Raw genomic sequence first — 57,671 nt, forward strand, 5'->3', positions numbered from 1 at the left:
GGCGGGTATTTTAATCGGGGAAAAGCACTGCCGGTGCGAATGACGGTGTGCTGGGACTCGGTTATCGATAAAAGGTCATACGAGACGGAGATCCGGTTTGGACAGGAGACGTGGCAGCAGATGACTACAGCATTTCCTGATGCCTACCATCCCGGTAAACCTTACTACCGGAACCGAATGGCTGTTGGTCTGGCTCCCGGCGGTACAGTAAGGGTCTGGCTTGAGGATAACGGGAACCCATCTGTACTCCAGCAACCTGCCCGGCAGCTCACCCTGACAGGGAATGACATGCTGATATGCAAAGGGGTAACGAAGCATCCTAACGGGTATGTTTATTACGGAAAGACACCTGATTTTATCAAGGGAAAAACCTATCCGTATGGCGACTGGTAGGGTGCAAAGAGCTGCGTAATCTAAAGGCTTCTTTTGCGATGCTTTTGGCGGTCAGGCGGCGTTAATCCGATCGTGCAGCCATTTGGTGCACCTGATAGCGATAATGTCCGGCGTTTACGGAGGAGCGTGAAGGGCGGCGGTTCGTGCCAGTGGCGGCTGAACTCACTGAGGGTGAGCTTCAGAATTGCGGACGATGTTCCCCTGGTGAAGGGAAAAAAGGTTAGCGATACCAGTTATATCTTCGACTCAGGGATTATGGACTCAGCGATGAGTACGGAATCGGGCGGCCGAAAGTATTTAGCGGAAAGCTGATTAAACCAAAAACAAATTTTTTCCCTCACTCTTCCAGCCACATGGACAATATGGCTGGGTTAAAGTTATTCGGCGAAGAGACGGGAACAGAAAAGTGGCGCAGGCGTTTTAGGCTAAGTGGTACACGATACATAACTCTTCAATCGATTGTTCATCAGGTGAAAGTTGTTGTATTAAACCCATCAGATTATCCAGGAAATCTGATAGCAACTTATCCGGATAGCAGTTGTGAAGATATACTGAATATTTCCCCGGACTATGAAAAACTGCTGTCAATGAAACAGGCGATATTTTTACCGAAAAAAGGATCTCTCTGAGATCCTTGTTTGTTGCATAGCTTTTTGTGGCTGCATTGCTAAAACCCCTTAACGCGAGTTTCCGCTTACTCTCCAATCATGCGCAGTTCGCTCAGCGGCACTGTTCACGCAGTTTCCACAGCAGCCACGCATCCAGTTCCCGATCGGCCATGGGCCTGGCATAGAAGTATCCCTGCGCCTGATCGCAGCCATACTCCGTCAGGGTATCGACGGTTTCCGCATTCTCGACCCCTTCTGCCAGTACCACATAGTCCAGCTCTTTCAACATGCTGATAATGCTGCGGGCGATGATACGCGATGCCATATCTGAAGAGAGATCGCTGATCAGAGAGCGATCGAGCTTGATGACATCCAGCGGCATACGCCGCAGATAGCTGATGTTGCTGTAGCCGGTGCCAAAATCATCCAGCGAAATGCCAAAGCCGCGCTGTTTCAGCCGCATCAGCCCGGCCATTGCCATCGGGCTTTCGATAATGCGTTCGGTTTCCAGACACTCAATACCCAGCAGAGAAGTCGGCAGGCGGTGGCGCTGCATCTGCTCCTCCAGCACGGCGGCAAACTCCTCACGCGCAAAATCGTTGAGGCTGACATTGACCGTAACGGGCAGCTGCGTACAGTAATTGCGCAGTCGCGCCATTCGCGCAATTGTCTGGTCAATGACCCACGTGGTCATCGCCTGCAGCAGCTCGGTCTGCTCCGCCAGCGGGACAAATGCCACCGGAGAGAGCTCGCCATGAACCGGATGACGCCAGCGGATCAGCGCCTCCAGACCAATCGGCGCGCCGGTTTGCAGACATATTTTTGGCTGATAAACCAGATAAAGCCCGCCTTCGCTGCGCAGCGCGGCGGCGAACTCATGCATCAGGGTATAGTCGCGGCTGTGCTGCACCTCTGCTGACGCGCTGTATGCCACGGAAGGCAGGTTACGCCCGATAGCTTCATGCAGCGCGCTGACCGCTCGGCGCAGAATTTCACTGCCGCTAAAGCAGCCAGCGGTAAAATCTGCCTGACCGGTATGGGTGGTCAGCGCGACGGAAAGCCCTTCGCCTAAATCAGCGCTTATTCCTTCCATCCGCCCGGCAATCCACTCCGCGCTCAGGCGGCTGCTGGTGCGGGTGAGCAGCGCGAACCGTCCGGTTGCGACCGTATAAAGCAGTTCGCCCAGCGACGGGCGCAGGCGCAGCGGCAGCAGCGTGGCGACATCTTTCAGCAGGCTTTCCACCGGGCCGACGCCCATTGAACGCGCCAGCTCCCAGGCGCGCGGCATATCGACACACTCAATCAGCACCAGACGCCGGGGCGTAATATCGCCAGACGTGGCAAGATGCTGCAGATCGCGGATCAGCCGCTGCCGGTTTGGCAGGCCGGTAACCGGGTCGGTGAAGCCGGCTGCGTGCCACGCCTCCAGGAAGGAGATCACCAGATTTGCCAGCAGCCGGAGCGTCTCCAGCTGCTCCGTACCGAAGGGGTGCGGCTCAACGTCGGTAACGCAGAGGGTACCAAAGACAATACCTTCACGATTTTTCAGCGGCACGCCGGCGTAGAAGCGGATCCAGGGGGAGCCGGTGACAAAGCGATGCGTGACAAAACGGGCGTCAAGCCAGGTGTCCGGGATGACCATCGGGCTGTCATCATCAACCACATAGCGGCAGAGCGACTCTTCGCGCGTGGTCTGCTTCAGCGTAAAATTGCGCGCCGCCCGGATATATTGATCGCGCTCATCCAGTACTGAAACAAAACATCCCGGGATCCCCAGCACCTGACTGGCCAGCCGGGCAAATTTACCCAGTACATCGTCACGACACTCATCCGGTTCGCGCAGCGCCTGTAATGCACGACGGCGTAGGCTCTCATCATCAGCAGAATCGATTAGCACAGAGCCTCCGCGCTGCCGGGCAGCAGCTGCTGAAAGGCATCCGGACTCAGCGGTTCGCCCAGCGCATGCCCCTGAATCGTATCGCATTCTGCCTGGTTAACCAGCATACGCTGCGCGCTGTTTTCCACCCCTTCAGCCAGCACCCTGAGCTGCAGGCTTTTTCCCAGCGTCGCCAGCGCGCTGAACATCATGCGGATGCGGCCACTCTCTGTCAGCTGCGCTGTCAGTGACTTATCCAGCTTCAGGCCGGTGACAAATTCATGCTGCAGCAAACTGATGGCACCCAGCGCGCGGCCATAGTGATCGATAATAAAACTGGCGCCGGTTTGTCTGATAGCGTTCAGGCGCGCCGGCACTTCCTGTACCAGCGCTGTCAGCATCGACTCATCCACTTCCAGATCAACAAAACTGGCATCGCTGCCGGTGAGTTCCCGCAGCAGTTTGTCCAGCCGGATATCATCCAGCTGGCGGGGAAACAGGTTAATGCTGACGCGCAGCGCCGGATGCCGCTTTTGCCACAGCATGACCTGCTGCAGCGCGCTGCGCAGCACCCATTCACCCAGCGTTATTGAGAGCGAGCTTTTCATCAGCATGCCGATAAATGCCTCAGGCAGCAGGAGGCCGCGCGTCGGATGCTGCCAGCGCAGCAGCGCTTCGCAGCCGGTAAGCGCATGGCTTGTTGCATCAAACTGTGGCTGATAATAGAGCACAAACTGGTGCTGCCGCACTGCGACCTCCAGCTCGCGCTCAAAGCGACGTCGCTGCTGCTCCGCCTCAAGAAACGCGGGGACGAACTCTACGCTGCAGCCTTTACCGGCTGCTTTCGCCTGGTAGAGTGCCAGATCGGCAGCAGACATCATCGCCGACGCATCGCGACCATGCTGCGGCCAGGAAGCGATACCCAGGCTGGCACCTACCACCACCGGCGTCTCCTGGTAGCTAAAGGGACTCTGCACCGCCTCTATCAGCTGTAGTGCGGTATGCTGCGCGGCCTGGCTATCTCCGGGCAGCAGAATCACGAACTCATCCCCGCCAAGCCGGGCAGCCATGATTGCCTGAGCGCAGACCGTGCGGATTTGTCCGGCGACGTGGCACAGCAGCGCATCGCCCGCCGCATGCCCCAGCATATCGTTGACCTCTTTGAAACCATCGAGGTCGACCATCAGCAGCGTGAACGGAACGTCCGCCCGCGTCAGCTGCTCCAGCTGATCCATAAATGCACTGCGGCTGGCCAGCCGCGTGAGCATATCGAGTGACGCAAGTTCACACAGCCGCGCTTCACTTTCATGACGATCGGTAACATCGCGGATGATCATGCCGACCAGGCGCTCGCGATCTTCCTGCCAGCCGGAGAACGAGACCTCTGCCGGAAACGCCTGCCCGCTGCGCCGCATGGCCCAGATTTGCACCCGGCGCGGCTGTGAGATAACTGACCGATCGGCCATCATGCGCGCCAGCTCCTGACGGTAGGCGGTCTGTGAGCGTTCTGAAACCAGATTCGCGACATATTCACCCAGCATCTCCTGCGCACTATAGCCAAACAGCCGGGTCGCGGCGGGGTTCCAGAATATGACCCCCTGCCGGATATCGGTGCAAATGATGGCATCAGAGGAGGTTGAAGAGATCGCCTCAAGCCGCTGCTGACTGCTGTGCCGCAGCAGTTCCAGACGATGCACTTCCAGCTGGTCCATAACCAGCGAGGCGATAGCGGCCAGATGCCGGCGATCGGTTGCGTTCAGCGCGGCGCGCGGCTGCGTATCGATCAGGCAGACGGTGCCAATGCGGTGGCCACCCGGAGTAGTAAGTGGAATACCGGCATAGAAGCGAATATGGGGATATCCCAGCACCAGCGGATTCTGGCTGAAACGGGCGTCCAGGCGGGTGTCCGGCACGCAGAGTACATCGTCCTGTTCAAGGGTAAAATGACAAAACGCGACGCTGCGCGAGGTTTCGCAGATTGAGAGTCCGTGACGCGATTTAAAAAACTGCCGCTCACTGTCAATCAGCGAAATAAACGCCACGGGTACGCGAAAGAGCCGCGCTGCCAGCATGGTAAGGCGGTCCAGCGCGTCAGAAGGTGGCGTATTCATCAGCTGATACTGTGCCAGCGCCTCAAGGCGCGCCGCTTCGGCGCCAGGTGTGGGTTGCAATGTCAGTCCCCTGTTGTGAATGCTGTGGCCGGCTTGACACAGCAGAGTGGGGACACGTTCAGTCAGACAGATAGCCTGTCGCCGGAAGAAAGGTCCTGCATACCTGCCCGAGCGAATTAACTCAGACAGGCGTTTTTTTTGTCAGAACGCTGCCGATAGCAGCAAACAGGAGATGTATAGCGTCATATGCCTGTTGCTACATTATCGGCATGACAGACCAGAACTTCAGGCGGGATCGGTTTTCAACCGTAAGTAACTATTTCTTAGCGCGGGCAGCTGAGATCGCCCTCTTCGCAGTTAAGCAGCGACTGCAACTCTTTGGTTCGCTGCTCCGTTTTGTTCTGCAGGCATTGCGATATCAGCATAGGATGAATCGAGCCGCCGCGCGTGGAGGAGGTCATAAAATCGCAGTCGGCATCGCGATAAGCTATCCAGCGCCGCTGCGCAGTCTGAAGCAGCGTTTTCTGATCGCCGCTCATCCGCTTCAGCACCTGACGATAGCTGCTGTTCAGCGCTTTATCAGCGACACTGTACGCATCTGCCGCACACGCATTCATTTCCATCTGTGTTTCAGCCTTGTCGCAGTCTGCTGCCATTGTGCCAGCGGCAGGCAGCATTAATAGCGCACCAAGTATGAACTTTTTCATCACGTCTTCTCCATTTTATATTGTGCTGATAGTGGCTCTGCCAGTGTAGTCAGTCATCGCGCTAAAAATCTTACCGTGAAAAGTGGTTATCCATAAAATTAACCATTGCGGCATCATGTGCATCGATGTGACGAATATAGCGCATAACCGTTTCCGGCTTTTTCCACGTTCCTTCCTGCATGATCTGCGCAGTACTGTACTTTTTCGCCGCCATATCGATAGCGGCCCCTACGCGGGTACTGTGGCCACTCCAGCCGCGATAGCGATTTTTATTAGGGGCTGCGTCTTTGCCCGGCCCTGCCTGCTGCCAGGCGCGAACAAAGATATCTTCCAGCGCGCGCGTTGACAGCGGTTTTACGCTCGCGACTGCGGCGCGGTTAGTACGATGAACCGGGCCAAAAAGATAAGCATCAGGCTCATTAATCAGGCCGGAAAGTTGCAGCCACGTCGTAAGCCGCTCTGAAGAGAGATCCCCCAGCGCTTTAATCAGGCCGCCGGTCATCACAATAGTTTTAGTCCAGCCCACATCAAGGATAATGCGTCCGTCAGCCGCGCGCGTGATATCTCTGACGCGTAACCGGCCCACTTCACTGATACGCAGCAGCGTGGCGTAAGCAACGTGCAGAAAAGCGAGATCGCGCACCTGCTGAAGACGCTCTGACGCTGACCAGAGTCTATCCAGCGTCAGCAAATCTGTTATGCGAAACGGTACCGCCTGACCCGCGCGTTCCCCCTGAATCACCGCCGTGCGGTTGATTTTTTTGATAGCGCGAAACACCTGCGGGGCGCTGTTAGGCGGCATCAGACCGGCGTTACGGTGTAACATAGAGATTAGCGCGGCGTGCGTTGCAATAGTTGAAGAGGCTCTGCCGCTGCTCTGCAGCCAGAGCAGATAATCCCGCAGGCAGGCAGGAGACATGGGTAAAAATGAGCGGCCATGCTCAGTAGCCCAGCGGCTGCAGCTACGCATCACGCTCAGCAGCTGACGCCACGTGTTGTCAGAAAAAGCATCTTTATCACTGACAAACTCTTTCAGCCGCTGCGTTATCTCTTCATCGGCGGCAGCGATAAGACCTGCAACCGGAATTATTTCACTCATATACACTCTTTCTGCTCAGATTAACGGCAGCGCTACGCGATTTCTGCAGAGGATTACCCCGCAAGTATTTGCAGAATCGACGTAGCGACGCCTGAATTTTGAACGATTGGGCCGGCTCGCTGAGCCCGATCGGCTGCATTCTCTGACACTTATCTTAACGTGAATAGCGCCATGAAAGTAACCTCATATAATGGGTATTATATGAATTTATAAAAACATCTCTGTTGCGCCGATATGCAGATTTAATTTGTCCGGGATCATGCATCAGGAAACCCAATCAAAAAGCGTGACGGTTATACGCTATATTTATCCTGTCGATGTTAACGCTAAGCTGTAATGTTCCCTGGCGATTTTCTGGGGAATTTCTCATGATCAAAGAGACAGTTACTGTTTTTACTAAGGTTATTTTAGATATTCGAAGAGCCCTCTCTTCGCACCAGTTGAACTGACAATGTCCGCTTCTGGCACAAAGCGGATTGTGATCAGCGTTCTTACAGCTATTTTTCTGACGTCCATCGTGACTTGCCCTAAGCATGTTGTAGTGCAATAATTGTAATGACATTTGTAATTACAAGAGGTGTAAGACATGGGTAGCATAAACCTGCGTATTGACGATGAACTTAAAGCGCGTTCTTACGCCGCGCTTGAAAAAATGGGTATTACTCCCTCTGAAGCGCTTCGCCTCATGCTTGAATATATCGCTGAAAATGAACGTTTGCCGTTCAAACAGACACTCCTTAGTGATGAAGACGCTGAACTCGTGGAGATAGTGAAAGAGCGTCTTCGCAATCCTAAGCCAGTAAGCGTGACGCTGGATGAGCTCTGATAGCGTATTTACTGGATTTTGACGAGCGGGCACTAAAGGAATGGCGAAAGCTGGGCTCGACGGTACGTGAACAGTTGAAAAAGAAGTTGGCTGAAGTACTTGAGTCACCCCGATTGAAGCGAACAAGCTCCGTGGTATGCCTGACTGTTACAAGATTAAGCTCCGGTCTTCAGGCTATCGCCTTGTATACCAGGTTATAGACGAGAAAGTTGTTGTCTTCGTGATTTCTGTTGGGAAAAGAGAACGCTCGGAAGTATATAGCGAGGCGGTCAAACGCATTCTCTGAATCAAAGCATGAAATCTCTGTTTCGCACCGAAGGTGACACTTCTGTTTTGCGTTGACAATTATCCTGTCGACGTGCTTCAGGGCGTAGTGAAAAAACAATCACCGATGCGATAAGAAGGAGTCTGTTATGGCTGAACCGGCATTTAATGGCAGTGAGTTACTTGAGTCTTTTGCCAATTCCCTGATGCATTCAGGCTATTTAACCCCTGAACTGAAGGCAAAGTTAATGCAGGAACGGGTGATCTATTTGCCTGTGCCCGACAACGATCGCATGCTGTTTGAAGTCAGGATAGATAGCCGCGACAGGCTTCACGTCTGTACCGTGCCTGTGAAAGTGAAACCGGAAGCGGCGGATAAATGCAGAATCAGGGCTTTTCTGAACCGCTCCAGAGCGGATACAACTCGTCCGGCAGGCTATAAATTTCCAAAATAATGCCATACGATATGAGCATATAAAATCTCTGACAAAGATTTTTATGCTCATGCTTTACATTATAATTAATTTATAAATAATATGTTTTCATCGGCAGGCATAGCTATCACCAGCCCTGATATTTAAAATAAATATATTTAATAAGTGAAACCGCGCATATATTATGTGATGTGTTATTAAAGAAAGCGTAAAGATATAAAATTGCTTTGAACTCATTTCATGACAAATAATAACAAGTAACATTCAGATGAAGTTAAATTTATGTCATTGATTTTAGGTGCTTTATGGAATCCAGTTATTTAAACATCGACGATCTGTCTTTTTCCTTAGCCGCCACCAAATACTCCTGCAATCATTTAACGCCGCTAATTTATAGCCTTTTCTGCGGAAATAGCACCTGTCATTGCGTGCCTGACGCTGCCCCATAAGCAACAGCATATGATATGCACGACAGCAATGCTGTTAGCCATTTAATAAAAAACAATGACTGCTATCATGCCATAATTTCAGGCCGGTTATCTTTATTTACTCCTGAATCAAATCAGGGCAATTAAGGGCGCGCAGCTTGTAAGAAAAAAATTAAAATATCCTGCATGGTGTATCTTGCATTAATTAAGCTAAGCCTCAGCGCTAATTTATCTCCTGTTTACCTGAGCACTTTATTTTCCTTCATCTATACTCACTGCGTTAGATAAACCAGCTGCTGGCTCCCGATCCGGCAGCGGCGCTATCTTTTTTTGCAGGCTATTGTGCTCAGCGTTGCGCACGGCCTGTGGGTTTACATGACGTCTTTCAACAGGGGGATCTCCTGCTATGTTGCATTCTCAATCTTCACGGCTGGGCAGCATATTGCTGCTCATCGCAGCCGTTATTGGCTTTGGCGTAGCGCTCTGGGCCTGGCTCACGCCGCTGACCGGCGTAACCGGCACCATCGGTGCACTCGGTGTGGCTATTGCCAGCGTGGTACTGGCGCTGCTGACTCTGCTGTTGCGCGGCAGCACCGGCGGCGCGCGCGTTTTCTGGATCGTTGTGACGCTGGCGGTGCTGTTTGGTATCGGCTTCTCCGCTGCGCTGCTGCACCAGTACATCATTACTGCAGCCATGGTGGTCGGCCTGATTGGGCTTATCGCGCTGAGTAAACAAACAGGGCGCCATGCCCAACGCGTCAGAGTCTGAGGAGTCACCTGTGCAAAACACTAACTATTCGCCGCTGATGAAAGTCAGTATGACGGCACTTGCGCTGCTGGTGAGTTCATTTTCACTGCACGCAGAAGATAAAGCCACCGAAGCGTCGATGGGCGCGCGTCAAAAACTGGATGTGGATGCTGCCGATCAGCAGGATGCGGGAACCACAAAAACCACCGATGATGCATCCACCGGCAAGCTTGATGGACAGAAAGTGGAATCCGCTGCTAACCCGGCTACACCACTGGTGCCGGCAGGCGCAACCTGGGACAGCTTTCACGGTCAGCTGAACGCACAGAAATATAGCCCGCTGAAGCAGATCACGACGGAAAACGTCAGCAAACTGAAGAAGATCTGGGAGTTTCATACCGGTGATGTCTCAGACGGAAAAGGGGATACGCCTGCCACGGTCTGGTCCGCTACGCCAATTTTTGCCAATGAGACTATTTACGTCGGCACGCCGTTCGATCGGTTAATTGCGCTCGATCCGGGTACCGGTAAAGAGAAGTGGCATTACGATACCAAATCACCGCGTAAAGCACTGACGCAACCGGTCCTGAAAAACCGCGGCGTGTCATACTGGCAGTCTAAAAATCCGGTAGCAGGCGAAGCGTGTCAGAAGATTGTCTATATGGGCACCGTTGACGCTAAGCTCTGGGCGCTGGATGCCGACTCCGGCAAACCGTGCGAAAACTTTGCCAATAAAGGCGTGTTAGACATCGATCAGTGGAATACCGTTAACGCGAAGTATCCGCTCTCTATTCTGCAGCCGCCTACGGTTGTGGGCGATCATTTAATGATTGGCTGGGCAGGTAAAGACTGGGCATATGCAGAAGCCCCTCCAGGCACGGTCTTTACCGTAAACGCCCAGACCGGCAAGCTGGAATGGACCTTTGAAGCGATTCCGGAAAACGTTCGCGCCCGCACCGGTACCGCCAACGTCTGGACTCACATGTCAGCAGATGAGGCCAACGGTCTGGTCTATCTGCCTGTTTCTTCGCCATCACCTAATTACTGGGGCGGCAACCGTACGGAGTCTATTCCGCTGGGGACCTCAACGACCGCGCTGGATATCAAAACCGGTAAAGTTGTCTGGTCGCGCCAGTGGGTGCATCACGATGTGTGGGATTACGATATCAACTCTGCGCCGACGCTGATGGACATTACCGTAAATGGTAAGCAGATCCCGGCGCTGGTTCAGGCCACCAAGCAGGGCTTCCTGTTTGTGGTAAATCGCCTGACCGGTGAAGATGTCTGGCCAATTGAAGAGCGCCCGGTGCCGCAGGGCGATGGTTCAGTACAGGGTGAAAAACTGGCCCCTACGCAGCCTTTCCCGACCAAACCCGCTCCGCTGCTGGATCAGTCGAAAAAGCCGGCTATCTGGAAGCTGGCTGACATCGTAGGAGCAGGTCAGTGTTCCCGCCTGTGGGACAAGCTGAGCTACGATGGCATGTATTCGCCGCCTACAACCAAAGGCGAAGGTGTGCTGACCTATCCTGACAGCGCTGGCGGCGTACAGTGGGGTGGCGTGGCGTTCGATCCGCAGAAGCAGATCGCTATCGTCAACACCTCGCACATTGTGCAGTATATCAAGCTCTACAGCCGTGAAGATTATGAGAAAGCGGATAATGGCTCGGGCAATGAAAGCGGTTTTGCACCTCAGGAAGGTGCCCCGTATGGTCTGCGTCTGATGGTCGCAAACAACTGGCTGGGCATGCCGTGCTGGCAGCCGCCGTTTGGCGAAATCGTGGCGATCGATATGCATACCGGTGACGTGAAGTGGCGTCGTCCGGTCGGTGCTTCGCAGCAGTACGGCTTCTTTATGCCGGAAAGCTGGGGCTCACCGACGATTGGTGGTCCGGCAGTCACCGCAGGCGGCGTGATCTTTATCGGTGCCTCAATGGATGCCAAAGTCCGCGCCTACTCCGTGGACACAGGTGAAGAGCTGTGGGCCGATCAGGTAGAAGCACCTGCCGTTGCTAACCCGTCTGTCTATGAGTATAAAGGGCGTCAGTATGTCGCCTTTGTGGCGGGTGGTAATACGATTCTGAAAGATCAGGTCGGCGATCAGGTTGTGGTTTACGCCCTTCCGGAAGAGTGATCCTGCATATGCAGCGGTAAACAGAGCGGGGCCTGTGAGTGCCCCGCTTTTTTATTACGCTAATTCTGGCCTGCCTGACGCATCGGCATACGGTCAATCAGTAAGAGCAGGGCCTCCGCGCTTACCGGCCGGGTCTCGCGCAGTTTCATGCCACCATCTTTACCCACCAGCACAATTTCAAATCCGGCAGGATTAAGCTGCGCACGCAGCGCGCCGCTATCCGCCGGGCAGACATCGCTCAGCACCACGATATCACGCTCCCTGAGCGCATCCTGCTGCTGTTGCAACAGCGCCATTTGCCGTATGAAATCCGCATCGCGGTCAGAAGGGGCGAAGATCACAAGCAGCCGCTTATGCCAGCGATAGTGCTCCAGCGAATTCTGCGCTGGCTGCAGCGTCTGAAACAGCGGTTCTGGCTGGCGGGCAGCCTGCGCCGCACCGTTCAGCGCCAGGGTAAACAGCACAGCGTAGAGGGTGGAGCGTAATCGCGATGCAGAAGACATAAGCCAGGCCCCTTTTTGGCAGTAACAGGTTAAGTCTGGACAGAGCATTAACCACTTGCCAGAACCTGACGGTTCTTTACCTGGCTCAGCGCTGTCAGACCGGCCCGCACGCCCGATCGCGGCCGCTGCGTTTCGCCTGGTAAAGCGCCTGGTCCGCTTCGCGTCTGAGCTGTTCCGCTTCTGACGCTTCCCCGGCAGAGACCAGTGAATAGTAGCCTGCGCTCACGGTTACCACGCCTGCGGCGACCAGGCTGCTCTCATGGGCAATCCCCAGCTCTTTTACGGCCTTAACCGCCTGTCCGGCGACAATTTGCGCTTCTGAAAAATCGGTGTTCGGCAAAATGATGGCGAACTCTTCGCCACCGTAGCGCGCCACAACGTCCCCATGATAATGCACGCAGCTCTTGAGGGCCTGCGCCACATCCTGCAGGCATTCATCGCCGGCAACGTGGCCGTAAGTATCGTTATAATGCTTGAAACAGTCGACATCGATCATGATCAGCGCCACCGGATCGCCGCTTTTATGTGATTTCAGCAGCGCCTGGTCGAGCAGGGCGTCAAACTGTCGCCGGTTGGCCAGCCCGGTCAGACCATCCACCAGCGCCAGCGACTGCAGCGTATGATTAATGCTGGTAAGCTCATCCCGCACAAAAGTCAGCTCAATCTGATTTCTGACGTTAGTCCCCACCTGGCGAAGCACCAGAAGCCCCATACCGGCAATGGCAAACAGAAGCGTCAGGTTGAGCAGCAGATTAATCAGGTTACCGGTAAGCCACGCTTTACGGATGGCGGCAAGGTCATACCCCGCGGTAACAATCAGCGGATAGCGCTCCAGACGCGCATAGCCGTAAACGCGCACGATGCCATCAAGAGAGGATCGCCAGGTCGCATTGCCGCTGGACGCAGATTTGAGTTCAGTTTTAAACAGCGGGCTGGCGGAGAGCATTCTGCCAATATAGGCATCCGGGAAAGGACGAATATAGAGGGCCGATGCGTCAGCAAGAATGAGGCCCAGCGTATCTTTATCGCCCAGCGCATAGTAGCTGTAATACTGGCGGAAATAGTCCACGCGCACCGTGGCGAGCGCCACACCGGCAAAGTTCCCCTGACTGTCGTTCAGGCGTACTGAAACCGGGATAACCAGATCGCCGGTAGAGCGGCTGCGTATGACGCGGCTGATAAGCAGATTGGTGTCATTGTGATTGCGGTGCCATAAAAAGTAGGCGCGATCGGCATTGCTGGCATTGGTCGGCACAAAGTTACCGGATGAGGCGATCCAGTGTCCGTCAGTATCATAGACAAACAGGCCATGCAGCTGCGGCAGTTTACTCTGCTGCTCTTTGAGCTGGTGCAAAAACGCCGGCGTCGCCGCGTACTCATTGCCGCGCTGACGCAACTGCCTGACCGCATCGGCTAAGGTGATCTCAACCTGCAGAAACGAATCTTCAGCATGTTTGGCCAGCGATACAGAGAGATTGCGCGCATCATCTTTCTTCTCACTCATGATCTGCTGCCAGGAGTTCCACAGCGACCAGGCGTTGATTGCCACCACAAACAGGCTAATCAATACCAGAAACAGCATCATGCTTTTTCCGAGCGAGGTTTTTAGCAGTGAAGAGCCTGAAGCGTTGAGTGAGTTTTTTCGCATAGAGTCGGGTTCTGAGCAGGCGGCAGAAATCAGGCAGGCATCATACATCAGCCACAATCTGTTCAGAAGTGGTTATCAATCTGGCGGGTAACTTGCTGTTCGCTTTTTCCTGTTTTCAGGCTGATTCAGGCCGGCTGATAAACGCCGGACTGTTCAGCAAATGGCCTGATTCCCGTGCGTTAAGACTTCTTGCCTCCCTTACCCAGATTCTGTTCAACCAGCCACTCAATCACCTGACTGCGATTAAGATTATGGCGGTTAGCGTAAAGCTGAATTTTACGTAATACCGACAGGCGCAGGGAGAGAGAAACCGACTTTTTGGCCTCTTTGTCGAGGATCACTGACGCAGAGAGATTCTGTCCTGCACCCGCGCTGTCATGTAACGCGAGACTTTCACGCATCATTTTAACGATTTTAGGCGTCAGCGATCCGGCGCCGGTCATCTGATAGTTACCGGCGGATTTATTAAACCTGATCTCTGCCTGATAGCTGGTGCGGATTTCACGTAAATCGCGCACAAACGTCGGCTCAGAGCACGCCATTTGCTGCAGTAAAAGCGCCTTTTCTACGGGTTTACCCGTGCTCAGCAAGGCGACCAGCTGATACTGTCTGTACTGTTTTGCGCTCAGAGGCATAGCACACCGTTAAAAGAGTAAAGATAGCGATCACTGACGCTGGGCGTAAACCGCGCCGGTATACGCGCTGACAATACCGCAGTGTGCAGACCGCTCCAGCATAGCAGCAGCCCAGTTGCGATGCGTGGCAGGTTCGCACATTGCGCCCTGCGATTTAAATACTGCCTGTTCTGAATTCATGATGCGCAGCGCATCTTCGTAGTCGCTCTGCTCCGCCATCAGACCGCGCTGAATGATCTCCAGCTGCGCCGGATGGATAGCCGTTTTCCCGACCAGCCCGTGCGCCACATCCAGCGCCAGCTCACGCTCCAGCAGCGCCACATCTTCGATGCGTTCACACACCGGGGCCGTTAGCGCAAACCCGCGCGACGCAAAGGTCGCCACCAGCATTTTCACTACGTAACCCAGCGGCCCCTCATAGAGCGTAAGGTGGCGCGAGCGCCGCAGTCCCAGTACCGACATCAGGTCGTTACCGCCAATGCGCAGTGCCAGGATACGCTCGCGGCACGGGTGCTGTTCCAGCAGGCTTGCCAGCTGTTGCATCGCGGTACTGTCAAAAACATCGCGCGTTTCCAGCGTCGGCATCAGCAGCAGCGACGTTGGTGCCAGCAGACGCCACCAGGAGAGTACGTTAGCCTGATTAAACTTCGGTAAAACAAACCCGTCGATACCAGACAATTCGCTATCGTGCAGCAACCCTGCAGCCATGGCTTCATCGCGCGGCCGGATAAACACCAGCGGCGGAGTATGCGTGGGGGTTTGCTGCTGAAGCTGGCGCAGTAAAGTTTGCAGATTATCCCGCGCCAGAGTCACATCCCGCTCGCTGACGGCATCCTCAAGGCAGATCACCAGCGAACGCAGATGTGGAATTTTTCCATGCAGGATCACGTCGGCCAGATCGCTGCGGGTGGCAGGCATATAGAGCGTGGCACCCAGCATCCAGGGGGAGAGTGGCAGGCTCATATCACGACACCTTCCTGATAATGGTTACGGCACGATACTGCCCCAGCGTATCGCCCATCTCTTTTACCTGAATATCTTTTTGCGCGGCCAGATGCATCAGCAGGGCGACATCCGGATCGGTTTTACTGCGGACCAGGACGTGATCGGGCACGCGGCGCAGCACCGCGCGCGTGGCTTCGGCAATGCCGGGTTTGATACGGTTGCGGTTAAGAATATGATACTGCGCCGCCAGCTGGTTAATCACTGCCTGAGCAATCGCCTGCTGGTTGCGAAGGTGGGTGGCGTAAGGCACCGCTGCAGCAATCTGTGCCGTATCCAGCTGCTGCCGGAACCGGTCTACAGTGTCCACCATGCGCAAACTGCAGTCATACGCCAGCAGATGATCGCACAGCACGCAGCCGTGCAGGCCAGAGGCGCTCCACAGGGAACGTGACACCATGCCGGAAACCGGCGCGCCCATAATGCCAAACGGGATCAGCCAGTCGTCATCGGAGGCGGCAAGCCAGGCGCAGCCCGCCGGATCGGCCAGCACCGCCAGTCGCGGCAACGGCGGGTAGCCGGGCCGGTCGCGCAGGCTCTCAATCAGCTGGCCGGTGATGGCACCCTTACCGGTCCAGCCATCCACAAATACGATGCCCTCTGTGCCGTGCTTCGCCTCAATCAGGCTCAGCGCGGTTTCATCAATGCCGCGATCGCGGATAATACTGATACCGTAGTGATGCGATACCACGCCCATATCGCGCAGCGCGCGCTGCAGCATCACGCCAGGTGGCACGCCGGCCCGTACCAGGCTAACCAGAATCACAGGTTGCCCGGCAGCCTGAGCTATCAGCCCTTTAGCCAGCGTCACAACGTCACGCGCAAGCCGGGCGCTGCCCATCTCCAGCGCGCAGTTAAATATCTCCAGATGCGCCGCAGACGGCGCCGGCTCCTGGCTCAGCATCTCGGAATAGTGCTTCTGGCCGGACTGGATCAGGCGCTCTTTCTCATCGACCGGCGTCATCTCAAGCTGAACCGGATTCAGCAAAAACTGCACGTCCGAGGGCAGATAGGTGCCATGCAGCTGCTGTAATTCAGGGTTTTTCATGGGCGTCGGCCTTGTCAAAAATATGGCGGCGGATGGCGTCAGTAAACTGGCTGCGGGCGGGCATGCCAAACCAGTCACAGTGCTGCATAAAGCTGAAATCGCTGAGGCTATCGCCCAGCCCCATTACCGGGAATGGGCCACGCGTGTCGCGCAGCTGCTGCAACAGCCACGCCACCGCATGCCCCTTCTGAATGCAGTCAGGGATCCAGGCGATATTGTTGCCATTGGCATGGATATAAAAGCCCCGCGTATCGAGCTGCTGCTGCATCTGCGCATTGAACGCATAGAGTTCGGCAATCTGCGTGCTGTCGCGATGTTTCATCACAAAATAGACCGGGACACCATCATACTCGTAGTTCATGCGGCACCAGGCATTAAGGCCAGCGCGATCCAGCGCATCGCTCAGCTGCTGGCGATAGCTAACCAGCTGTGCCCGCATGGCTGACAGCTCGCTGATAATACGATCCTGCCAGGCGCGGTTAAGGCTGCCGTCAGGTGACGCGATAACCGCGCCGTGCGTCATGACTTTCCAGGATGTAAAAGGCAGCGCCACGCGCGCCGTCTCTTCCGTACCGCGCGCGGTCACCGGGATCAGCTCTGCGCTCTGCAGCAGCCAGGAGACCAGCATCGACTGCTCCTGTGACATAAAGCTGCGCGGCTGCAGCTCGCGATCGTAGGCGCCCACTTCAACCGGGGCCTGCAGGGTTTCGGTCAGCATTTTTCTTTTCGTCTGGAACAGCGTGTCATCCAGATCGCACAGCACAACCGGCTTATTCATAAGCGATCACCTCAATGCGGGGGGCCGTCTGCTGTAATCCTGCCAGCAGGGTGGGACAGACAGCCTCCGCGGGCGTTTCAACACAGATAATCACCCGATCAAACTGCTGATGCGCCACGTTATAGACAAAATTTGGCATGCCAAGACCGTAGTTATCGCTGAAAGCGAGTATGGAGCTAATCGCCAGACCTTCTGAGATCGGCGAGCGCGTCAGTGAACCAAAGCGCACGCAGGCACCCTGCTGCTCCAGACGCTCTGCCAGCAGAAAAGGTGGCCAGATAAATTCCCCCGATCCCAGCACCAGAATACGTTCGCCCGGCTCAGAGTGCATATCGTCTGCAAAGTGGCAGTGAGTCTCCGCCATCCCCAGCCGTCCCCAGTCCTGACGGGCGGAGAGGGCCACTGCGCCCTGCGCCGTCACGTTTACCGCCGGCATTACCGGTACCGGTGCCCCTGCGCGTGGGGACCAGTGCCACCGGCCCGTAACCAGGGAAACCGGCTCCACCGGCAGCGGACAGTGATGACGCACGGCATCACCGCTCCAGTCGGTGAGCGTGACGGTGACCACACGCGTCACCGCCTGCAGACCCGCTTCGCGCAGCGCCTGCAGCAGATTCAGAAACGTATTGCCCGTGGTCGCTTCATCATCAATCAGTACCAGCGTACGCGCCTGCAGCGCACGGCGGCGCAGCGTAGCGTCAGCCGGAAGATAGATAAGGTGATCGGTGGCGTGACTGTGATCCTCTTTAAATTCACACAGCAAATCACCTTCTACCGGATGACGGGTGCTGGTGAGGAACACCGGCTCAGCGATCTGCTCTCTGGCCGCGCGGAATACGCCAGCGGCGAGACCCACGGCGGTTTCGGCCATACCGATAAACAGCACCGGCCCCGGAAGGTCATGCGGCAGTTTTGCTGCCAGCGTCTCATAACTGGCGCGCATGATGGCCGGACTGACCGGGATATGACGTCCCAGTATTTTGCTGACAAAAAGGAATGCCCGTTTGGGATTGCGGCGTGCGGCAATATCAAACAGCGTCTCCAGTGGCGTCTCGCTCGTCGTTTCTACACGCAGCGTGCCACCAGGCAGCTCGCGCTGATAGATCTGTAAGGCAGCGGTCATCAGCGGCACTCCTCATCCGGGCTGGCAGACCATGTGACAGGGTCACACTGTGGCAGAGGCTGAACGGCATTGGTCGGGATGACCTGCACCGGATTAAACGCGGCACGCTGCGCAATGGCGTCCGCTGCGGAAATCAGTTCCAGCTGACGCAGTGCAAACAGGCCGGGCAGGTTAATCCCGCTGAACGCGGTATAACCGATACCGCCAGAAGGACGCAGGTTAGCCTCCAGCAGCACCGGATGGCCTTCAGCATCGTTGCGGGTCTGGACATTAATCAGGCCATCCACATGCAGCGTCTCTGCACAGGCAACTGCCAGGCGCCAGGCGGGCGTCTCCTGTTCAAAAACCTGTACTGAGCCCTCTTTGCGCCGGGCGACGGCTGCAATGACCCGGCCATTCTCCACCAGCATATCTACCGAGCGTTCCGGACCTGCAAGCCAGGGCATGACAATCTGCAGCGGCAGCGACTCACCGGCCTGCTGTGCACGACGCAGGCTCTCAATAAGCACGTCAGGATGGATCTGGCGGCTGTCCGGGTTGTTAAAAAAGCTCAGGGTATGCGCATCGCGTCGCAGCACCCAGAACCCCATGCCATAGATGCCGTGCACCGGTTTGATACAGGGTCGATGGCCCTGCGCCTCAACCTGCGCTATCGCAGCCGCTACCTCATCCGGCGTGCGCACTTCAATTGAAGGTACGGCAGGCAGACCGTGCGCGCTCATCTCCGCGCTAAAACGGGTTTTGTTATCAGCGAGCGTAAAGGTGGCGCGCTCGCGAGCGCCTGTTACCAGCCTGACACCCAGCGCTTCAATAGCCGTTCGCTGCTGCTCCAGCAACGCTCCGCGTTTGCCGGCGTGGATGGCACGTACCCGGTGCTGCTGACAGACATGCCGGATAAAAGCGAATAGGGCACCGTCATCCTCAGGTTCCAGATAAGCAACATCTGCTTCCGCCAGGATTTCCGGACGGGAGGAACGATGAGAGGCAATCAGCAGGAAATCATGCCGACCCGCACGTCGCGCCTGCGCCACCAGCGCAAGAATATCTTTTTGGGAAGAAACCCCTTCCATAAACCAGATAGCATCCGGCTGACTCATCGTGTTGTATTCCTTATTTTTGCAGCGCAGGGCCTGCTGGCGCCGTCGGGTGAACGGCAGAACATTGAGGCAATCATATTATGATTGAATGAACTAATAAAGCACCTCGCTTCATTTACAGATTAATGACAGAGATCGTCTGGCTAATAAAAATAGGTAATTCTTTATAAAACATTACATTTGGCCCTGAAAGCAATCATATGATGATTGTTTTCTTGCGCAGGGTAAAACTCATGTTATGATTGCTTAGCTGTAAAATTGATCGGCGTTTTTACTGCAGCAGCTAACCACTCATTAAGGAGAAGTGATGGTATCTTTAAGTAAGAATCAGACAATTTCGCTGGCGAAATCCAGCAGTGCGATTTCTCAAATTCAGTTCGGACTCGGCTGGGATCCTGCCAAAAAGAAAGGACTCTTTGGCAAACTTCTCGGCGGGGGCGATAGCATTGATCTTGATGCCAGCTGCGTGCTGCTTGACGCGCACGGTGGCGTGGTGGACACCGTCTGGTTCCGCCAGCTTCGTTCAAATGATGGTTCAATAGTCCACAGCGGCGATAACCGTACCGGCGAAGGCGACGGCGATGATGAGGTGATCAAAGCCGATCTGTCGCGTCTGCCAGCCAGCATTGAAAGCCTGGTGCTGACGGTAAACAGCTTTACCGGGCAAACCTTCAACGATGTAGCGAATGCCTTCTGTCGCGTTGTTGATCAGCAGGGCAAAGAGCTGGCGAAATTTACCCTGACCGAGCAGGGCTCGCATACGGCGGTCGTAATAGCTTCACTGCGCCGCAGCGGCGGCGAGTGGAACTTTACTGCGCACGGCAACGCTTCGCGTGCCCGCACCATTCAGGACATGATCCCCGATATTCAGGCGGTACTCTACTGATGAACCTGACGCCAGGGGGCAATGCCCCCGTACCTAATCAATCGCTGGTGGTGCGTGTCTCCTCTGGCGTACCGGTCGATATCTCCGCGTTTCGTCTTTATGACAATGGCAAAGTGCGCGGCGATTCGGACATGGTGTTTTATGGTCAGCGCGAAAATGATGACAGTACAGTGCGTCTTTCCGCGTCCGGCAACGAAACCATGTTTACCGTTAATCTGGCAACGCTGAAAAGCGATGTGCAGAAAATAGCCTTTACCGCCACCTGTGATGCCGGCAAAACCGTTGCGTCACTGGCGCGTCTCGCCATTCAGGTCGAAGCCGGCGGAAGCGTGCTGGTGCAGTGTGATGTTGATACCACCGGACGCAGTGAGGCTGCGCTGATCCTGGGCGAGCTTTATCGTCGTAACGGCGAATGGAAGTTCCGCTTTGTCTCTCAGGGCTTTAACGGCGGCCTGCAGCCGCTGGCTGAACACTTTGGTATAGAAGTGGATGAGAGCAGCGCTGCGCCCGCACCGGCTCCGGCACCAGCACCACAGCCCGTCGTAAATCTGAGCAAAGTCAGTCTGACAAAAGAGAAGCCCTCCATCAGCCTGACGAAAAAGGATGACTATGGTCAGATCCGCGTCAACCTGAACTGGAACCAGCGCGCTGCCGGCAACAGCGGCGGCGGTTTCCTGAAGGGCATCTTTAACAATAACAAAGGTGTTGACCTTGATCTGGCTGCGTTTGTGGAGCTGAAAGATGGCTATCGCACTATCGTACAGGCGCTGGGCAACAAATTTGGCAGCTTCCGCAGCGAACCCTTCGTTGAGCTGAAGGGCGATGACCGTACCGGCGCCGTCAGCGACGGTGAGTGGATCCATATCAACGGCAGCGAATGGAAGCAGATCAAAGAAGTCCTGATCTTTACCTTTATCTATGAAGGTGTGCCGAGCTGGGAAAACACTGACGGCATGGTGACCATTCAGGTTCCGGGACAGCCGCCGGTGGAAACCGCGCTTACTGAAGGCAACAACCGGCAAAACATGTGTGCGATTGCCCGTCTGATTAACGACAACGGCGCAATCCGCGTAGAGCGTATCAACCGCTATTTCAGCGGCCATCAGGAACTCGATCAGGCGTTTGGCTGGGGCTTTAACTGGCGCGCCGGTTCCAAGTAATCAGGAGTAATTATGAGCTTTTTTAACTCTCTTAAAGACAAATTTAACGCCGGCCGCGACGAGCTTACAAAACAGGTAAGCCGCTACAAAAACCGCGCCTTTCTCGAAGGCACCGTGGCCGTCTGTGCCCGTATTGCTGTTGCCAGCGACGGCGTCAGCAGCGAAGAGAAGCAGAAAATGATGGGATTTCTGCGCGCCTCTCCGGAGCTGAGTATTTTTGATACCAATGAGGTGATCCAGTTTTTTGAAAAGCTGGTGACCTCATTCTCTTTCGATATGGAAGTGGGCAAGGGTGAGACCATGAAATATATCCTCGCCTTAAAAAACAAACCGGAACAGGCACAGCTTGCTGTCCGCGTCGGTATTGCCGTGGCCAAAAGCGACGGTGACTTTGATGCCACTGAGCAGGCTAACGCCCGCGAAATTATTCAGGCGCTGGGCTTTCAGCCCGCTGAATTTGGCCTGTAACCGTTACTGATTTTACTGGAGCTAATAGATGGAATCGACCCATATCGGGTTTCCGATTGAAACGGTAGCAGTGTTTTTACTGCTCTCTGTCGGGGCTATTTTTATTGACCTGTTCATGCACCGGCATGACAAACCTATCTCGCTGAAAAGCGCTGCCGCCTGGTCGGTGTTCTGGATCCTGATGGCGCTGGCCTTTGCAGGCTTCCTGTATGTCCATCACGGCGCGGAAGTCGCCAGCCTGTTTGTGACCGGCTATGCGCTGGAGAAAGTCCTGTCGGTAGACAACCTGTTTGTCATGATGGCGATCTTCTCGTGGTTTGCTATTCCTAATAACTACCGTCACCGCGTGCTCTACTGGGGCATCATCGGCGCCATTGTGTTCCGCGGCATTTTCGTTGCCATCGGTACCGGTCTGCTGGCGCTCGGCCCGTGGGTCGAAGTGGTGTTTGCCCTCATCGTAGGCTGGACGGCAGTGATGATGCTGAAAAGCGGCGATGACGATGATGAGATCGAAGATTACTCCCAGCATTTCGCTTACCGCATGGTCAAACGTTTCTATCCAATCTGGCCAAAACTCAAAGGCAGCGCCTTCGTACTGAGTCAGAAAGAGGTGGATGCTGAACTCGCTAAGCCGGAGAACGCAGATGTACAGGTAGGTCGCGTGAGCAAAGCTGCCCGCTACGCTACGCCGATGCTGCTCTGTTTAGCTGTGGTTGAGCTTTCAGATGTGATGTTTGCGTTCGACTCAGTGCCGGCCGTGATCGCCGTCAGCCGCGAGCCGCTGATTGTGTACAGCGCCATGATGTTCGCTATCCTTGGTCTGCGTACACTCTATTTCGTGCTGGAAGGTCTGAAGCAGTATCTGGTGCATCTGGAAAAAGCGGTTATTGTTCTGCTGTTCTTTATCGCCTTTAAGCTGGGTCTGAACGCAACCGATCACTTCTTCCACCACGGCTATGCTATCGGCGCGACCACCAGTCTCTATGTCGTACTGGGCGTGCTGGCACTGGGGATTATCGCGAGCCTGCTGTTCCCGGGTAAAAAAGAAGAGCAGGCAGAGTAAGTCAGGGCGCGGCACGGCCGCGCTATTGAACACCGCATACAGCGTATGCACGATGTGAGGAAAATAACATGGCAGTGACTCTCTCTAAAGGCGGCAACGTCTCCCTGGCAAAAGTCGACCCTTCACTGAAAAATGTGAAAATTGGTCTGGGCTGGGATACCCGCTCCACTGACGGTCAGGATTTTGACCTCGACGCCTCCGCTTTTCTGCTCACTGATGCAGGCAAGGTGCGTGGCGATCACGACTTCATTTTTTACAACAATCTGAAATCAGCTGATGGTTCCGTGACCCATACGGGTGATAACCGCACCGGTGAGGGTGACGGGGATGACGAATCGCTGATCGTTGAACTGGACCGCGTACCGCAGGACGTGACCAAAATTGTTTTTGTGGTCACCATTCATGATGCCGCAACCCGCCGCCAGTCATTCGGGCAGGTGGCAAACGCCTTTATCCGTCTGGTCAACAACGACAGCAACGTGGAAGCCGCGCGTTACGATCTGTCTGAAGATGCCAGCACGGAAACCGCAATGCTGTTTGGCGAGCTCTATCGCCACGCGGGCGAGTGGAAATTCCGCGCCGTGGGTCAGGGCTATGCAGGCGGCCTGGCCTCAGTCTGCGCGCAGTATGGTATCAACGCGTCCTGATCTGCAGTCACATACCCATTATCTGCCCGGTCTGGCCGGGCATCAGCCACAAGCAAAGAGGATTTCACCATGGCAGTTAATCTGACAAAAGGCGGTAACGTAAACCTGTCCAAAGAAGCCCCAACCATGACCAAAGCGATTGCTGGTCTGGGCTGGGACTCACGCGTCACCGATGGTCAGGCGTTTGACCTGGATGCATCGGTCTTTCTGGTCGGCGCAGACGGCAAAGTGTTATCCGATCAGCACTTCGTGTTCTTCAACAACGCCACCAGCCCGGACGGCTCTGTCGCGCATCAGGGCGACAACCGCACCGGTGAAGGCGAGGGTGACGATGAGCAGGTAAAAATTTCGCTGGCTACCGTGCCCGCCGACGTGCAGAAAGCCGTTTTTGCGGTAACCATCTACGATGCGGAAGCGCGTAAGCAGAACTTCGGTATGGTCTCTAATGCCTACATCCGTATTGTTAACGAAGACAACAACAGCGAAATCGCCCGTTACGATCTGTCAGAAGATGCCAGCACCGAAACGGCCATGGTCTTCGGCGAGCTCTATCGTCACAACGGTGAGTGGAAATTTAAAGCGGTGGGCCAGGGCTTTGCCGGCGGCCTGAAAGCGCTGGCAGCTCAGCACGGCGTATCCGTGTAACGGACTGCTGCAAAAGAGCCTCTTCCCCGTGAAGGGGCTTTTTTTTGTCTGTTAACCACCCACAGGGAGTGAAATATGGAACTGACCACAGGACAGAATATTGCTCTTAATAGCACGTGTCCTGAACTCTGCCTGACCTGGAAAACCAGGCCTGGATTCAGCAGCGACATTGATGCTTCAGCGTTTTTGCTCGGCGCAAATGAAAAAGTCCTCGGTGATTCGTCGATGATTTTTTTCAACCAGCCGCATAACGAAAACCGCAGTATTGTCATGCACAGCCATGCCGGAGAGGCGCGTTTTCAGATTCAGCTTCACGCGCTACCCGCTGCCGTCATGCGTATTGCTGTTACGCTGGTTATCGATGGCAGCGATACAGTAGGGGGTTTACAGCAGCTTACTCTGCAGTGTGGTGAACATCGCTACGATATCGCACCCGGCGATCGACGCGAGAAAGCCCTGATTGTCTGCCATCTCTATCGTCATAACGAACAGTGGAAACTGCGAGCGGTCGGGCAGGGATTTGATGGAGGCCTTCATCCGCTGGCGCTGCATTTTGGCGTGGATGTAGCAGAACCTGTGATCGCATCAGTACCCGCGGTTAGCCTGGAGAAGAAGCTTGAAAAACTGCCGCAACTGGTCAGCCTGGCAAAACCAATCCGCGTCAGTCTGGAGAAACACCGGCTCTCAGAAGTTAAAGCGCAGGTCGCCTTTGTGCTGGATGCGTCAGGCTCCATGACGGCACAGTTTAAGCGCGGTAATGTGCAGAAGGTGCTGGAGCGGGTAGCGGCGCTGGCCGTGCAGTTTGATGATGACGGCAGCATGCCGGTCTGGGCGTTTGGCGAAAAATTTCGTCAGTACGAGGATGTGTCACTGGATAACCTTGAGGGTTACATCGATCGTATTCGCAACGACGGCAGGCGGACGATGTGGGAAATCCTGCCGGGTCTGGGCGGCACGAACAATGAGCCACCGGTACTGGAAGCGATTAACAATACCTATCGCGACGCCACACTACCGGTGTATGTGGTCTTTATTACCGATGGCGGCATCAATAAAACACGCCTTATCAAAGAGAAACTCAGAGAGTCCGCCACACTGCCAGTTTTTTATAAATTCTTAGGCCTGGGCGGCAATAATTATGGCGTGCTGGAGCGTCTGGATACCTTTACCGATCGCCTGATCGACAATACACATTTTTTTCCGGTTGATGATGTCGGAAATATCAGCGATGAGCAGCTTTACGACTGGCTGCTGGTGGAGTTTCGTGACTGGCTGGATGCAGCAAAGCAAAAACGTATTCTGCGATAAGGTACGGCAGAGCGTTTTTCCTGCCGCTGCGGTTTACAGTCAGAACGCTGCAAGTTTTATGCAAATCAATGTCAATACGGTATCAATTGCGGATAACTAAGCGCACAATAGGGGTTCGTCGGCAGCGTTCTGAGCTGCTGACCCACACCCGATATCGGGGGACCTGTAATGAGTTTATATTCTGTCGAGGCCATCTGCGACCTCACCGGCCTTTTACCCGCCACCTTACGCAACTGGAAGCGCGCAGGCCTGATTACCCAGCCACAGCATAATGGTGAATACACCAGCGGACAGCTAACGCGTATCTATAGCGTGCTGGACCTGACGGCTACCGGCAGCACGCTGCCTGAAATTTACGCCTTTCTGCAGGGCAGGTCACCGCTGCCGCAAAATCGCTGGCAATGCCGGCAGGAAGAGATGACGGACCAGCTGCGCGACAGCTCGGATTTAGCGCTGCAGGCGCGCATGCGACAGATGGGCAGCGACTACAGCGGTGATGATTTTGTTAACGCTTATCTGAAGCCGCTGAACCTGCTGCTGCGCAGTGATAACAGCGCAGATTCGGTTATAAAGCAATCACGCTTTCATGATGCCGTGGTTTTTCACGCACGCTGTATCATGCGTGCATCGGAGCGTCGTAAAACTGTCCCTGTTTTTCTGGAAGCTATCAGCGTGACAGACGCAACCGAAATCTGGCTGGAAGCTATTCGCCTGACCGGGCAGGGCTGCCGGGTCGAGATTTCCGAGAATGTGACCGGGTTGCCGGCCACCTCAATTTATCGGCACGATCACCATATGATGTGGTGTGGAGCAGGGATCTCGCAGCTGATGCAGTGGAACTATCGTGAAAAACTGCGCAACGATAAACCGGTGATGCTAAGCGGCCCCGATCGCACATTGCTGACTGCAGCCTGATAAAGTTTTACAGCCCGGCTGGCTGCCGGGTTGTACCTGTCGGCTAGCCTTCAGCCACCCTCTGAACACTCTGCCCATCAACTTCTGCACCCATAAAATCTGGTATCACCCGCACACTTTCGCAAAATAGTGGCCTGAACCTTTCTAACCCCCTCCGTTTGTGCATAATAATATGTTATTGCTAAACCGATTTAGCTTGCGATCAGGAGAAGTGAAATGGTCAAACGGGTATGGTGTCTGGGCGATGCAGTTGTGGATCTGCTGCCGGAGTGTGATAACAGATTGATTCAGTGTCCCGGCGGTGCGCCCGCCAATGTGGCGGTGGGTATCGCCAGGCTTCAGGGCAACAGCGGCTTTATTGGTAAAGTAGGCGGCGATCCCTTTGGCACGTTCCTGATTGATACGCTTAATGCCGAGCAGGTAAACACCGAGTTTATGCAGCCAGATAACACGCAGCGCACCTCGGTTGTCGTGGTGGCGCTGGACGCAGACGGTGAGCGCAACTTTACTTTTATGGTGCGTCCTTCAGCAGATCTGTTTATCGAAACGCACGAGCTGCCAGCTTTCCGGGCGGGCGAATGGCTGCACTGCTGTTCGATTGCACTGCTCAGAGATCCCTCACGAAACACCACGCTGACGGCGATGCAGCAACTGCATGAAGCGGGCGGCTTTGTGAGTTTTGACCCCAACATCCGGCACGATTTATGGGCAGATGAAGCGGAGCTGCGCGACGCGCTTGCCCGTGCGCTGGCTCTTGCTGACGTAGTAAAGCTTTCAGAAGAAGAGCTGACCTTTATCTGTAACACCAGCGATATCGCGGCAGGTATGCAGCAGCTGGCTGAGCAATATGCTATCAGGCTTATTCTGGTTACCCAGGGCCGCCAGGGCGTGCAGGCATGGTCCCGTGGCACGCTGCAGCACTATCCGACGCGCCCGGTTGTCAGTGTGGATACGACCGGCGCCGGAGACGCTTTTGTTGCCGGGCTGCTGTGGCATTTAGCCGGACAGGGTTTGCCGCAGGATGACGTGCAGCTCAGAGAGTGTCTGGAGCGCGCGCAGATCTGCGGCGGGCTGGCAACCACGGCGAAAGGCGCAATGACCGCGCTGCCTTATCTTGATCAGCTGCAGCAGCAGCTTGCCTGATTAAAGGGGGCTTGAAGGCCATTAGCACCGTGCCGGGAGCAGCAGGCCGGCCGGTAAGCAGGATGTAAGATTACAGCGAGGAAAAGCATAGCAGGGACATGTCATGTTTAATGCTGTTGTTTCAACCAGTGATTGGTTTTTTTTCATCCTGACAGGGTTATGATTTTTGCTATCCATGTACAGCACTTAAATTCAGGGGCCGTTATGCTTGCTATCCGTTTATCTGATGATATTGAGTCCCGTCTGGACTCGCTGGCGAAAAAAACCGGTAGAACAAAGACGTTCTATGCACGCGAAGCTATCCTTACGCATCTTGAAGATCTTGAGGATTATTACTTAGCAGCGGAAACAGTTGAGCGCATCAGGCGTGGAGAGGAATCCATGCATTCGTCCGAAGACGTGAGGAAGTCACTTGGTCTGGACGATTAATTACTCTGACCGTGCACTGAAAGTGTTGCGTAAAATGGATAAGCAAAATGCGCGACGGATAGTGGATTTTATGAACATACGCATTGCTGCTTCGGTAGATCCGCGCCAGTCAGTGAAGCCGCTAAAAGGTGATTTAGGTGAGTTTACACCCGTCGCAGATCCTGTCCATTAGCTCCATAAATACCCGCCTTCATATTTTCATAGCTAACAGTTCATGGGTAAGCATACCCGCCCTGAATCCGCGATTTTCAGGTCCGTTTTTCAGCTTAATAATTTAGCATGGAAACTATCCAGGGTATGATGCGCGCTGGTTAACCTTACTGCTCAAAAGGAATTGGCGTGGAAATCATCGGTGACAATACTCTGGTCACAAGTCTCAGAGGCACATACAAAACCGTTCAGTGTCGCGGCGAACAGCGGAAGCACTGGCTTGAGCTTCAGTTCGTGGATGAGAACAACAGCCCGGTTACCGGGCTGAACGTTAGGCTGGAGTACCATCCGCTTGCCTCTTCGGTGTTCCTCGCTCTGCAGGATATGCTGGGCATTTCGCTGATGGAAACCCGGAAACTGCCGGGCGGGGAGCATGCCCTGGCCCGCTTTAATTTCGTTGCTGAGAAAGAAGTTAAAATTCCTCAGTAAAGACGTGGTTGTCGTGGTGGTTGCAACGCTGCTTACCGGATGTGATAACCGGCCTGACAGGATGCTGACGGAGTTGTTGCTAAAACTATTTCGTTCCATCAGACTTCAAACCCTCTTAAACGACACCATTCCGCAACCCGGCTGTTTTCGCAACTGAGCATCAGGCAGCACGCGTTTATTTATCCTACCCCTTTAAAGCTGAAACGATTAAATCAAACACCACCATTTAGCTTGATTTCTCTCTCTGTGCGTCTAAAAACGCCGTCTTAACCTCTCAAAATGTGATCTAACCCAAATTTACAGAGATTACTGACGGTATAACCGACCGAAGTGAAGCACCTCACGGTTTCATTTTCCTCATGTTTGTACGCTTAGCTGACATTAGCTAAATCAATTCAGCAAAGGATGCATCATTATGAAATTAGCATTATTGGCCGGTGTGGTCATGGCGGGGATCAGCGTTCAGGCAGCAGCACAGACATGGGTGCTGACGGATGCTGAAGCAAGTACAGAGAAGGGAAACTGGCACATCGACAGCAAAACGCTGAAGCTGGGCGGCCAGCCGTTCAGCATCGAACAAAAAGTGCTGCATGGCGGCAAACAGGAAGGTTCGAAAGTCATTACGATTACCAGTCCGGAGGGCCTGACCATCGCGCTCAGCCCGACGCGCGGGATGGATTTACTGTACGTCAGGGGACACGGCGTGCGTCTGGGCTGGGATTCGCCGGTAGATGAAGTGGTCAACCCGGCCTATATCAATCTGGAGAGCCGCAACGGTCTCGGCTGGCTTGATGGCTTTAATGAAATGATGGTGCGCTGCGGCTATGAGTGGACCGGGCATCCGGTCACTAAAGATGGCCGCATCTATACGCTGCACGGTAAAGCGGGCAACACACCCGCTTCGCAGGTTGAAGTCACCGTGGATGATAAAGCCCCGCATGAAATCCGCATTCGCGGCCTGCTGAAAGAGCATACGTTCAAAAAATCGAACCTCGCCACCTGGACAGAGCTCCGTTACGTGCCGGGTACAGATGCCTTCACACTGCATGATGTGTTAACCAACCACGGCGATTATCCGCAGGATTATCAGATCATCTATCACAGCAATTTCGGCACGCCGATTCTGGAGAAAGATGCCCGCTTTATCGCACCGCTGAAATCTGTCTCGCCTTTTAACGATTACGCGCAGAAAGGGCTGAATAGCTGGAACGTCTATGATGCGCCTGCCAGAGATTTTGATGAGATGGTATTTAACCTGGTGCCGAAAGCGGACAGCAACGGAAAAACGCTGGCGGCGGTGGTTAACAGCAAAGGCGATAAAGGGGCATCAATCGAGTTTGATACCCGCCAGCTGCCGGTGCTGACCATGTGGAAAAACACCGACACGCTTAAACAGGGCTACGTTACCGGTATTGAACCCGGTACCAGCTATGCCTATCCGGTCACCATTGAAAAAGAGCAGGGCAGGGTTAAGCAGCTACAGCCGGGCCAGAGCACCACGTTTGAGCTGACTTACACGCTGCTGAAAGATGCTGACGCCGTCAGCAAAACGGAACAGCGTATCGGGCAGATTCAGGGCGATGAAAAAGTCACCGTAGATCAGGCGCCGATTGCTAAAGAGTAACCGCATGGAGCAGAGCCTGGCTCTGCTCTTTTTTCCCTCTTTCTCCTGCTTCTCTCTCCCCCATGTATTACCCACCTGAGACGTCCCTTTGCGTTTTCCTGCGCTATTTTGCGATGTACTTCACATCACTTAAAACGGTTTAGCAAAATCAGTTGCGCACAGTAACAAAGTTCATCAGGATTCAGCTACTAAACCGGTTTAGCAAAAAACAATATCTGATAATAGCTACCTCTCAGGGACGCCATACCATGAAAAAAAGCATCCTCGCCCTTACCCTCAGCGCCTTATTAAGTTCAGGAACAGCGTGGTCCGCCACCGATATGAGCAGTATTGAAGCGCGTCTTGCAGCAATGGAAAAACGTCTCGCGGCGGCAGAACAGCGTGCTGACCTTGCAGAAACCCGCGCAAAAGCAGCAGAAAAACAGGCACAAATGCTGGCCACCGCCCAGCAGAAAAATCAGACGGCGATTGCCCGGGTTGAACAGCGTACGGCAAAAGCCGCACCCGCGACGACAGGCAGCGAGGATAGCGGATTTGAGTTTCATGGTTATGCCCGCTCCGGCCTGCTGATGAACAGTTCAGCGGCCAAAACGCAGGGTGGTCCGACCGTTACGCCGGCTGGCGAGACCGGAGGACATGTGGGCCGGCTGGGCAACGAGCCTGACACCTATGTTGAACTGAATCTGGAGCACAAACAGACGCTGGCAAACGGGGCCACCACCCGCTTTAAAGCGATGCTGGCGGACGGGCAGCGTACTTACAATGACTGGACAGCGGCCAGCAGCGATCTCAACCTGCGTCAGGCATTTGTTGAGCTGGGGCAGCTGCCCACTTTCTCCGGCGCTTTTAAAGACTCTACCGTCTGGGCGGGTAAACGCTTCGATCGCGATAACTTTGATATTCACTGGATCGACTCCGACGTCGTGTTTCTTGCGGGTACCGGTGCCGGGATCTACGACATGAAGTGGGGCGAAACCACACGCAGTAACCTGTCACTTTACGGACGTACCTTTGGTGATATCGAAAATAATGAAAACACCGCGCAGAACTACATTCTTTCACTGAATAACTTCACCGGACCGCTGCAGCTGATGCTCAGCGGCATGCGCGCTAAAGATAATGACCAGCGCACCGATATCGAAGGAAATCGCGTGAAAAGCGACGCGGCTAACACCGGCGTGCACGTATTAGCGGGCATCCATAACGATACTTTCTACGGCCTGCGCGAAGGCTCGGCTAAAACGGCCCTGCTCTACGGCCACGGTCTGGGCGCGGAAGTGAAAACGCTGGGATCTGACGGTGCGCTGCTGCCGGAAGCCGATACCTGGCGCCTCGCAAGCTACGGCATTACGCCGCTGGGCGGCGGCTGGCATATTGCGCCAGCACTGCTGGCACAGAGCAGCAAAGATCGCTACGTCAAAGGCGACAGCTATGAATGGGCGACCGCGAACCTGCGCCTGATTCAGGAATTCACGCAGAACTTTGAGATGCAGTATGAAGGCTCATATCAGTACATGGATCTGCGGCCTGAAGGCTACAACAGCCGCAATGCCGTGAGTGGCAATTTTTACAAGCTCACCGTAGCGCCGACGCTGAAAGCCAGCGACGTCGGCGACTTCCTCAAGCGCCCTGAAATCCGTCTGTTTGCCAGCTGGATGGACTGGGATCACCGTCTGGATAACTATGCGGGCGATGACGCCTTTGGCAGCAGCGGCTTTAAAGCTGGCGGCGAGTGGAACTTTGGCGTGCAGATGGAAACCTGGTTCTGATTCTCCGGCCCCTGCGGGGGCCACATTCTGGCAGGCATAACAACGAAAAACAGAGGTTACTATGGATGTTGTACAGATCTCCCGCGCGCTGCTGCCGCTGCTGGGAGGCCGGGAAAATATTGCCAGCGCGGCGCACTGCGCTACCCGTCTGCGTCTGGTACTGGTGGATGATGCCAAAGCAGATACCGCCGCGATCGGTAAACTCGATGGCGTAAAAGGGTGCTTCCGCAATGCCGGACAGCTGCAGGTCATTTTTGGCACCGGCGTGGTGAATAAGGTGTATGCTGCCTTTATCCGCGAAGCCGGCATCAGCGAAACCAGTAAGTCAGAAGCAGCAGATATCGCTGCACGTAAACTCAATCCTTTTCAGCGTATTGCGCGTCTGCTGTCGAATATTTTTGTTCCGATTATTCCGGCTATTGTCGCCTCAGGTCTGCTGATGGGGCTGCTCGGCATGGTGAAAACCTACGGCTGGGTTAATCCGGAAAATGCACTCTATATCATGCTGGATATGTGCAGCTCAGCGGCATTCATCATTCTGCCAATCCTGATCGGATTCACTGCCGCACGTGAGTTTGGCGGCAATCCGTTTCTCGGGGCGACGCTGGGCGGGATCCTGACGCATCCGGCGCTGACCAACGCCTGGGGCGTGGCGGCTGGTTTCCATACCATGAACTTCTTTGGTATCGAAGTCGCGATGATTGGCTATCAGGGCACGGTGTTCCCGGTACTGCTGGCGGTATGGTTCATGAGCGTACTGGAGAAACAGCTACGCCGGGTGATCCCCGACGCGCTGGATCTGATCCTGACGCCATTCCTGACGGTGATTATCTCCGGTTTTGTAGCGCTGCTGATTATCGGTCCGGCCGGGCGCGCGCTGGGTGACGGGATCTCCTTTGTCCTGAGCACGCTGATCGCCCACGCCGGCTGGCTGGCGGGATTACTGTTTGGTGGTCTCTACTCTGTCATTGTGATCACCGGCGTACACCACAGCTTTCACGCTATTGAAGCGGGGCTGCTGGGCAACCCGTCTATCGGCGTGAATTTCCTGCTGCCGATCTGGGCGATGGCTAACGTCGCACAGGGCGGGGCGTGCCTGGCGGTATGGTTAAAATCAAAAGATATTAAGATTAAAGCTATCGCGCTTCCCTCCGGCTTCTCGGCGCTGCTGGGGATTACCGAAGCAGCCATTTTTGGTATCAACCTGCGCTTTATGAAACCTTTCGTAGCGGGGCTGATTGGCGGTGCGCTGGGAGGTGCATGGGTTGTCTCGGTGCATGTTTATATGACGGCTGTAGGCCTGACCGGTATTCCGGGCATGGCGATTGTGCAGGCCAGCTCGCTGCTCAATTACGCCATTGGTATGGTGATCGCTTTCAGCGCAGCCTTTGTTATCTCTTACCTGCTTAAATACAAAACGGACGCAGAATAATGGCCTCATTAAACCTGTTCCCCGCTATCCTGCAGGCGGTCATGCGCGGTCAGCCGCGCGCGCTAAACGATGCGCACTATCCCGGCTGGCATCTTGCGCCTGTAACGGGTTTGCTGAACGACCCTAACGGCTTTATCCACATTAACGGACGCTATCACCTCTTCTACCAATGGAACCCGCTGAGCTGCCAGCATCAGCATAAATGCTGGGGGCACTGGAGTTCAGCGGACCTGCTGCAGTGGCAGCATGAGCCGATCGCGCTGATGCCGGATGAAGAGTATGACCGCAGCGGCTGCTACTCCGGCAGCGCCGTGGACAATCACGGTGCGCTCACGCTGGTTTACACCGGTAATGTGAAGTTTGACGATGGCAGCCGTACCGCGTGGCAGTGCCTGGCGGTACAGAATGAAGCAGGAGGTTTCGATAAGCTGGGACCCGTTATTGCGCTGCCTGAAGGGTATACCGGACACGTCCGCGATCCAAAAGTGTGGCGGCATGGTGAGAGCTGGTACATGGTGCTGGGGGCACAGGACAATGCGCTGCAGGGCAAAGTTCTGCTGCTGCGCTCTGACGATATGCACACGTGGCACAGGCTCGGGGAGATTGCTGGCAGCGGCCTTAACGGGCTGGGTGCGGCAGGATATATGTGGGAGTGCCCCGATCTCTTCACGCTGGGCGACAGTACGTTTCTTATCTGCTGTCCGCAGGGGATCACGCCTGAAGAACAGCGTTTTCTCAATGCGCATCCCAGTGCATGGCTGGCAGGCGATCTGGACTATGACACCGCCCGCTTTACGCACGGCGACTTTCATGAGCTGGATGCCGGCTTTGAGTTCTACGCACCGCAGACCACACTGACCGCCGATGGCCGTCGCCTGCTGGTAGCATGGATGGGGGTGCCGGACGGTGAAGAGAGATATCAGCCTACTATCGCCCGCGGCTGGATCCACCAGATGACCTGTATCCGCGAGCTGGGAACGCGTGACGGCAAACTCTACCAGCGGCCGGTAGCTGAGCTGCAGGCGCTGCGCGGTGAGGAGCACGCTTTTCAGGGTCTGGCTGCAGATGCCCCCTTTATTGCCGCGCGACGGCTTGAGCTGGAGCTGACCGGTACGGGCGGTATCACGCTTGATTTTGCCAACACGCTGCTGCTGGAGTGGCATAGCAGCGGACTGCGTCTTGCGCGTCGCAGCCTGTCGAACGGGGAGTGGCACTATCGCTACTGGCAGGGAGCAGTGACGCAGCTGCAGATTTTATGCGACCACTCCAGCGTAGAGATTTTTATCAACGAAGGCGAGGGCGTGATGAGCAGCCGCTATTTTCCGGCAGCGGAGGCGCAACTCAGGCTGATCGGGGACACAGAAGTTACCGCGCGCTACTGGCCGCTGCGACGCTGCGTGGTACAATAAGTTATTGTTTCCCTGACTGATGCCATGACGTGAGAAAAACCAAACGCGTAACCATTACCGATATCGCCGCGCTGGCTGGCGTCTCGAAAGCGACCGCCAGCCTGGTGCTGAACGGCCGGGGTAAAGAGCTGCGCGTCGCCAAAGAGACGCGCGAGCGCGTGCTCTCCCTGGCCCGTGAGCATCATTATCAAGCCAGTATTCATGCGCGTCTGTTGCGCGATAATCGCAGCCATACGCTGGGTCTGGTGGTGCCGGAGATCACCAATCACGGTTTTGCCGTATTCTCAGACGCACTGGAAAACCTTTGCCGCGAAGCGGGACTACAGCTGCTGATCTCCTGTACGGATGAAAATGCCGGCCAGGAGCGGGTTGTCGTGGATAACCTGGTCGCCCGCCAGGTGGACGGGCTGATTGTCGCCTCCAGCATGTCCGGCGACAGCGACTATGTAAAACTCAGCGAACAGCTGCCGGTCGTACTGTTTGACCGCTATATGAATGATACGCAGCTGCCGCTGGTGATCACGGATGCGGTTACGCCTACTGCCGAATTAGTGGCGCAACTGGCGCGCGCTAATCCGGAAGAGATCTATTTCCTTGGCGGTCAGGCACGCCTCTCTCCGACGCGCGATCGCCTTGCCGGCTTTCTGCAGGGGCTGGAGCTGGCGGGCGTCACGCCCCGACCGGAGTGGATTATTCATGGTAACTATCACCCCAGCAGCGGTTATGAGATGTTTGCCGCGCTCTGCGCCCGACTCGGTCGTCCGCCACAGGCGATCTTCACCGCCGCCTGCGGCTTGATGGAAGGGGTGCTGCGTTACATGAGCCAGCATCATCTGCTCAACAGCAACATCCGCATCGCCAGTTTTGATGACCACTATCTCTATGATTCACTGTCGGTAGCGATTGATACCGTCGAACAGGATGTACCGCGACTGGCGCAGGAGTGCTTTGCGTTGCTGAGCGCGCTGATTGCTGGCGATGAGCCTGCCAGTAACCGCAGAGTGCTGCCGGCCACACTCCGGCTGCGTCACGCATAGCGGCGCTTGTGATCGGAGCAGAGGCAACAGTTTGCGAAAAAGCTGAAGAAGTGTTGCGATAACCCCCATATCGCATCTGCCAGACTGCGCGGGATAAAATCAAACTGCAAACGTCGGGGTTCCGGCTGGTTTATCAGGTGATCGACGATCAGCTGATCATCGCAGTCGGAAAGCGCGAACGCAGCGATGTGTATCATCCTGCCAGTGAGAGAATGCGATAGCATTAGATTTGCAATGGTAATTACGCATTCCACCTTGCACCGGGAAAAATAAGCTATATCTGCTCTCTTTAAGCGGGCTCCTGATACGGTTTTATTAACCAATCAGAGCGGGTTTACGTTTAATCACAGTGCAAACGCTAATGAGAAAAAGACGATATATCTGGAAAATACTCCCGATTGCATCAGCACTCGCAAATATCTCTCTTTATATTTGAGTTAGGCCAGCCCGGAACGATGCTTTAAGTAATATTACGATTGCATTCTCGTTTTATAGCGCCATCAGGAACTTTCTGATTGTTAAGGTGATATTCTGTGCAGGCAAACTGACAGGAAACAGACAATCACTTTAACTTAAGTCTTTATAATGGCACATACAGGGATGGTACTGGCGCTGAGCGTCAGCTTATTAACTGCTTCAGCAGCAGCGGCACCGTTGAATCCGGGCGACCGTGATTATATCCAGAATCAGCAGCAGCAACGTTTACAGCAGGATCAGCATCAGCGCGATGCGCTGTGGAACGCGGTGTCGCCTCTGGCCGCCCCAGCCGGGGAGTCAGGCACATCCGGTCCGTGCTTCCCTGTTCATCATATCGTTATCCGTAACGCGTCTTTATTATCGCAGAGCCAGCAGCAGAATATCACCGCCCCCTATATCCATCGCTGCCTGAACTTAACCAATATTAATTCTCTGGTCCACTCAATTTCTGACTGGTATATGCAGCGCGGTTATATTACCAGCAGAGCGTTTTTAACTGAGCAGGATTTATCTTCCGGTGAGCTGGTTATTCCGGTGCTGGAAGGGAAGCTCGACGATATACGCCTGAACGGTGAGCACCCACGTGCGCTGTTAATGGCTTTTCCCGGCCTGAAAGGAAAGATACTCAATCTGCGCGATATTGAGCAGGGCATGGAGCAGATCAACCGCGTGCGCGCAATGCCGGTGCAGATCGAAATTCAGCCCTCTCCTGAAGCAGGTTATTCGGTGGTGAACCTCACGGCTAAGCCGGAATTTCCGCTCAGTACCTCGCTGGGTTTTGACAACAGCGGACAGAAAAGCACCGGTACCGGTCAGATAAACGCCTCGCTTACCGGCAATAACCTGCTGGGTCTCGCCGATCGCTGGTTTATCAGCGGCGCGCGCAGCAGCGCCTTCAGCCAGTGGCGCGATGCGCAGAGTCTGCAGACAGGCTTCAGCGTACCGTACGGCTATGGCCTGCTTGACTATAGCTACAGCTGGAGCAGCTATCACAGCAGCTTCATCAACAATGATTTCACCTGGCTGAGCAACGGTGACAACGTCGCACACCGCCTGAACGGCTCCTGGGTACTTTTCCGCAACGGCGAGATCAAAACCGGCGTCCGGTTTGGACTGAACCACTACAGCAGCCACAACTTCCTCAATAACACGCTGCTCACCGGCAGCAGCCGGAAAATCACCAGCCTGCAGGCGGGTCTGGATCATACGCAGAAAATCTTTGGCGGCGTGGCCACGCTTAACCCGTCGTTCAGTCGCGGCATGTCGTGGTTTGACGCTGAAAGTGATGCGAGCAAAACCGGCGACCTGCCGAAAGCGCAATTTCGCAAGTGGAGCCTCAGCGGCAGCTTTCAGCGTCCGCTAACGAACCGCCTGTGGTGGCTGAGCAGCGTTTACAGTCAGTGGTCGCCTGACCGGCTATACGCCAGCGAGCGCCTGACGCTCGGCGGTGAAAGTTCGGTGCGCGGCTTTAAGGAGCAGTATCTCTCCGGCGACACCGGGGGGTATCTGCGTAACGAACTGAACTACAACCTGTTCACGCTGCCGGTCATTGGCGAAGTCAGCGCGCTGGCGGCAATCGACGGCGGCTGGCTGAAGAGCGATGCGCAGAACCGCGAGTTCACCGGCACGCTGTGGGGCAGCGCGGCGGGTATCAGCACCCGCAACCGTTTTTTCTATACCCAGTACACCCTGGGCATTCCCCTCAGCTATCCCGGCCATCTGCAGCCGGATCGCGTCAGCATTTACGCCCGCGTCGGGCTGGTTTTCTAAGAGGCTAAGATTATGGACGATCGCCAACCCGTTTCCCTCGCCCGTCGTGTACTGAGCTATCTCATCTGCTCTCTGGTGGCCATGCAACCCGTGCTGCCGGCTGTAGCCGCGCAAATCACCCCGGTGACGCCAGGCACGCAGATGGACAAAGCAGGTAACGGTGTGCCGGTTGTCAACATTGCCACACCAAACGGCGCCGGTATCTCGCACAATCAGTATCAGCAGTACAACGTTGGCCAGGAAGGCGTGATCCTCAACAACGCCACCGGCCAGCTCAACCGGACGCAGCTTGGCGGGCTGATCCAGAATAACCCTCATCTGAAAGCGGGCCATGAAGCGCAGGCGATTATCAATGAGGTCACGGGCGCCAGCCGCTCGCAGCTGCGGGGCTATACCGAAGTCGCGGGTAAGGCTGCCAACGTCATGGTGGCTAATCCGTACGGCATCACCTGTAACGGCTGCGGCTTTATCAACACGCCGAACGTTACGCTTACCACCGGCAAGCCGCAACTTGATGTCAGCGGCAAGCTTTCCGCGCTGGAGGTGACGAAAGGATCGGTCATCGTTGAGGGCAAAGGGCTGGACGGCAGCAGCGCCGACGCGGTAGCGATCGTCGCGCGCGCGACCGAAATCAACGCCGGGATCTACGCAAAGGATCTCTCCATCACCGTGGGGGCCAACCGCGTTGGCGCAGACGGCTCCGTCACTCCGATAGCCGGAGAGGGTCCCGCACCGTCGGTCGCGGTCGATACCGGCGCGCTCGGCGGCATGTATGCCAATCGTATTCATCTGGTGTCGGGCGAGAAAGGCGTGGGGATCAACCTCGGCAATCTGGCTGCGAAGCAGGGTGATATCAGGCTGGATACAAACGGTAAGCTGACGCTCAGTAACAGCCTGAGCAGCGGCGCCCTGACGGCCAGTGGCGCATCGGTTGCGCTCAATGGTGATAACAAAGCCACCGGGCAAATCACCGTCAGTGCACAGCAGGATGCCACGCTGGGGCAGGGTACTCTTGTCAGCGACGCCGGTATCGCCGTAACCGCTAAAGGTCACCTGACCAGCAACGGCACCACCCTGACGGCGGGCGGCGATATCCGGCTGAAGGGATCTACTCTGACAGCGAATCAATCTACCCGCGCCAACGCCGCTCGTAACATTCAGCTTCAGGCTCAGAACCAAATCAGTAACAGCGGTCAGTTTACCGCGGCTGACAGCCTTACCGCTGATACCCGGCAGCTGGACAACAGCGGCGCGCTGGCCGCAAGTGCTATTAAGGTAAAAGCGGATAGCTTACAGAATCACAAGGAGGCAAGCGTCGCCGCGACCCGCAGCCTGATAGCGGTGAGCGACAGACTTCTTAACCAGGGCGTGCTCTCTGCACCGGCACTGAATATCAGCAGCGCGCAGACTGAAAACAGCGGGCTGCTGCAGGGAACCGGTGCATTAAGCTTCAGCGGCGACAGCCTGAACAATCTCAACGGCGGCACCCTGAGCTCTGATAACGCCTTTTCACTGAATCTTCCGAAGCTGAACAACAGCGGGCTGATCAGCAGTGGCACCACGCTGACGCTGAGCGGTCAGCGCCTGACAAACTCAGGTGAGATCAACGCCGGGAATCTTACTGCGCTGAATAATACGATCCTGAATAACGCGGATGGCTCGCTACTTGCCGGACAAACGCTGCAGCTGAATAACCAGGAATTGACCAACAGCGGGAAATTAGCGGCTCTTCGCCTTACCCTCAACAGCGACGCCATTAATAACAGCGGTACGCTGCAGGCCAAAGAGATGCTGCAGACAGAGAGCCAGCAGTTTACCAACAGCGGGAGCGTACTCAGTGAAGACCAGCTGATGCTGGATACCGCTGCGCTCAGCAACGCCGGTTCACTTCAGGGCCAGCGGCTTAATGTTAATGCAGATCGCTGGCTGAACAGCGGGAAAGCGCTGAGCCTGGCGGAAGGCACCTTAACGACCGGCAGCCTGACCAATACCGGCACTATTTTCGGTCAGCAGGCACTGGACGTAAACAGCGGCGAAACCATTAATAATGGCCTGCTTCAGGGGACAACGGCGCTCCGCTTCAGCGGTCAGCGCCTCACAAATCAGGCAAAGGGCATCGTCAGCTCAGATAACAGCTTCGGGCTCGATCTGCCGGAGCTGAATAACGCCGGGCTGATCTCCAGCGGTGCGGCCCTGACACTGAGCGGCGGCAGCCTTATCAACGCCGGAGAAATCAGCGCTGCCAGCCTTACCGCAGACAACGGTAGCGTCAGTAATCAGCAGGGAGGAGTGCTGCTGGCGGATAACGCCATGCAGCTAAACAGTGGCACGCTTTTCAACGCCGGACAGATAGCCGCCAGTCAGCTTGATATCAGCAGTACCACCGCCGGGAACAGCGGCCTGCTGCAGGGTAAAGAGACGCTGCAGGCAACAGGAGAGCAGCTGACGAACAGCGGCACGGTGCTGAGTGGGGGGCAGCTGACGCTGAAGCAGGACCGGCTGGATAATCGCGGGCAGATGCAGGGTCAGCAGCTTGACCTGAGGGCAGGCGACTGGCAGAACAGCGGTAGTGCGCTGAGTGAAGGCGACGCAACGATTGCTGCCAGCACGCTCGCTAACAGCGGTAAAATAGTGGGCCAGCAGCACATTGAGATTACGGGAAACGCCGACAACAGCGGCTGGCTGCTTGCACAGGCGCTAACGCTGAAGGGCGATCTGGTCAACGGCGGGCTGATACAGGGTACCGATGCCCTCGCATTACAGGGCGCTACGCTCGTCAATCAGGAAAACGGACAGCTGCTGACGGCAGGCAAAGCAGACATCCGGGGCTCAGCGCTGAACAATCAGGGCAGTATTCAGGCGGACCAGCTCGACCTGAAACTGGAAAACTGGCAAAACGCTGGCAGCAGCCGGGCAGCCGGGCAGCTTAGCGCCAGCGTGAATGGCGTGCTGGATAACAGCGGTACGCTGATAAGCGAACAGGCGCTAAACCTGCTTAGTAGCGAACTCAGTAACGGCGGTACGCTGGCAGCAGACCGCCTGGACATCACCTCGCCACAGCTGACTAATTCAGGCCTGCTTCAGGGTAACAACGCGCTCTCGCTCAGCAGCGCGAACGTCACCAATACCGCTACGGGTAAATTGATCACCGGTGATTCCCTCTCATTTGCGCCAGTGACACTCACCAATGCCGGCCTGCTGCAGGTGGCGGGTGATCTGAGTCTGACCGGGCAGCGCGTCACTAATAAAGGCCGCATTACAGCTACAAATCTGAGCGCAATGCTGGATGGTTCACTTGATAACGATGCGGATGGGCTACTGCTGGCACAGCAACAGGCAGTTATTCAGGCTAACACCCTGAATAACGCAGGCACTATCGCCGCACAGCAGGTAAAAACCACAGGGGTAAAGCTGCAGAACCAGGGTCTGTTGCAGGGTGATTCGCTGCTGACCGCAGAGTTTAGCCAGTTTGATAACCTTCTCCACGGGCAGCTTATCAGCGGTGATGCGTTCTCCCTCAGGGGTGGGGCGGCCAGCAATGCAGGCGTGTGGCAGGGTCAACACCTCGGCTATCACTTCACCTCACTCTCCACCCGGGGCACGATCAACGGCATCGCTTCCCTCAGCGGCACCACAGATACGCTGCTGGACAATAGCGGCAGCCTGCTCTCCGGTGGACACGCCAGCGTGACAGCCGGTAGCCTGACGAACAGCGGAAAGGTGATGGCAGACAGCCTCACGCTTCGCGGTGATGCGCTGAACAATCAGGGACTGTGGCAGGGTACGACGGCGCTGGATGCGCAGGCGACTGACCATCTGCAACAGTCCGCAGGCGGTCAGGCTCTGAGCGGGGGAGACCTGCTGCTGAGTGCGGGCACGCTGGAGACTTCCGGTACGCTGCAGGGTAAAAGCACGCATGTCAGCGCAGGAAGCTGGCAGCATCAGGGATCGCTTCTCAGCAGCAGTGACCTCACGGCATCGGTCAGCGGAGATCTGAATAATCAGGGCGATCTGCTGTCTCAGGGTGCAGCGCAGATTGACGCACAGAACCTGAATAACAGCGGCAGGCTGCTGGCAGAAAAAGCTGTCACGCTCCGCGGCGGTGCGCTGAGTAACAGCGGTACGGTACAGGGCGATACGCTCGCCATCTATCCCGCCAGCGTCACCAACCAGGGCAGCCTGATTGGCCTGCGGTCGCTGACGCTCGGACCGGCTCCCGCCAGCGGGCTGCGTTTGTTTATGGCACAGGCGCAGCCCGCACGCGCGCTGATTAACAGTGCAGGCGGCCAGCTTCTGACGCAGGGTGCGCTGCATATCAGTGGCGACACCGTGACGAATAACGGCACCTGGCAGGGGCAGCAGATCCTGCTGGATGCCACCAGCCTCACTAATAGCGGCGCTATTCAGAGCGCCGGCGACATGCAGCTGAATCTGAGCGATACCCTCACGTCCACTGCCGGCAGCAAAATTACTGCCAGCGGCAGCGCCGCGCTCAATGCGCGGAGTTTCACCAGCCAGGGGCAGTGGATTGCCCGTTACCTTACGCTGCAGGGTGCCGCGCTTAACAACAGCGGCGAGATCTCAGGCGCTGAAGGAGTGACGACAACGTTGTCGGGCGTACTGACGCAGCAGCCAGGGGCGGCATTGCTGAGCGGGGGTACGCTGGATGTGCATGCTGCTACCGTAGATAACGCAGGCCGGATGCAGGGCAGGGATCTGCTGCTCAGCAGCGGCAGCATCACGAACAGCGGCCACATACAGGGCGACAGCAGCCTGCAGCTCAACGCCAGTGGACGCCTTATCAATAACGCCAGCGGCACATTCCTGAGCCAGAACAGCCTGACGCTGACCGCGCCCGAACTCTATAACTATGGTGTGATTCAGGGAGCCACCAGCCGTATTACCACCCAAGGGCTTACCAGCAACAGCGGCAAACTCCTCTCTTCGGCCGATCTAACACTAGACACGCCACAGCTGGTCAACAGCGGCTGGCTGCAGGCTTCGCAGCTGGTTGTGAATGCCCCCAGCGCCAGCAACAGCGGCACGCTGATGGCAGATCAGCAGGCGATTCTCACCGGCTCCAGCCTGCAGAACCAGGGCAGCGCACAGGGCGCAAACCTGACGGTAAATTACGCGCAGCTCACGAACAGCGGCACGCTGCTGGGTACAAATCAACTGAATATCAACGCTGCACAGGTCACGCAGCAGGCGGCGGGTAAACTGTTCAGCGGCGGCAGCCTGCTGCTTGAAAGCACGGGATTTGATCAGCTGGGACAAGTGGTGGCGCTTGGAGACGCCACGCTGAAACTAATTAACAGTTTTACCGCACACAATACCCTGGCCGCAGGAAACCGCCTTACCATCAGCAGCAAGGGTGCGATCGACAATCAGGGCACGTTGCAGGGGCAGGCGCTGACGCTGAGCGCGGACGGCGATTTGATTAATAACGGCCAGCTCACCACCGGAAGTGGCGACAGTAGCCTGAGCGGTCAGCGTATAACGATGAACAGCGCAGGCACGTTACAGGGCGGGGGAAATATCGCGCTGAATAGCCGCAGCGATGTGGCGCTCAGCGGCTTTACCGGTACGCGTGGCAGCCTTACCCTCTCAGCACCGGGCAGCATTGTAAACACAGCCCTGCTGTATGCTGGTCAGAATCTCTATCTGTACGCTGACCGCATTCAAAACCAGCGCGGCGATATCCTCGCGGGTAACAACCTGTGGATGCAGCGCGACGCGGCGGGGAATGCAAATAGCGAGATAATCAATACATCGGGCAATATAGAGTCGCAGCAGGGGGATATTACCCTGCAGACCGCGCACCTGCTGAATCAATGGGAATCCATCTCGGTGGGGCCAGTGACAACGGAGAATGTGGCAAATAGTTATGCGTCTGAAACGCCGGGCACCGTGGAAATCCCTCTGGATGCATTTCAGCCAGGAGAATTAAAATATTATTTTACGGATCACCCGATTCCGCCGGGACCTAATTTTAGAATTTTCGATGTCACCCCGATTCCCACTGACTTATCGAAAAGTCATGAGGCACTGGTCGCCCGGACCACATCCAGCACGCAGGTCAGTGGGCAAGCAGGAAGAATAGCGGCTGGCCATAATTTAAATGGCCAGGCCACCACTTTAGATAACCTCGGCAGTTATATTCTTGCTGGCGGGAACCTCTCGCTTACGGGTCAAACATTAAATAACCAATCTTATCTGTCAGGCACGCAATCTGTCTGGAGAACCTACACTCCTTCAGATGCTTACAATAAATATAAGCCGGTACTTGAAAGCGGTGGCAGCTCGCAATATCTCCGGGATAATTTAGATGATTTAATTTATAAAGGCGACGCCATCTATTTTCATGACTACAATACTGGCGTCATGCTTAAAAAAAGTGTGACTTACGTTGCCACAGAAAATTATCGCACAGAAGGCAGCACGTCTATTCGCGGCGTTATTCAGGCGAATGGTAACGTCAGCGCGAATTTTGCCGCTATCGTTAACAACAGCGAATCGAATGATGTTCGTGGCACCATTACGCCAACGCTTGCTGCACCTGCGATAGCCGGTCTGGCTAACGCCGGGATCGGCAACGGTTCGCAACGCCTTGGACTTGAGCAAGCTTCAGCCTTTACTGTGGGTAGCCCTGAGTGGGTTGATGAGGTATTCCGTGCGGTGCAAACCGTTAATGGTGCAGGATCGCTGGTGTCGCCCGATACGACGACCAGGGGGCTAAACATCATTACTGATAAAACGGTAGCGCTGCAAACAGGTGGTCAAAAAATTGCTCTGGTGCAAAGCGCTGAGGGTGCATTTATACCGCAGCCCGGAAGATTGCCCGAGGGGCAAAAAGTTGATATCAGCGCCTGGCCGATTCCGTTAACACAGAATGGCTATTTTACGGTCTCGCAGGATCCTGCCAGCCCCTATTTAATCACCGTCAACCCGAAGCTCAATGGCTTAGGGGCTCTCGATCAGAGCCTGTTTAGCGATCTCAATACCCTGCTTCATCGCCAGCCTTCAGCCGCGCCGGCTGAGACGCGCGGTATCTATACCGATACCCGTCAATTTCTGGGATCTTCCTATCTGCTGGATCGGTTGCAGCTCAAACCGGAGCAGGATTATCGCTTCCTTGGCGATGCGGCATTTGATACCCGTTATGTCAGCAATGCGCTCCTGAGCCAGACCGGGAATCGTTATATCAACGGCATGGGTTCCGATCTGCAACAGATGTCCTGGCTGATGGATAACGCAGCGAAAGCGCAGCAATCGCTGGGATTAGCGTTCGGTGTATCACTGAATGCTGACCAGATTGCTGCACTTGACCACAGTATATTGTGGTGGGAACAAGCGACCATCAATGGACAGACAGTGATGGTGCCAAAACTTTATTTGTCACCTGATGACGCCACCGTGGCCAACGGCAGCGTGATTGCTGGCAATAATGTTGCGCTGACGGCAGATAATATCCGCAATAACGGCAGCACCATCAGCGCGAAGCAGAATGTCGCATTAACCAGCCAGGCGCAGATTGATAACATTAACAGCAGCTTAATTAAGGCGGGCGAGGGCGTAAATCTGAGTGCCTTAGGGAATATTAATAACATCGGTTCGACGATCAGTGGCAGGCAGGTGGCGCTTGAAAGCGTCAGTGGCAATATTGTTAACCTGACCAGCACTGCCAGCATCAATAATAATTCAATCTGGAGCCGCTACGCTCTGACAGAGCAGGGAAATCAGGCTGCCATTATCTCAACAGGTAATCTCTCTCTTGTAGCCGGAGACAGCGTTCTCAACACAGCCTCTCTGCTGAAAGCCAGCGATGACCTGAAGATTCAGGCGGTGAACGATGTCTGGCTCAGCGCGAATACGCTTAGCAGCAGCTTTACTAACCGCTATCGTGACCACGCTACTACTTCCACGGCGGGCAGCACGGTAACCGCAGGGTCGGCCTTGACGATCAATGCCGGCAACACGCTTTCTGTAGCGGCCGGTCAGCTGCATTCAGGCAAGGATATGTCGCTGACGGCAGGCCATGACCTGGATTTACTGTCTCAGCAGTCTGCCACCCATGACCATATCCGCAATACAGAAAGTCATCACTCTGATGCCGAACGCACAGCCGTTTCCAGCGGCGGCAAACTCACGCTGGTCGCCGGAAAGGACATTACCAGCCAGGCGGCAGCGCTGGTGGCAGAAGGCGATATCGGACTGAAAGCAGGCCGCGATATCAACCTGAACGCCGAAGAATCCAGATCGGGTAACAGCGAGCGCGGCAGCAAAAAAACGATCATCAACGAAACGGTACGTCAGCAGGGTAGCGAAATCGTCAGTGGCGGCAGCACCACGCTGCTGGCAGGAAATGACATTACCAGCCAGGCCGCTGCGCTCACCACCAGTAACGATTTGGCATTGCAGGCCGGACATGACGTCAATATCACTACAGTGACCGAGAGTGATTACGCCTACCGCGAAGAGACCAAAACCCGGAAAAAACTGTTCAGCAAGAAAACCACGCACACGCTCAGCGAAGAGAGTGCTACGGCAGAAAAGGCCTCCAGCCTGAGTGGCGATCGCGTTTCAGTCAGTGCCGGCAATGACCTGCTGGTGAAGGGCTCATCGGTTGTGGGCGAACGCGATGTGGGCCTGAAGGCTGGCCGCGATCTCAACATTACGGCCGCCACCGAGACCGAGACACGCTATCGCCTGAGCGAGACCAAAAAAAGCGGCATGCTCAGCGGCGGCGGTATTGGCGTGACCTTCGGCAGCGCGTCATCCAAACAGGAGCTGAAGCAAAACGGCACCACCGAAAGCCAGAGCGCCAGCACCATCGGCAGCACCGGCGGCAACGTCACAATGGTAGCGGGCCAGGATACGCGCGTGGCGGGTTCAGACGTGATTGCGAAGCAGGATATCACCCTGGTTGGCGGATCCGTGACCATCGATCCGGGCAACGACACACTGACCCGCCGTCAGAGTTTTGAGCAGAAGCAGAGCGGATTGACGCTGCAGCTCACCAGTCCCATTACCGACGCGCTGCTCAGCCTCGGTTCGCAGGCCAAAGCCGCCGGTGAGGCGGGAGACGATCGTCTGAAAGCGCTTAATGCCGTGAAGATGCTGGAAAGCGGCTGGGCAATGTCGAAAGGCGCTACGCAATCGGCGACTGCGCTGGCTAACGGTAATGTCCGTGAAGCCGGCATTAAGATTGCGCTTAACGTGGGCGCCAGCAAAAGCAAATCCTCATCTGAATACAACAGTAATGTGGTGAGCGGCAGCTCGCTCAACGGCGGCGGCAACGTAGCGGTCGTGGCCACGGGCGCCAAAGGCACCAGCGGCGACCTGACCCTGGCGGGCAGCAATATCACCGGCGGAAACGTGACGCTCGCAGCCGCGCATGACCTTAATCTGGTCGCAGCCAGTAACAATACCGAACAGAAGAGCAGTAACAACGCCTCTGGCTGGAGCGCCGGCGTACACGTGGCTATCGGACAAAAAACCGGTATTGGCGTACAGGCCAGCGGCTATATGGCCAGCGGCGCGGAGAACGGCAGCAGCACTACTTATGTCAACAGTCGCGTCAATGCCAAAGACAGCCTGACGCTGAGCAGCGGTAATGACACGCTGCTCTCTGGTGCCCAGGCACTGGGCAACAGCATCAGTGTGAATGCGGGAAATAACCTGACCTTGTCCAGTCTGCAAGATACGGATAACTACCAGAGCAAGCAGCAGAGCGCCAGCGGCGGCTTCAGTTTCACCTTTGGCACGATGAATGGCTCATTCGGGCTAAGCCTGAGCCAGACTAAGGTCAACAGCGAGTACGCCAGCGTCGGCGATCAGAGCGGGCTGTTTGCGGGCAACGGTGGTTATGACATCTTTGCGGGTAATCATACGCAGCTTAACGGTGCGGTAATCGCCTCAACCGCCGATGCGGCCAATAACCGGCTTTCCACGGGAACGTTGGGCTGGGACAGCATTGAGAACCACGCAGAATATCACGCCAGCAGCACCTCTGTTGGGATCAGTGGCGGCAACGACGGGACTAAACCCTCTCTTCTGCCCACGCTGGTGAATATGAGCGGCAGCGCTTCCGGCACTACGCGATCGGCCGTTGCAGACGGAACGCTGGTCGTTCGTGATACAGCCCGGCAGACACAGGATGTCAGCGGGCTGAGCCACGATACGGACAATGCCAACGGTCACATCGATAAGATTTTTGATAAAGAGAAAGTCGGTAATCAGCTGGCCTTTGCGCAGGGCGTACAGGAGCTGGCCGGTAAAGTGGTCGGGGACGTCAAAGCCTACAAACTGGACGCGGCGGCTGAAGAAACCAAAGCGCGCCTGCTGAAGGCGCATCCTGACTATGCCAGCAAATCATCGGATGAAATGAATACGCTGGTTGAGCATGACCCGGGGTACAAGGCGGTCGCAGATAAGTGGAGCACAGGCGGCACCTACTCTATGGTAGCGACGGCGGTCGCCGGCGCGCTGGGAGGCCTTAGCGCCAATAATCCGGGAGCGGCTGCCAGCGGCGCCATGGCTCCTTTTATTGCAAACCAGATTAAAAAAGCCACCACAACCTATGATGCAAACGGTAAGGAGCATACCGATCTGCTGGCCAATACCATGGCGCACGCTGTGGCAGCCGGTGTACTTGCCAGAATGGGAGGCGGGGACAGTACTGGCGCAGCTGCCGGCGCGGCAGGCGGAGAACTGACTGCGCGGGCAATCATCAAGGTCATGTATCCGGATACGCAGCCTGGCGAACTGACCGAGAGCCAGAAGCAGACCATCAGCACCCTGAGCCAGCTGGCAGGAGGATTTGCTGGCGGCATCGTGTCAGATTCGTTAATGGGTTCTGGCGCCGGCACGATGGCAAGTAAAAATGCAGTAGAGAATAATACACTCGGTGATGATGAAGAACTGGGGCACGAAGATAAATTAGGAATTCACGAACCTGAAATATTCCATATCACCAATGGAATAGGCCAAAAACACGATTCACAAGGTCACCCAATACCGGGTTCATATGGTGTCGGAATCGTTGGGCCAGTTGGTACGAAAACTTCACCCCGCAGCGAGCAAGAAATTAAAAATGACGTAATTGAAAACGTCAGAGTGGGTAATGGAGAGAAAGGTTCAGGAAGTGGTAATAAGGTTGACATAATTTCAGATAAAACAGTAATAGATTCGAAGGGTAAACCTATTTCTGTTTATCCAAACACCGATAAGCCCATAGCTAAACAGGAATTCCCGCCAGCTACCAATGCACATGGCTTCAATGATATTATCGACAATTATGCGGGTAATGCTGTAAAAACCAGTCTTAAAAATGGTGCAACACTCTATCAGATTGAGGGCACCCTGAATGGTACTTCAGGCAGATTTGAATGGATAGTTGACCCTAAATTAGGTGGAGTTAGCCATCGCATGTTTGTGTCAGGCGGTAAAGTTAATGGAGTCCCAACGAAACCATGAGCAATAGCAAATTGAATTTATTGAAAAAACTCCAATGGCTGGATTGGGGGACACTTTACATGGGCGCAAAAGGCCTTCCAGACGTCACAGTTGATCCTGCAGACATTAGCGATTATGCATGCAGTCAAATCAACGAAGTTGATGGAGCAAATGACGTTTTTATTTCTGTAGCCGAACTTGCCTATTGTGATGCGATCTCTGATGAAACCCTAAAACATCTGGAGCGACTTGCAGAATGGGACAATATAGACATACAGCTGTCGGCAAGAAAGTGGAGACTCGTTGCGTTCATGAAACTTTTGGATGATTTGAATGATGACTATATTTATGCATTATTAGATTTGAATATTTTCTGGAATCAATGGAAAGGCAGCGATACACCAGATGTTGTCCAGGGAGTAGGGAACAACATGACCCCATCTGAATTTTACAGCATGGATAATTTCAAAGAAGTAATGCTAAAAAACAAAAAATGGATTGATGAGGAAACAAATGCAATTCATATAGCTATGAAGCAGCATTAATTCAGGTGTCACGCGTATGCACGCATCGGATGTTGCCGTTTCATTCGGCTTATGGGCTTATACTGTTTTGCAGTGACAAACGCTGCAAAGAGCCCTCATTTTGGCAGGGCTCTTATCGCCATTTAGTCAAACTGCAGATAGGCAACATGTGTTTGCAGATATTCGTCCAGACCGTGGCGTCCATCCGCGCCGCCAATACCAGATTTACGCCAGCCTGCATGAAAACCCTGCATTGCCTCAAAATTTTCGCGGTTAACATAGGTTTCGCCAAATTTCAGCTGGCGCAGCGCGTTCATGGCAGTGTTGAGATTTTGCGTATAAATGGATGAGGTCAGTCCGTATTCACAATCGTTGGCCAGCGCGATGGCTTCGTCCAGGGTTTTAAAGGTCATAACCGGCAGCACGGGTCCAAAAATCTCTTCGCGCATGATTTCCATCTCCTGGCGCACGCCAGTGATGATGGTCGGCTCAAAGTAATAGCCTGTATCACCCACACGTTTGCCACCCAGCACTACTTTGCCGCCCTGCTGTAGGGCTGTTGCGACTTTTTCTTCCACGCGCGTCAGTGCCGCCTTGCTGATCAGGGGCCCCATGTCGAGATCGTGCTCTTCTGCCGGATTGCCAACCTTTACCTGCTGCATTGCCTGAATAAGCGCGCTTATGAAACGATCGTAAATGCCTTCCTGCACATAAACGCGCTCAGCGCAGTTGCACACCTGCCCGCTGTTGATGACGCGTGAGCTGACAATGGCTTTTACTGCCAGATCCAGGTCGGCATCATCCATCACAATGGCCGGCGCTTTGCCGCCCAGTTCCAGCGAGACGTTAGTAACGTTTTTGGCTGCTGCCTGCATGGTAGCGATACCGGCGCTGACGCTGCCGGTCAGGCTGACCAGCCCGACTTTTTCATTGGCTGCCAGTTCCTGACCCACTTCCGGACCATAGCCGTAAACAACATTTATTACGCCTTTTGGCAGACCGACGTCATGAATGATTTGCGTGAAGATGGCAGCATTGTTGGGTGTGACTTCGCTGGGTTTGATCACAATGGTGTTGCCCGTGACCAGGGCTGGCGCAGCTTTACGCGCGATCAGGAAAAAAGGAAAATTCCATGGCAAGATACCGGTGGTGACGCCAATGGCTTTTTTGAAGACGAAAATATTTTCGTTCGGACGGTCGCTGTTGACGATTTCGCCTTCATAGCGGCGCGCCCATTCAGACATATAGTCCAGATAATCAGCGGTAAAGAGAACTTCGGTTTGTGCCAGCCCCTGTGTTTTGCCGCCCTCCGCGACGATGGTAGCGGTAAGCTCCGGCTCGCGCAGGCGAATCGCTGAAGCAATTTTACGTAGCCAGCGACCACGCTCTACTGCAGGCAGCGCTTCCCAGGCAGGCTGGGCCTTCTCAGCTGCATCAATTGCGGTGGCTGCATCCTGTTTGGTGCCCTCCGGTACGCGTGATAGCAGCGCTTCCGTTGACGGACTTATCACATCGATCCATCTGCCGATGTGGTCAGTGACAAATGCGCCATTAATATAGTGTTGATGGTGTGTCGTCATTTACAAGGCTCCGCGTTCGGTTTCGTTAACGTTTAGTCAATGCAGAGTGAAACAGAACCTCAGGAAGCACCTTTTTATCTGTGCCAGCGTGGCTCGGCAGGTGGCAACACAGGGAAGAAAAGCATGACGAACGCAGCAATCTGGTTCGCTAATAGGCTGACACGGAATGGAGACACGTTAGTTCGCTGTGGTCAAAGTCGCTTCGCTTTGGAGAAGAGCAAGGCAAGTACATTTTAGCAAATCCGGACCCTGCATGAGGCTGCCTGACGTCCAGCCTGCTTCCGTTATTCTTGCACAAGTGCCCCTATCAGCGATGTGCAGCCACAACACAAAGCAGGTTGCGACGATAGCACGCACATAAAAAGCATCCGAGAGCACGGGTGTTACCGCCTGACATCCTGCTGCCCCCTCAGGCACGCTTAACCAGGTAACACTGCTCGCAGAAAGAACATGCAATCCGATTCTTGCTGATGTCAGCAGGACGTAACACGCTGCACACATTCCAGCAAGGCAGACGCGTGTTAGCGAGTCTGTTAATAGCGCCCGGGAGGGCACAATGGAACGGGCGCCTGAATCCTTGTCACAGCTCCCGCGTTAACCCTCGCTCTGTACTGCAACTTTCACCGATGATTTCCCTGCATAAGCTGACAAGCATATTCGATAAGAAAACGCTCGGCATAGCTTTGTGTGATTGCCATGTTAAATAACAACCTGGCAAACAGCTAAAACCCGGGCTGATTCACACAACAAAAATCAAAAATATCCAAATAATAACGAACTTATAAAAGACTGCGTGTGAAATCTCCACAAATACGGATTTGTGATCCCTATGTTGAAAACCCACTGAATTTTGCCAGCCACCTTCGTACCCCGGCAGTGATGTAAAGGCTGAGTCGAAGCCGCTCCCCCTAGACTGCTGATGATCGGGAAACAGCGGTTTCCTGTTTGGCCTCAACCTTACGAAGGAATAACAATGAACAGTGCCATTATTGCCGGTATTTTCTGGCATCTGGTGGGTGCCGCCAGTGCCGCATGTTTTTATGCTCCGTTTAAGCAGGTAAAGAAGTGGTCATGGGAAACCATGTGGTCGGTGGGCGGCGTTATGTCATGGCTTATTCTGCCGTGGGCGGTCAGTGCCGTGCTGTTGCCAGACTTCTGGGCTTATTACAGTAGCTTTAGCGTCTCTCAGCTACTGCCTGTCTTTCTGTTTGGTGCCATGTGGGGAATCGGTAATATCAACTATGGCCTCACCATGCGCTACCTCGGCATGTCAATGGGTATCGGCATCGCTATCGGTATTACACTGGTCGTCGGCACGCTGATGACACCGCTTTTGCAGGGTCGATTTGTTGAATTATTCGGCTCAGAAGGCGGACGTATGACGCTGATTGGCGTGCTGGTGGCCCTGATTGGCGTGGCAATCGTCTCCCGGGCCGGATTGCTGAAGGAGCGGGCGCTGGGCATCAATGCAGAAGACTTTAACCTGAAGAAAGGGCTGGTGCTGGCTGTGATCTGCGGCATTTTCTCGGCGGGTATGTCTTTTGCCATGGATGCGGCGAAACCAATGCATGATGCAGCAGCCAGCCTTGGCATCAATCCGCTCTATGTCGCATTACCCAGCTACGTGGTGATCATGGGCGGTGGCGCAGTCATTAACCTGGCATACTGCTTCATCCGCCTTGCAGTTAAACCTGAGATCTCAGTGCGGCGGGATTTCTCCGTGGCAAAACCGCTGCTGATGGCCAACATCGCCTTTGCCATTCTCGGCGGCACCATGTGGTATCTGCAGTTTTTTTTCTACGCATGGGGCCATGCCAAAATCCCACCACAGTATGATTTTGTTAGCTGGATGCTGCATATGAGCCTGTATGTATTGTGCGGTGGGCTGGTCGGGTTGGTGCTTAAAGAGTGGAAATCAGTGGGACGCCGTCCGGTTAGCGTCCTGTCGATTGGCTGTGTGGTGATCATCATTGCAGCTAACATTGTTGGCTTAGGCATGGCTGCCTGATTTAAAGAGAAAACCAAAGCCTGTCGCGGTTCTTGCGTCAGGCTTTTTCTTTATCTGGCTGGGTCAGGCGTTGCAGAACAAAACGCTGGCGCCAGGCAGTCGGCGTCAGGCCGGTCTCGCGTGTAAACACCACTGAAAAGTAATTGCTGTCGTCAAAGCCGCAGCGGGCGGCAATCTCACTGATCAAACCCTCTTGGGTACGTAACAGATACTTTGCCTGACACAGCTGCAGCTGCCGCAGATAGTGCCCAATAGTCATGCCGGTTTGCTGACGAAACAGCTGTTTTAACGATCGCTCGCTGAGCTGATTTTGCTGGCAAAAACTGGCGAGATCGAACGGCCGGCTGATATCCCCCAGCAGGGCGGACATCAGCAGATCGAGCTGTTCGCCCTCTGGCAAGGCCCACGGGCGATCGGCTGCGTAACCGTGGCGGCGCAGAATCAGCGCCAGCTGCAAAAACAGCGCCTCAGACAGCTGAACAGAGAGTGAATCGCCTTTGCGACTCTCGCGCTCCAGCTGACTGATCACGCCGCGTGCCAGCGCCATGCCACGTGTGGTGAGACGCCAGTTCACAGGTGCATCTTCCTCTTGCGGCGGTAACAGCTGACTCCAGTCCAGCGCAAGACGGAAACGATCGCGGCAATATAAAATGTTATCCAGTGCGAGGTCGTTTACGCTGTCGTAGCTATGGCAATCACTGTCGCGAATATAGAATACATCGCCGCAGGTAATCAGCCATGGGCGATCGTTCAGGATGTGCAGACCATTGCCACGCCAGACAATAACAATTTCACTAAACGTATGCCGGTGCAGAGGAAAAGAGGGCTGCGGCATACGTTCAGCAACAGCAATCGGCAGATTACTGGCAGGAAAATAGTCCTCGCGTGACAGAAGCAGCGGCATAGTCAATACTCCGGTTACCACATCTGCTGGCGCTCCGTACGGGGCGCGCAGCCAAATTCACGCCGAAACAGCGTGGAAAAGTGATTACTGTCACCAAACCCACACTGATAGGCGATATCTGTAATGCGCATATCGCTGTGACGCAACAGATAGCGTGCCTGCAATAAGCGCAGTCGGTTAAGATAACGCTGCGGAGTGCTGCCGGTTTGCTGCTTCATCTGGCGATGCATCGTGCGCAATGACAATGAAAAGCGATCGGCCAGGGCTTCCCACTCAATGTCTTCACTGTAGTGCTCATTCAGCCAGTCAAGCAACCGATGCAGTCGGGCTTCCTGATCCTGTGCGTTATCGTTGTAAGCCGCCTCGCGTAGCAGCACCAACAATTGCAGAAACCGCTGCTCCTGATGAGCCTGACGTTCCAGCGACCACTGAGGCTGCTGCTTCATCTGTGTAACCAGCTGCAACGCCTGATCCATCACTTTCTGATTAATGCGCCAGTGAGAAGCGTGCTGGCCATCCTCTTCACGCGGTAACAACGCCTGCACCCCAGACAGGAAACGAAACGCTGCCGGACCGCGGTACAGTATATTGGTCAGACACAGATTGTCTGTTTGCTCATACATGTGGCGATCGTGATCGCGCACAAAGCACACGCAGCCAGCGCTCAAGGCTTGCGGCTGACCATTGAAGACGTGAATACCGGACCCCTGCTCAACCAGCACGATTTCATGAAAATCATGATGATGTTCCGGGAACGCCTGCTGTGGTACGCGTGGCTCAATGGCAATGACATAATCCCCGGCCGGAAAAAAATCAGCACTGTGCAAAATGGTCATGGTGCGCCCTTAGTTAACAAAACTGTAACGGAGTCTACGCAGCAGCCGCGCAGCTTACCTTGAATTTTGAACAGGGGAGCACAGGAATTTAGCCCATTTTTTAAGATCGCCTAAGTGATTGATAGAAATGCGGCAAGGCTCACAACTCTGCGGGTGTGCGGTTCTGTGAACTCTCTCACGAACACCTTTGCAAACCTGCCAGCGACATTTCTTCGCTGGCAATGCGCGTAAGGTGGCTCGCCGTCCACCTTTCTATGCTGTACCCCTGTTATCACACAAAGAGCACGCCATGAGTATGCGTAACATTGTTGCCATTGATTTAGGCGCATCCAGCGGGCGCGTGATGCTCGCGCAATGGACACCTGCCTGTCAGCACATCACGCTGCGCGAGGTACGCCGCTTTACTAACCAGCGCGTGCGCCGGGCCGGCTATGATTGCTGGGATCTGGACAGGCTGGAGCAGGAGATCCGCGCCGGGCTGCAGCAACTGGATGACGAGGGCATCGTACCTGACAGCATCGGTATCGATACGTGGGGCGTCGATCTGGTGCTGCTGGATGCCGACGGCGCGCGCGTTGGTGAAGCCGTGAGTTATCGCGACAAGCGTACCGACGGGGTGATGGCGCAGGCAATCAGCGATCTGGGGCAGCAGACTATTTATCAGCGCACCGGTATTCAGTTCCTGCCTTTTAACACGCTTTATCAGCTGCGCGCGCTGCATCAGCAGCAGCCGGACTGGCAGTCCCAGGTAAAGCATGCGCTGATGATCCCGGACTATCTGCATTATCGCCTGACCGGTGTGATGAACTGGGAATACACCAACGCTACCACGACGCAGTTGCTGAATATTGAGAGCGGGACATGGGATCGCGAACTGTTGGCTTGGGCTGGCATTAATGCCAGCTGGTTTGGCACACCCCATGCTCCCGGTAATACCGTGGGCTACTGGACCAGCCCTAGCGGTCAGTCGATTCCGGTGATTGCGGTCGCTACTCACGATACCGCCAGCGCGGTTCTGGCGACGCCGCTGTCACAGGACGGTGCCGCCTATCTCAGCTCTGGCACCTGGTCGCTGATGGGTATTGAAAGTTTGCAACCGTGCGTGAATGAGGCGGCACGGCAGGCCAATATCACGAATGAAGGCGGTGCAGAAGGCTATCGTGTCCTGAAAAACATCATGGGTTTGTGGCTGCTACAGCGTGTATGCAGTGAGCTTCATATTTGCGATCTGTGCGCGCTAATTGCTGACGCCGCGCACGAGCCCGCCTGCCGTACGCTGATCAACCCAAATCATACGCGCTTCATCAATCCAGATAGCATGGTACAGGAGATTCAGAACGCCTGTGCTGAACAGGCGATGCCGGTACCGCAAACGCCTGCCGCGCTGGCACGCACCATTTTTGACAGCCTGGCGCTGCTGTATCGCCAGACGATGCTGGAGCTCAGCCGATTGCGCAAGGCGCCACTTTGCCAGTTGCACATTGTTGGCGGCGGCAGTCAGAACCCACTGCTTAATCAGCTGTGCGCCGACGCGTGTCAGTTGCCCGTGCTGGCCGGCCCGGTAGAAGCTTCCACGCTCGGTAATGTGGGCTGTCAGCTGATTGCACTGGGAGAGCTGCGTGACGTTGCCGATCTGCGTCGCTGTATCAGTCGGAACTTTCCGTCAGAAACTTTTAACCCGCTAAATACCAGCGTCTTTGCAGCCCATCTGGCTCGCTTTGCGGCGCTGAATCAACCTGCTAAGGAACTCGCTTATGACAAAGCTGATTGAACAGGCCTTCGAACTGGCCAGGCACCGTTACGCTGCTGCTGGCGTGGATGTCGACCAGGCGATGGCACAACTGGACACTATTCCGGTCTCGATGCACTGCTGGCAGGGCGATGACGTGCGGGGGTTCGAAAATCCACAGGGGCAACTGACCGGGGGGATTCAGGCAACCGGCAACTATCCGGGCCGCGCGCGTAATGCCGAAGAGTTGCGTGCCGATCTGGACAAAGCCATGTCACTTATCCCCGGGGCAAAGAGGCTCAATCTGCATGCTATCTATCTGGAAAGTGACAAGCCTGTAGCACGCGACGCCA

General features: G+C 55.1%; 42 protein-coding genes and 2 pseudogenes (1 of these 44 running past the window's edge). 29 read left to right on the plus strand and 15 right to left on the minus strand.

The features are described 5' to 3' along the window. Positions 1–393: DUF2931 family protein (locus tag B4M48_RS16300; protein WP_288657221.1), on the plus strand; the 393-nt coding region annotated here is incomplete at its 5' end. 720 nt (positions 394–1,113) lie between these two features. Here B4M48_RS16300 and B4M48_RS16305 read toward each other — a convergent pair. The 4 genes from B4M48_RS16305 to B4M48_RS16320 form a co-directional block, all read right to left on the minus strand. Next, a complete protein-coding gene (locus B4M48_RS16305) occupies positions 1,114–2,898 on the minus strand; it encodes an EAL domain-containing protein (RefSeq protein ID WP_288657223.1) in 1,785 nt (594 codons plus the stop codon). Beyond that, on the minus strand, positions 2,892–4,988 hold the full coding sequence (locus B4M48_RS16310) for a putative bifunctional diguanylate cyclase/phosphodiesterase (protein ID WP_288657421.1): 2,097 nt from the start codon (positions 4,986–4,988) through the stop codon (positions 2,892–2,894). Before B4M48_RS16310 ends, B4M48_RS16305 begins: the two co-directional genes overlap by 7 nt. Before the next feature lie 323 nt (positions 4,989–5,311). Then, the gene (locus tag B4M48_RS16315) at positions 5,312–5,695 is read right to left on the minus strand and encodes a lysozyme inhibitor LprI family protein (RefSeq protein WP_104085939.1); all 384 of its coding nucleotides are present in this window, start codon (positions 5,693–5,695) and stop codon (positions 5,312–5,314) included. Between the two features lie 70 nt (positions 5,696–5,765). Further along, complete coding sequence (locus tag B4M48_RS16320) at positions 5,766–6,794, minus strand: tyrosine-type recombinase/integrase (RefSeq protein WP_288657224.1); 1,029 nt, start codon at positions 6,792–6,794, stop codon at positions 5,766–5,768. A 586-nt stretch (positions 6,795–7,380) separates the two neighbouring features. Between B4M48_RS16320 and relB (B4M48_RS16325) the strand changes: the two genes are divergently transcribed. The 5 genes and pseudogenes from relB (B4M48_RS16325) (at position 7,381) to B4M48_RS16345 (ending at position 11,625) form a co-directional block, all read left to right on the plus strand. After that, positions 7,381–7,620, plus strand: coding sequence for a type II toxin-antitoxin system antitoxin RelB (gene relB / locus B4M48_RS16325; RefSeq protein ID WP_288657226.1), 240 nt, complete (start codon positions 7,381–7,383; stop codon positions 7,618–7,620). Then, a pseudogene (gene relE, locus B4M48_RS16330) lies at positions 7,620–7,906 on the plus strand (type II toxin-antitoxin system mRNA interferase RelE). The gene relB (B4M48_RS16325) and the pseudogene relE overlap by 1 nt, the downstream one beginning before the upstream one ends. Positions 7,907–8,033: 127 nt before the next feature. Then, positions 8,034–8,339: a hypothetical protein gene (locus B4M48_RS16335; protein ID WP_288657228.1), complete on the plus strand. Its 306-nt coding sequence runs from the start codon at positions 8,034–8,036 to the stop codon at positions 8,337–8,339. Positions 8,340–9,152: 813 nt separating this feature from the next. Continuing rightward, entirely contained in the window at positions 9,153–9,515 is a 363-nt protein-coding gene (locus B4M48_RS16340) for a hypothetical protein (protein WP_065648011.1), read from the plus strand. A gap of 49 nt (positions 9,516–9,564) precedes the next feature. Next, on the plus strand, positions 9,565–11,625 hold the full coding sequence (locus B4M48_RS16345; RefSeq protein WP_414692710.1) for a pyrroloquinoline quinone-dependent dehydrogenase: 2,061 nt from the start codon (positions 9,565–9,567) through the stop codon (positions 11,623–11,625). A gap of 59 nt (positions 11,626–11,684) precedes the next feature. Here the strand turns inward: B4M48_RS16345 and B4M48_RS16350 are convergent, their stop codons facing one another. From B4M48_RS16350 to B4M48_RS16385, 8 genes are all read right to left on the minus strand, one after another. Continuing rightward, positions 11,685–12,128, minus strand: a complete 444-nt coding sequence (locus B4M48_RS16350; RefSeq protein ID WP_288657230.1) for a DUF4174 domain-containing protein — start codon at positions 12,126–12,128, stop codon at positions 11,685–11,687. 94 nt (positions 12,129–12,222) lie between these two features. Next, positions 12,223–13,776: a GGDEF domain-containing protein gene (locus tag B4M48_RS16355; RefSeq protein WP_288657231.1), complete on the minus strand. Its 1,554-nt coding sequence runs from the start codon at positions 13,774–13,776 to the stop codon at positions 12,223–12,225. 179 nt (positions 13,777–13,955) lie between these two features. Continuing rightward, on the minus strand, positions 13,956–14,411 hold the full coding sequence (locus B4M48_RS16360; RefSeq protein WP_065648014.1) for a hypothetical protein: 456 nt from the start codon (positions 14,409–14,411) through the stop codon (positions 13,956–13,958). Between the two features lie 30 nt (positions 14,412–14,441). Next, on the minus strand, positions 14,442–15,374 hold the full coding sequence (locus tag B4M48_RS16365; RefSeq protein ID WP_288657233.1) for an HpcH/HpaI aldolase/citrate lyase family protein: 933 nt from the start codon (positions 15,372–15,374) through the stop codon (positions 14,442–14,444). A 1-nt stretch (position 15,375) separates the two neighbouring features. Continuing rightward, on the minus strand, positions 15,376–16,461 hold the full coding sequence (locus B4M48_RS16370) for a cysteine protease StiP family protein (protein ID WP_108570199.1): 1,086 nt from the start codon (positions 16,459–16,461) through the stop codon (positions 15,376–15,378). Further along, positions 16,448–17,239 (minus strand): hypothetical protein, encoded by a 792-nt coding sequence (locus B4M48_RS16375; RefSeq protein ID WP_288657235.1) that lies wholly within the window; start codon positions 17,237–17,239, stop codon positions 16,448–16,450. The genes B4M48_RS16370 and B4M48_RS16375 overlap by 14 nt, the downstream gene beginning before the upstream one ends. Next, entirely contained in the window at positions 17,232–18,365 is a 1,134-nt protein-coding gene (locus tag B4M48_RS16380) for a phosphoribosyltransferase domain-containing protein (protein ID WP_414692711.1), read from the minus strand. The genes B4M48_RS16375 and B4M48_RS16380 overlap by 8 nt, the downstream gene beginning before the upstream one ends. Beyond that, entirely contained in the window at positions 18,362–19,459 is a 1,098-nt protein-coding gene (locus tag B4M48_RS16385) for an ATP-grasp domain-containing protein (protein WP_288657239.1), read from the minus strand. The genes B4M48_RS16380 and B4M48_RS16385 overlap by 4 nt, the downstream gene beginning before the upstream one ends. Before the next feature lie 307 nt (positions 19,460–19,766). On the opposite strand from B4M48_RS16385, the gene B4M48_RS16390 reads away from it, so the two are divergent. The 20 genes and pseudogenes from B4M48_RS16390 to B4M48_RS16485 all read left to right on the plus strand — a co-directional run bounded on the left by B4M48_RS16390 (position 19,767) and on the right by B4M48_RS16485 (position 50,282). Continuing rightward, positions 19,767–20,345 (plus strand): TerD family protein, encoded by a 579-nt coding sequence (locus B4M48_RS16390; protein WP_094111573.1) that lies wholly within the window; start codon positions 19,767–19,769, stop codon positions 20,343–20,345. Next, a complete protein-coding gene (locus B4M48_RS16395; protein ID WP_065648020.1) occupies positions 20,345–21,505 on the plus strand; it encodes a TerD family protein in 1,161 nt (386 codons plus the stop codon). Before B4M48_RS16390 ends, B4M48_RS16395 begins: the two co-directional genes overlap by 1 nt. Positions 21,506–21,517: 12 nt before the next feature. Next, on the plus strand, positions 21,518–21,973 hold the full coding sequence (locus tag B4M48_RS16400; RefSeq protein WP_065648021.1) for a tellurite resistance TerB family protein: 456 nt from the start codon (positions 21,518–21,520) through the stop codon (positions 21,971–21,973). A gap of 28 nt (positions 21,974–22,001) precedes the next feature. Further along, on the plus strand, positions 22,002–23,036 hold the full coding sequence (locus B4M48_RS16405) for a TerC/Alx family metal homeostasis membrane protein (protein ID WP_150016890.1): 1,035 nt from the start codon (positions 22,002–22,004) through the stop codon (positions 23,034–23,036). 68 nt (positions 23,037–23,104) lie between these two features. After that, the gene (locus B4M48_RS16410; protein ID WP_040113371.1) at positions 23,105–23,683 is read left to right on the plus strand and encodes a TerD family protein; all 579 of its coding nucleotides are present in this window, start codon (positions 23,105–23,107) and stop codon (positions 23,681–23,683) included. Positions 23,684–23,752: 69 nt separating this feature from the next. Next, entirely contained in the window at positions 23,753–24,328 is a 576-nt protein-coding gene (locus B4M48_RS16415; RefSeq protein ID WP_040113372.1) for a TerD family protein, read from the plus strand. 75 nt (positions 24,329–24,403) lie between these two features. Beyond that, positions 24,404–25,636 (plus strand): vWA domain-containing protein, encoded by a 1,233-nt coding sequence (locus B4M48_RS16420; protein WP_065648023.1) that lies wholly within the window; start codon positions 24,404–24,406, stop codon positions 25,634–25,636. Between the two features lie 168 nt (positions 25,637–25,804). Beyond that, positions 25,805–26,551 (plus strand): MerR family transcriptional regulator, encoded by a 747-nt coding sequence (locus B4M48_RS16425; RefSeq protein WP_065648024.1) that lies wholly within the window; start codon positions 25,805–25,807, stop codon positions 26,549–26,551. A gap of 216 nt (positions 26,552–26,767) precedes the next feature. After that, positions 26,768–27,694 carry an aminoimidazole riboside kinase gene (locus B4M48_RS16430; RefSeq protein WP_104085946.1) on the plus strand — a complete coding sequence of 309 codons (927 nt, stop codon included), beginning with the start codon at positions 26,768–26,770 and terminating at the stop codon, positions 27,692–27,694. Positions 27,695–27,898: 204 nt separating this feature from the next. Beyond that, a complete protein-coding gene (gene relB / locus B4M48_RS16435; RefSeq protein ID WP_065648026.1) occupies positions 27,899–28,123 on the plus strand; it encodes a type II toxin-antitoxin system RelB family antitoxin in 225 nt (74 codons plus the stop codon). A 339-nt stretch (positions 28,124–28,462) separates the two neighbouring features. Continuing rightward, the gene (locus B4M48_RS16440; protein ID WP_065648027.1) at positions 28,463–28,762 is read left to right on the plus strand and encodes a hypothetical protein; all 300 of its coding nucleotides are present in this window, start codon (positions 28,463–28,465) and stop codon (positions 28,760–28,762) included. 415 nt (positions 28,763–29,177) lie between these two features. After that, positions 29,178–30,386 (plus strand): aldose 1-epimerase family protein, encoded by a 1,209-nt coding sequence (locus B4M48_RS16445; RefSeq protein ID WP_065648028.1) that lies wholly within the window; start codon positions 29,178–29,180, stop codon positions 30,384–30,386. Between the two features lie 248 nt (positions 30,387–30,634). Beyond that, positions 30,635–32,155: a carbohydrate porin gene (locus B4M48_RS16450; RefSeq protein ID WP_108570192.1), complete on the plus strand. Its 1,521-nt coding sequence runs from the start codon at positions 30,635–30,637 to the stop codon at positions 32,153–32,155. Between the two features lie 61 nt (positions 32,156–32,216). Continuing rightward, positions 32,217–33,587 (plus strand): sucrose-specific PTS transporter subunit IIBC, encoded by a 1,371-nt coding sequence (locus B4M48_RS16455; protein WP_065648030.1) that lies wholly within the window; start codon positions 32,217–32,219, stop codon positions 33,585–33,587. Next, positions 33,587–34,996, plus strand: a complete 1,410-nt coding sequence (locus B4M48_RS16460) for a sucrose-6-phosphate hydrolase (RefSeq protein ID WP_065648031.1) — start codon at positions 33,587–33,589, stop codon at positions 34,994–34,996. Before B4M48_RS16455 ends, B4M48_RS16460 begins: the two co-directional genes overlap by 1 nt. Before the next feature lie 29 nt (positions 34,997–35,025). Then, positions 35,026–36,033 (plus strand): substrate-binding domain-containing protein, encoded by a 1,008-nt coding sequence (locus B4M48_RS16465; RefSeq protein WP_065648032.1) that lies wholly within the window; start codon positions 35,026–35,028, stop codon positions 36,031–36,033. A 21-nt stretch (positions 36,034–36,054) separates the two neighbouring features. Next, positions 36,055–36,254 (plus strand): annotated as a pseudogene (locus B4M48_RS16470) (type II toxin-antitoxin system RelE family toxin); the annotation flags it as partial. 364 nt (positions 36,255–36,618) lie between these two features. Continuing rightward, complete coding sequence (locus B4M48_RS16475; protein WP_288657247.1) at positions 36,619–38,280, plus strand: ShlB/FhaC/HecB family hemolysin secretion/activation protein; 1,662 nt, start codon at positions 36,619–36,621, stop codon at positions 38,278–38,280. A gap of 12 nt (positions 38,281–38,292) precedes the next feature. Beyond that, a complete protein-coding gene (locus tag B4M48_RS16480; protein ID WP_288657248.1) occupies positions 38,293–49,758 on the plus strand; it encodes a hemagglutinin repeat-containing protein in 11,466 nt (3,821 codons plus the stop codon). Next, a complete protein-coding gene (locus B4M48_RS16485) occupies positions 49,755–50,282 on the plus strand; it encodes a DUF2247 family protein (RefSeq protein WP_288657249.1) in 528 nt (175 codons plus the stop codon). Before B4M48_RS16480 ends, B4M48_RS16485 begins: the two co-directional genes overlap by 4 nt. 122 nt (positions 50,283–50,404) lie before the next feature. On the opposite strand, the gene aldA is transcribed toward B4M48_RS16485, so the two are convergent. After that, positions 50,405–51,841 carry an aldehyde dehydrogenase gene (gene aldA, locus B4M48_RS16490; protein ID WP_288657251.1) on the minus strand — a complete coding sequence of 479 codons (1,437 nt, stop codon included), beginning with the start codon at positions 51,839–51,841 and terminating at the stop codon, positions 50,405–50,407. A 973-nt stretch (positions 51,842–52,814) separates the two neighbouring features. On the opposite strand from aldA, the gene rhaT reads away from it, so the two are divergent. Then, the gene (gene rhaT, locus B4M48_RS16495) at positions 52,815–53,849 is read left to right on the plus strand and encodes an L-rhamnose/proton symporter RhaT (protein WP_288657253.1); all 1,035 of its coding nucleotides are present in this window, start codon (positions 52,815–52,817) and stop codon (positions 53,847–53,849) included. Positions 53,850–53,886: 37 nt separating this feature from the next. Here the strand turns inward: rhaT and rhaR are convergent, their stop codons facing one another. Both rhaR and rhaS read right to left on the minus strand, forming a co-directional pair. After that, positions 53,887–54,753, minus strand: coding sequence for an HTH-type transcriptional activator RhaR (gene rhaR, locus B4M48_RS16500; protein ID WP_288657255.1), 867 nt, complete (start codon positions 54,751–54,753; stop codon positions 53,887–53,889). A gap of 14 nt (positions 54,754–54,767) precedes the next feature. Further along, entirely contained in the window at positions 54,768–55,589 is an 822-nt protein-coding gene (gene rhaS, locus B4M48_RS16505; protein WP_288657257.1) for an HTH-type transcriptional activator RhaS, read from the minus strand. A gap of 289 nt (positions 55,590–55,878) precedes the next feature. Here rhaS and rhaB point away from each other — a divergent pair, with 289 nt between their 5' ends. Continuing rightward, positions 55,879–57,360, plus strand: a complete 1,482-nt coding sequence (rhaB, locus tag B4M48_RS16510) for a rhamnulokinase (RefSeq protein WP_288657259.1) — start codon at positions 55,879–55,881, stop codon at positions 57,358–57,360. Next, positions 57,344–57,671: the beginning of an L-rhamnose isomerase gene (locus tag B4M48_RS16515; RefSeq protein WP_288657261.1), read on the plus strand. The gene runs 929 nt beyond the window's last position; 328 of the gene's 1,257 nt are visible here — the first part of the coding sequence; its start codon is at positions 57,344–57,346; its stop codon lies beyond the right edge, outside the window. Before rhaB ends, B4M48_RS16515 begins: the two co-directional genes overlap by 17 nt.

Source organism: Pantoea sp. UBA6567 (assembly GCF_002434165.1).
Lineage (GTDB): Bacteria > Pseudomonadota > Gammaproteobacteria > Enterobacterales > Enterobacteriaceae > Pantoea > Pantoea eucrina.

Bases quoted from the DNA above. Each gene is read 5' to 3' on its own strand.
- B4M48_RS16310 (WP_288657421.1), bottom strand. From the start codon at position 4,988: ATGAATACGCCACCTTCTGACGCGCTGGACCGCCTTACCATGCTGGCA.
- B4M48_RS16315 (WP_104085939.1), bottom strand. From the start codon at position 5,695: ATGAAAAAGTTCATACTTGGTGCGCTATTAATGCTGCCTGCCGCTGGC.
- B4M48_RS16320 (WP_288657224.1), bottom strand. From the start codon at position 6,794: ATGAGTGAAATAATTCCGGTTGCAGGTCTTATCGCTGCCGCCGATGAA.
- relB (WP_288657226.1), top strand. From the start codon at position 7,381: ATGGGTAGCATAAACCTGCGTATTGACGATGAACTTAAAGCGCGTTCT.
- B4M48_RS16335 (WP_288657228.1), top strand. From the start codon at position 8,034: ATGGCTGAACCGGCATTTAATGGCAGTGAGTTACTTGAGTCTTTTGCC.
- B4M48_RS16340 (WP_065648011.1), top strand. From the start codon at position 9,153: ATGTTGCATTCTCAATCTTCACGGCTGGGCAGCATATTGCTGCTCATC.
- B4M48_RS16345 (WP_414692710.1), top strand. From the start codon at position 9,565: ATGACGGCACTTGCGCTGCTGGTGAGTTCATTTTCACTGCACGCAGAA.
- B4M48_RS16350 (WP_288657230.1), bottom strand. From the start codon at position 12,128: ATGTCTTCTGCATCGCGATTACGCTCCACCCTCTACGCTGTGCTGTTT.
- B4M48_RS16355 (WP_288657231.1), bottom strand. From the start codon at position 13,776: ATGCGAAAAAACTCACTCAACGCTTCAGGCTCTTCACTGCTAAAAACC.
- B4M48_RS16360 (WP_065648014.1), bottom strand. From the start codon at position 14,411: ATGCCTCTGAGCGCAAAACAGTACAGACAGTATCAGCTGGTCGCCTTG.
- B4M48_RS16365 (WP_288657233.1), bottom strand. From the start codon at position 15,374: ATGAGCCTGCCACTCTCCCCCTGGATGCTGGGTGCCACGCTCTATATG.
- B4M48_RS16370 (WP_108570199.1), bottom strand. From the start codon at position 16,461: ATGAAAAACCCTGAATTACAGCAGCTGCATGGCACCTATCTGCCCTCG.
- B4M48_RS16375 (WP_288657235.1), bottom strand. From the start codon at position 17,239: ATGAATAAGCCGGTTGTGCTGTGCGATCTGGATGACACGCTGTTCCAG.
- B4M48_RS16385 (WP_288657239.1), bottom strand. From the start codon at position 19,459: ATGAGTCAGCCGGATGCTATCTGGTTTATGGAAGGGGTTTCTTCCCAA.
- B4M48_RS16390 (WP_094111573.1), top strand. From the start codon at position 19,767: ATGGTATCTTTAAGTAAGAATCAGACAATTTCGCTGGCGAAATCCAGC.
- B4M48_RS16395 (WP_065648020.1), top strand. From the start codon at position 20,345: ATGAACCTGACGCCAGGGGGCAATGCCCCCGTACCTAATCAATCGCTG.
- B4M48_RS16400 (WP_065648021.1), top strand. From the start codon at position 21,518: ATGAGCTTTTTTAACTCTCTTAAAGACAAATTTAACGCCGGCCGCGAC.
- B4M48_RS16405 (WP_150016890.1), top strand. From the start codon at position 22,002: ATGGAATCGACCCATATCGGGTTTCCGATTGAAACGGTAGCAGTGTTT.
- B4M48_RS16410 (WP_040113371.1), top strand. From the start codon at position 23,105: ATGGCAGTGACTCTCTCTAAAGGCGGCAACGTCTCCCTGGCAAAAGTC.
- B4M48_RS16415 (WP_040113372.1), top strand. From the start codon at position 23,753: ATGGCAGTTAATCTGACAAAAGGCGGTAACGTAAACCTGTCCAAAGAA.
- B4M48_RS16420 (WP_065648023.1), top strand. From the start codon at position 24,404: ATGGAACTGACCACAGGACAGAATATTGCTCTTAATAGCACGTGTCCT.
- B4M48_RS16425 (WP_065648024.1), top strand. From the start codon at position 25,805: ATGAGTTTATATTCTGTCGAGGCCATCTGCGACCTCACCGGCCTTTTA.
- B4M48_RS16430 (WP_104085946.1), top strand. From the start codon at position 26,768: ATGGTCAAACGGGTATGGTGTCTGGGCGATGCAGTTGTGGATCTGCTG.
- relB (WP_065648026.1), top strand. From the start codon at position 27,899: ATGCTTGCTATCCGTTTATCTGATGATATTGAGTCCCGTCTGGACTCG.
- B4M48_RS16445 (WP_065648028.1), top strand. From the start codon at position 29,178: ATGAAATTAGCATTATTGGCCGGTGTGGTCATGGCGGGGATCAGCGTT.
- B4M48_RS16450 (WP_108570192.1), top strand. From the start codon at position 30,635: ATGAAAAAAAGCATCCTCGCCCTTACCCTCAGCGCCTTATTAAGTTCA.
- B4M48_RS16455 (WP_065648030.1), top strand. From the start codon at position 32,217: ATGGATGTTGTACAGATCTCCCGCGCGCTGCTGCCGCTGCTGGGAGGC.
- B4M48_RS16460 (WP_065648031.1), top strand. From the start codon at position 33,587: ATGGCCTCATTAAACCTGTTCCCCGCTATCCTGCAGGCGGTCATGCGC.
- B4M48_RS16475 (WP_288657247.1), top strand. From the start codon at position 36,619: ATGGCACATACAGGGATGGTACTGGCGCTGAGCGTCAGCTTATTAACT.
- B4M48_RS16480 (WP_288657248.1), top strand. From the start codon at position 38,293: ATGGACGATCGCCAACCCGTTTCCCTCGCCCGTCGTGTACTGAGCTAT.
- B4M48_RS16485 (WP_288657249.1), top strand. From the start codon at position 49,755: ATGAGCAATAGCAAATTGAATTTATTGAAAAAACTCCAATGGCTGGAT.
- aldA (WP_288657251.1), bottom strand. From the start codon at position 51,841: ATGACGACACACCATCAACACTATATTAATGGCGCATTTGTCACTGAC.
- rhaT (WP_288657253.1), top strand. From the start codon at position 52,815: ATGAACAGTGCCATTATTGCCGGTATTTTCTGGCATCTGGTGGGTGCC.
- rhaR (WP_288657255.1), bottom strand. From the start codon at position 54,753: ATGCCGCTGCTTCTGTCACGCGAGGACTATTTTCCTGCCAGTAATCTG.
- rhaS (WP_288657257.1), bottom strand. From the start codon at position 55,589: ATGACCATTTTGCACAGTGCTGATTTTTTTCCGGCCGGGGATTATGTC.
- rhaB (WP_288657259.1), top strand. From the start codon at position 55,879: ATGAGTATGCGTAACATTGTTGCCATTGATTTAGGCGCATCCAGCGGG.